The 56,802-nt window shown below is 71.5% G+C and carries 53 protein-coding genes and 1 pseudogene (2 of these 54 running past the window's edge); 28 read left to right on the forward strand and 26 right to left on the reverse strand.

The genetic code is table 11. The annotated features are described in order from the left end of the window. The 3 genes in view from JOF36_RS12370 to JOF36_RS12380 are tightly spaced (each overlapping or abutting the next) and all read right to left on the reverse strand, a layout consistent with a single transcriptional unit that may run on beyond the window. On the reverse strand, positions 1-210 hold the start of the coding sequence (locus JOF36_RS12370) for a PEP/pyruvate-binding domain-containing protein (RefSeq protein WP_210026891.1). 885 nt of this gene lie to the left of the window's left edge; 210 of the gene's 1,095 nt are visible here — the first part of the coding sequence; the start codon lies at positions 208-210; its stop codon lies off the left edge, out of view. Next, complete coding sequence (locus JOF36_RS12375) at positions 207-2,090, reverse strand: PEP-utilizing enzyme (RefSeq protein WP_281071306.1); 1,884 nt, start codon at positions 2,088-2,090, stop codon at positions 207-209. The genes JOF36_RS12370 and JOF36_RS12375 overlap by 4 nt, the downstream gene beginning before the upstream one ends. Next, positions 2,087-2,797 carry an isochorismatase family protein gene (locus JOF36_RS12380; RefSeq protein WP_307862342.1) on the reverse strand — a complete coding sequence of 237 codons (711 nt, stop codon included), beginning with the start codon at positions 2,795-2,797 and terminating at the stop codon, positions 2,087-2,089. The genes JOF36_RS12375 and JOF36_RS12380 overlap by 4 nt, the downstream gene beginning before the upstream one ends. A gap of 524 nt (positions 2,798-3,321) precedes the next feature. On the opposite strand from JOF36_RS12380, the gene JOF36_RS12385 reads away from it, so the two are divergent. Beyond that, the gene (locus tag JOF36_RS12385; RefSeq protein WP_210026894.1) at positions 3,322-4,011 is read left to right on the forward strand and encodes a GntR family transcriptional regulator; all 690 of its coding nucleotides are present in this window, start codon (positions 3,322-3,324) and stop codon (positions 4,009-4,011) included. Positions 4,012-4,722: 711 nt separating this feature from the next. Here JOF36_RS12385 and JOF36_RS12390 read toward each other — a convergent pair. Next, a pseudogene (locus tag JOF36_RS12390) lies at positions 4,723-6,034 on the reverse strand (ISL3 family transposase). Positions 6,035-6,278: 244 nt separating this feature from the next. Here JOF36_RS12390 and JOF36_RS12395 point away from each other — a divergent pair. From JOF36_RS12395 to JOF36_RS12405, 3 genes are all read left to right on the forward strand, one after another. Next, on the forward strand, positions 6,279-7,136 hold the full coding sequence (locus tag JOF36_RS12395) for an IS5 family transposase (RefSeq protein ID WP_210026896.1): 858 nt from the start codon (positions 6,279-6,281) through the stop codon (positions 7,134-7,136). 144 nt (positions 7,137-7,280) lie between these two features. Further along, positions 7,281-8,690 (forward strand): IS1380 family transposase, encoded by a 1,410-nt coding sequence (locus JOF36_RS12400; RefSeq protein WP_210026898.1) that lies wholly within the window; start codon positions 7,281-7,283, stop codon positions 8,688-8,690. Between the two features lie 377 nt (positions 8,691-9,067). Beyond that, positions 9,068-9,460, forward strand: coding sequence for a hypothetical protein (locus JOF36_RS12405; protein ID WP_210026899.1), 393 nt, complete (start codon positions 9,068-9,070; stop codon positions 9,458-9,460). Positions 9,461-9,524: 64 nt separating this feature from the next. Here the strand turns inward: JOF36_RS12405 and JOF36_RS12410 are convergent, their stop codons facing one another. From JOF36_RS12410 to JOF36_RS12430, 5 genes are read right to left on the reverse strand one after another with little or no spacing between them, the layout of a single operon-like run. Next, positions 9,525-10,301, reverse strand: a complete 777-nt coding sequence (locus JOF36_RS12410) for an SDR family NAD(P)-dependent oxidoreductase (protein WP_210026900.1) — start codon at positions 10,299-10,301, stop codon at positions 9,525-9,527. Beyond that, positions 10,298-11,071 carry an SDR family NAD(P)-dependent oxidoreductase gene (locus JOF36_RS12415; RefSeq protein WP_210026901.1) on the reverse strand — a complete coding sequence of 258 codons (774 nt, stop codon included), beginning with the start codon at positions 11,069-11,071 and terminating at the stop codon, positions 10,298-10,300. The genes JOF36_RS12410 and JOF36_RS12415 overlap by 4 nt, the downstream gene beginning before the upstream one ends. Then, a complete protein-coding gene (locus JOF36_RS12420) occupies positions 11,068-12,405 on the reverse strand; it encodes an MFS transporter (RefSeq protein WP_210026902.1) in 1,338 nt (445 codons plus the stop codon). The genes JOF36_RS12415 and JOF36_RS12420 overlap by 4 nt, the downstream gene beginning before the upstream one ends. A 24-nt stretch (positions 12,406-12,429) precedes the next feature. Further along, the gene (locus JOF36_RS12425) at positions 12,430-14,166 is read right to left on the reverse strand and encodes an oxidoreductase (protein ID WP_210026903.1); all 1,737 of its coding nucleotides are present in this window, start codon (positions 14,164-14,166) and stop codon (positions 12,430-12,432) included. Then, the gene (locus JOF36_RS12430) at positions 14,159-15,085 is read right to left on the reverse strand and encodes a dihydrodipicolinate synthase family protein (RefSeq protein WP_210026904.1); all 927 of its coding nucleotides are present in this window, start codon (positions 15,083-15,085) and stop codon (positions 14,159-14,161) included. The genes JOF36_RS12425 and JOF36_RS12430 overlap by 8 nt, the downstream gene beginning before the upstream one ends. A 124-nt stretch (positions 15,086-15,209) precedes the next feature. Between JOF36_RS12430 and JOF36_RS12435 the strand changes: the two genes are divergently transcribed. Then, complete coding sequence (locus JOF36_RS12435; protein WP_210026905.1) at positions 15,210-16,103, forward strand: LysR family transcriptional regulator; 894 nt, start codon at positions 15,210-15,212, stop codon at positions 16,101-16,103. 74 nt (positions 16,104-16,177) lie between these two features. Here JOF36_RS12435 and JOF36_RS12440 read toward each other — a convergent pair whose 3' ends face one another. Next, on the reverse strand, positions 16,178-17,470 hold the full coding sequence (locus tag JOF36_RS12440; protein ID WP_210026907.1) for an ROK family transcriptional regulator: 1,293 nt from the start codon (positions 17,468-17,470) through the stop codon (positions 16,178-16,180). A 132-nt stretch (positions 17,471-17,602) separates the two neighbouring features. Here JOF36_RS12440 and JOF36_RS12445 point away from each other — a divergent pair, with 132 nt between their 5' ends. The 16 genes from JOF36_RS12445 to JOF36_RS12520 all read left to right on the forward strand — a co-directional run bounded on the left by JOF36_RS12445 (position 17,603) and on the right by JOF36_RS12520 (position 34,025). Further along, complete coding sequence (locus tag JOF36_RS12445; RefSeq protein WP_210026909.1) at positions 17,603-18,460, forward strand: sugar phosphate isomerase/epimerase family protein; 858 nt, start codon at positions 17,603-17,605, stop codon at positions 18,458-18,460. Between the two features lie 14 nt (positions 18,461-18,474). Beyond that, on the forward strand, positions 18,475-19,518 hold the full coding sequence (locus tag JOF36_RS12450; RefSeq protein WP_210026911.1) for a Gfo/Idh/MocA family protein: 1,044 nt from the start codon (positions 18,475-18,477) through the stop codon (positions 19,516-19,518). Next, a complete protein-coding gene (locus JOF36_RS12455) occupies positions 19,515-20,435 on the forward strand; it encodes a sugar phosphate isomerase/epimerase family protein (RefSeq protein ID WP_210026913.1) in 921 nt (306 codons plus the stop codon). Before JOF36_RS12450 ends, JOF36_RS12455 begins: the two co-directional genes overlap by 4 nt. 136 nt (positions 20,436-20,571) lie before the next feature. Then, positions 20,572-22,149, forward strand: coding sequence for a GMC family oxidoreductase (locus JOF36_RS12460; RefSeq protein WP_245350804.1), 1,578 nt, complete (start codon positions 20,572-20,574; stop codon positions 22,147-22,149). Further along, positions 22,146-23,654, forward strand: a complete 1,509-nt coding sequence (locus JOF36_RS12465) for a sugar ABC transporter ATP-binding protein (RefSeq protein WP_210026915.1) — start codon at positions 22,146-22,148, stop codon at positions 23,652-23,654. Before JOF36_RS12460 ends, JOF36_RS12465 begins: the two co-directional genes overlap by 4 nt. After that, positions 23,641-24,657, forward strand: coding sequence for an ABC transporter permease (locus JOF36_RS12470; RefSeq protein ID WP_210026916.1), 1,017 nt, complete (start codon positions 23,641-23,643; stop codon positions 24,655-24,657). Before JOF36_RS12465 ends, JOF36_RS12470 begins: the two co-directional genes overlap by 14 nt. After that, positions 24,654-25,688, forward strand: a complete 1,035-nt coding sequence (locus JOF36_RS12475; protein ID WP_210026917.1) for an ABC transporter permease — start codon at positions 24,654-24,656, stop codon at positions 25,686-25,688. The genes JOF36_RS12470 and JOF36_RS12475 overlap by 4 nt, the downstream gene beginning before the upstream one ends. An 11-nt stretch (positions 25,689-25,699) precedes the next feature. Further along, on the forward strand, positions 25,700-26,725 hold the full coding sequence (locus tag JOF36_RS12480) for a rhamnose ABC transporter substrate-binding protein (protein WP_210026918.1): 1,026 nt from the start codon (positions 25,700-25,702) through the stop codon (positions 26,723-26,725). Positions 26,726-26,735: 10 nt separating this feature from the next. Further along, positions 26,736-27,578, forward strand: coding sequence for a sugar phosphate isomerase/epimerase family protein (locus JOF36_RS12485; protein WP_210026919.1), 843 nt, complete (start codon positions 26,736-26,738; stop codon positions 27,576-27,578). After that, on the forward strand, positions 27,575-28,444 hold the full coding sequence (locus JOF36_RS12490; RefSeq protein ID WP_210026920.1) for a sugar phosphate isomerase/epimerase family protein: 870 nt from the start codon (positions 27,575-27,577) through the stop codon (positions 28,442-28,444). The genes JOF36_RS12485 and JOF36_RS12490 overlap by 4 nt, the downstream gene beginning before the upstream one ends. A gap of 135 nt (positions 28,445-28,579) precedes the next feature. Continuing rightward, entirely contained in the window at positions 28,580-29,470 is an 891-nt protein-coding gene (locus tag JOF36_RS12495) for an alpha/beta fold hydrolase (protein WP_210026921.1), read from the forward strand. A gap of 25 nt (positions 29,471-29,495) precedes the next feature. Continuing rightward, positions 29,496-30,353 (forward strand): sugar phosphate isomerase/epimerase family protein, encoded by an 858-nt coding sequence (locus JOF36_RS12500; RefSeq protein WP_210026922.1) that lies wholly within the window; start codon positions 29,496-29,498, stop codon positions 30,351-30,353. 52 nt (positions 30,354-30,405) lie between these two features. After that, a complete protein-coding gene (locus JOF36_RS12505; protein ID WP_210026923.1) occupies positions 30,406-31,218 on the forward strand; it encodes a mycofactocin-coupled SDR family oxidoreductase in 813 nt (270 codons plus the stop codon). Between the two features lie 17 nt (positions 31,219-31,235). Further along, entirely contained in the window at positions 31,236-32,123 is an 888-nt protein-coding gene (locus tag JOF36_RS12510) for an alpha/beta fold hydrolase (protein ID WP_245350805.1), read from the forward strand. Continuing rightward, positions 32,120-33,211 carry a glycoside hydrolase family 5 protein gene (locus JOF36_RS12515; protein ID WP_210026925.1) on the forward strand — a complete coding sequence of 364 codons (1,092 nt, stop codon included), beginning with the start codon at positions 32,120-32,122 and terminating at the stop codon, positions 33,209-33,211. The genes JOF36_RS12510 and JOF36_RS12515 overlap by 4 nt, the downstream gene beginning before the upstream one ends. A 1-nt stretch (position 33,212) precedes the next feature. Then, entirely contained in the window at positions 33,213-34,025 is an 813-nt protein-coding gene (locus JOF36_RS12520) for a mycofactocin-coupled SDR family oxidoreductase (protein ID WP_210026926.1), read from the forward strand. A 361-nt stretch (positions 34,026-34,386) separates the two neighbouring features. Here the strand turns inward: JOF36_RS12520 and JOF36_RS12525 are convergent, their stop codons facing one another. The 5 genes from JOF36_RS12525 to JOF36_RS12545 all read right to left on the reverse strand — a co-directional run bounded on the left by JOF36_RS12525 (position 34,387) and on the right by JOF36_RS12545 (position 39,620). Further along, entirely contained in the window at positions 34,387-35,706 is a 1,320-nt protein-coding gene (locus tag JOF36_RS12525) for an MFS transporter (protein ID WP_307862750.1), read from the reverse strand. A 110-nt stretch (positions 35,707-35,816) separates the two neighbouring features. Beyond that, complete coding sequence (locus tag JOF36_RS12530) at positions 35,817-36,851, reverse strand: 2Fe-2S iron-sulfur cluster-binding protein (protein ID WP_210026928.1); 1,035 nt, start codon at positions 36,849-36,851, stop codon at positions 35,817-35,819. Further along, positions 36,848-37,828: a PdxA family dehydrogenase gene (locus JOF36_RS12535; RefSeq protein ID WP_307862343.1), complete on the reverse strand. Its 981-nt coding sequence runs from the start codon at positions 37,826-37,828 to the stop codon at positions 36,848-36,850. Before JOF36_RS12535 ends, JOF36_RS12530 begins: the two co-directional genes overlap by 4 nt. Beyond that, positions 37,825-38,337, reverse strand: a complete 513-nt coding sequence (locus tag JOF36_RS12540) for an aromatic-ring-hydroxylating dioxygenase subunit beta (protein ID WP_210026929.1) — start codon at positions 38,335-38,337, stop codon at positions 37,825-37,827. The genes JOF36_RS12535 and JOF36_RS12540 overlap by 4 nt, the downstream gene beginning before the upstream one ends. After that, entirely contained in the window at positions 38,334-39,620 is a 1,287-nt protein-coding gene (locus JOF36_RS12545; protein WP_210026930.1) for an aromatic ring-hydroxylating dioxygenase subunit alpha, read from the reverse strand. Before JOF36_RS12545 ends, JOF36_RS12540 begins: the two co-directional genes overlap by 4 nt. Before the next feature lie 155 nt (positions 39,621-39,775). On the opposite strand from JOF36_RS12545, the gene JOF36_RS12550 reads away from it, so the two are divergent. Beyond that, positions 39,776-40,561, forward strand: a complete 786-nt coding sequence (locus JOF36_RS12550) for an IclR family transcriptional regulator domain-containing protein (RefSeq protein ID WP_307862344.1) — start codon at positions 39,776-39,778, stop codon at positions 40,559-40,561. 167 nt (positions 40,562-40,728) lie between these two features. After that, complete coding sequence (locus JOF36_RS12555; protein ID WP_210026931.1) at positions 40,729-41,484, forward strand: FadR/GntR family transcriptional regulator; 756 nt, start codon at positions 40,729-40,731, stop codon at positions 41,482-41,484. Positions 41,485-41,574: 90 nt separating this feature from the next. Here JOF36_RS12555 and JOF36_RS12560 read toward each other — a convergent pair whose 3' ends face one another. The 3 genes from JOF36_RS12560 to JOF36_RS12570 are packed head-to-tail and all read right to left on the reverse strand — an operon-like array spanning position 41,575 to position 44,410. Continuing rightward, positions 41,575-42,600, reverse strand: coding sequence for an amidohydrolase family protein (locus JOF36_RS12560; RefSeq protein WP_210026932.1), 1,026 nt, complete (start codon positions 42,598-42,600; stop codon positions 41,575-41,577). Continuing rightward, a complete protein-coding gene (locus JOF36_RS12565) occupies positions 42,597-43,295 on the reverse strand; it encodes a 4-carboxy-4-hydroxy-2-oxoadipate aldolase/oxaloacetate decarboxylase (RefSeq protein ID WP_307862345.1) in 699 nt (232 codons plus the stop codon). Before JOF36_RS12565 ends, JOF36_RS12560 begins: the two co-directional genes overlap by 4 nt. Beyond that, complete coding sequence (locus JOF36_RS12570; protein WP_210026933.1) at positions 43,292-44,410, reverse strand: zinc-dependent alcohol dehydrogenase; 1,119 nt, start codon at positions 44,408-44,410, stop codon at positions 43,292-43,294. Before JOF36_RS12570 ends, JOF36_RS12565 begins: the two co-directional genes overlap by 4 nt. A gap of 95 nt (positions 44,411-44,505) precedes the next feature. On the opposite strand from JOF36_RS12570, the gene JOF36_RS12575 reads away from it, so the two are divergent. Continuing rightward, on the forward strand, positions 44,506-45,450 hold the full coding sequence (locus JOF36_RS12575; protein ID WP_210026935.1) for a substrate-binding domain-containing protein: 945 nt from the start codon (positions 44,506-44,508) through the stop codon (positions 45,448-45,450). Positions 45,451-45,455: 5 nt separating this feature from the next. Then, positions 45,456-45,914, forward strand: a complete 459-nt coding sequence (locus JOF36_RS12580; protein ID WP_210026937.1) for an RpiB/LacA/LacB family sugar-phosphate isomerase — start codon at positions 45,456-45,458, stop codon at positions 45,912-45,914. A 12-nt stretch (positions 45,915-45,926) separates the two neighbouring features. Here the strand turns inward: JOF36_RS12580 and JOF36_RS12585 are convergent, their stop codons facing one another. From JOF36_RS12585 to JOF36_RS12610, 6 genes are all read right to left on the reverse strand, one after another. After that, positions 45,927-46,781: an alpha/beta fold hydrolase gene (locus JOF36_RS12585; protein ID WP_210026939.1), complete on the reverse strand. Its 855-nt coding sequence runs from the start codon at positions 46,779-46,781 to the stop codon at positions 45,927-45,929. A gap of 4 nt (positions 46,782-46,785) precedes the next feature. After that, entirely contained in the window at positions 46,786-47,601 is an 816-nt protein-coding gene (locus JOF36_RS12590; protein ID WP_210026941.1) for a 3-methyl-2-oxobutanoate hydroxymethyltransferase, read from the reverse strand. A gap of 12 nt (positions 47,602-47,613) precedes the next feature. After that, positions 47,614-48,150: a hypothetical protein gene (locus JOF36_RS12595; protein WP_210026943.1), complete on the reverse strand. Its 537-nt coding sequence runs from the start codon at positions 48,148-48,150 to the stop codon at positions 47,614-47,616. A gap of 8 nt (positions 48,151-48,158) precedes the next feature. Beyond that, positions 48,159-49,445: an aromatic ring-hydroxylating dioxygenase subunit alpha gene (locus JOF36_RS12600; RefSeq protein WP_210026945.1), complete on the reverse strand. Its 1,287-nt coding sequence runs from the start codon at positions 49,443-49,445 to the stop codon at positions 48,159-48,161. A 67-nt stretch (positions 49,446-49,512) separates the two neighbouring features. After that, positions 49,513-50,733, reverse strand: coding sequence for an NAD(P)/FAD-dependent oxidoreductase (locus JOF36_RS12605; protein WP_210026946.1), 1,221 nt, complete (start codon positions 50,731-50,733; stop codon positions 49,513-49,515). After that, on the reverse strand, positions 50,730-51,053 hold the full coding sequence (locus JOF36_RS12610) for a 2Fe-2S iron-sulfur cluster-binding protein (protein WP_210026947.1): 324 nt from the start codon (positions 51,051-51,053) through the stop codon (positions 50,730-50,732). The genes JOF36_RS12605 and JOF36_RS12610 overlap by 4 nt, the downstream gene beginning before the upstream one ends. Before the next feature lie 1,024 nt (positions 51,054-52,077). Here JOF36_RS12610 and JOF36_RS12620 point away from each other — a divergent pair. The 3 genes from JOF36_RS12620 to JOF36_RS12630 are packed head-to-tail and all read left to right on the forward strand — an operon-like array spanning position 52,078 to position 55,186. Then, positions 52,078-53,613 carry a tripartite tricarboxylate transporter permease gene (locus JOF36_RS12620; RefSeq protein ID WP_210026949.1) on the forward strand — a complete coding sequence of 512 codons (1,536 nt, stop codon included), beginning with the start codon at positions 52,078-52,080 and terminating at the stop codon, positions 53,611-53,613. Continuing rightward, positions 53,610-54,170 carry a tripartite tricarboxylate transporter TctB family protein gene (locus JOF36_RS12625; protein ID WP_210026950.1) on the forward strand — a complete coding sequence of 187 codons (561 nt, stop codon included), beginning with the start codon at positions 53,610-53,612 and terminating at the stop codon, positions 54,168-54,170. The genes JOF36_RS12620 and JOF36_RS12625 overlap by 4 nt, the downstream gene beginning before the upstream one ends. Continuing rightward, positions 54,167-55,186 (forward strand): Bug family tripartite tricarboxylate transporter substrate binding protein, encoded by a 1,020-nt coding sequence (locus JOF36_RS12630; RefSeq protein WP_210026951.1) that lies wholly within the window; start codon positions 54,167-54,169, stop codon positions 55,184-55,186. Before JOF36_RS12625 ends, JOF36_RS12630 begins: the two co-directional genes overlap by 4 nt. Before the next feature lie 30 nt (positions 55,187-55,216). Here JOF36_RS12630 and JOF36_RS12635 read toward each other — a convergent pair whose 3' ends face one another. Continuing rightward, complete coding sequence (locus tag JOF36_RS12635) at positions 55,217-55,528, reverse strand: DDE-type integrase/transposase/recombinase (RefSeq protein WP_210026952.1); 312 nt, start codon at positions 55,526-55,528, stop codon at positions 55,217-55,219. 234 nt (positions 55,529-55,762) lie between these two features. Further along, positions 55,763-56,802 carry the 3' portion of an alkaline phosphatase family protein gene (locus JOF36_RS12640; protein WP_210026953.1) on the reverse strand. It continues 307 nt past the right edge of the window, so the window shows 1,040 of its 1,347 coding nt (coding positions 308-1,347); the start codon falls outside the window, past its right edge; its stop codon occupies positions 55,763-55,765.

The following is a 56,802-nucleotide window of genomic DNA, read 5'->3' on the forward strand; positions in this document are numbered from 1 at the left end:
CTCGGCCCGCACCGTGCGGGCAGCGTCTGCCAGCCCGGACTCGGCGAGGAAGTAGCGATAGGCAGAGGTGGTGACGCCGAACCCGGGCGGGACGGCAAACCCGGCCGCGGTCATCTCGGCGAGGCTGCCGAACTTCCCGCCGAGCAGCGGGCTGGCGACGGCCGCGGGGTCGTCGATCCGGAGAACGAAGGGGGTCTCCGTCGTGGTCATGCGGTCACGTCCTCAAGCACGCGGACGACGCCGTTGCCGCCGTCGACCTCGATGAGCTGTCCGGTCCTAATGGTGGTGGTGGCGAAGCCCGTGCCGACGACGGCCGGGAGGCCGTACTCACGGCACACGATGGCGGTGTGCGCCATGATGCCGCCGACGTCGGACACGGCGGCCGAGAGCCGGGAGAAGACCGGCGCCCAGCTCGGCGCGGTGATGCGGCAGACGAGGATATCCCCGTCCTCGACCTCGTGGAGCTGTTCGGGGTCGAGGATCACCCGGGCCTTGCCGGTCGCCTTCCCTGCAGAGGCGGCCACGCCGTTGAGCCGGTTCGGGTCCTGACCCTCGGAGCCGAGCCACTCCTGCACCGACTCCTGGTTGATTCCCCAGAGCATCACCGTCAGGGGTTCGGTGATGTACTCCGGCGGCACACCGAGCGCGGGCTGCGGCGGGTTCGCCTTGAGCACCTCGCGGATGCGCTGTCGGCGCTCGACCTCCGGCCGCCAGTACGTGACGCCCCGTGCCTGGGTCCCGGTCGCCCACCCGATGTTGAGGTCGTAAAGCGCCGAGTAGATCTCGTTGCGGTGCAGGTAGAAGATGTCCTCGCGGTCGTCGAGGAAGTCGTGCGCGACGAACACGTCGCCCAGTTCGCGCACCTTCGACCAGAATATCGAGTGGTGCCAGTGCTCGACGTAGAAGTTGTGGTTCTCGACGAACGGGAAGACCTTGCGCGCGAGTTCGACGAGCCCGTCGAACGACTCCCGGTCGGCATCGGTAGGCAGGTAGGTGCGGTACTCGTCGGTGACCCGGACCCGTTCAGCGAGGATGGCCTCGAGCGGGCGCTCGATCTCGTGACCGTCGAGCAGGGTCTTGATGTAGCCGCGCAGGGCGGTGAACGGCAGTCGCAGGTCGTCGATCCACGCGCGGTCGCTGTGCTGGTATCCGGCTCCGGTGGAGAACCAGAACCACGGGTCCTTGGCCTGCTCGAAAGCCTCGATCCAGCGGCCGCCGACCGGCTGGGCGGCGACCGCGGCGATGGCGGCATCCGGGTCCTCGTGGGTGAGTAGCTGCTCGGTCAGCCCGAGGTCGACGGCGAGCCTGGCCAGCGCGCGGATCTCGTCGTCGGGCCGAAACAGCATGATGTCGATGCCGGAGACCATGCTCGCTATCGTCTGGTCAGTGATCCCCGGGAAGGCGGCCTGACAATACTCGCGGAACGTCAGGTAGGCGCCGTAGCCGAGATTGAGCATCTCGAAGTGGTAGGAGCCCATCTCGAATAGGTTGTGGATGAGCTCGCTGTAGCTGGTGAGCAGATCGTAGGTGGAGTACAGCCCGCGATGGGAGAAGACCGCGGACTCCGACTCCTTGCCCGGCAGCGGCGCGAAGCTGATCTGCTTCAACCGTTCGATGCAGTCGGTCGCCTTGGCCACCCACTGCTCGTAGATCTCATCCCAGTTCTCGTAATAGTGTCCCGCCCGCACCTCGAAATCCCCCGCCCGAGCGGCGATCTCGTCGGCGTCGACCACAGCGTTCGGGCTGATATAGAGGTAGCCGTTGATGATGCGCTGATCGATCCCGCCGGCCAGCGGGATGGGCCACACCCGGGTGGACATCTGGCTGACCGCGACCCACCAGTTCTCGGTCATGATCGTGTCGAACGGGTAAAGCGGCTCGGGATTGTGCATCCCGTCGAAGAACCAGAACTTGCCGTCCTCGAACTCCGCGCGCTCCGTGCTGAGCAGCGCGTAGTACGGGTACATGCTTTCCCAGCCCTCGGCGCCGGGGGGCGTCGTCACCGCGAACGGGCTGGCGAATCGCTTCCCGGGAACCGCCTGAGCGGGCTCGCCCGGCACAGGTGTGGAATCAGGACTCGTGATGGTCATGCAGGGACCTCTGACTTGGGCTTGGTGGCGGGCGGGCGTGCGGTCTCGGGGCCGAGGAGCGTTTCGGCCGCGCCGACCGGTCGGGTGAGGTAGTCGATGACCTCTTCGAGGTCGACGACGTCGCCGTACTTCTCGTCGATGTCGAACAGACTCGCGGCGTGGGGACCGGGAGCCCGGTCGGCGACGCACTCCTGCGGGACCAGGCTCGGGAAGCCGTACTGGACCGCGTCGACCACGGTCGCGCGGACGCATCCACTCGTCGTGGCACCGGCAACGACGACCGTGTCGACGCCCTTCGAGACCAGGTACGTCGCCAGGCCCGTTCCGAAGAAGGCCGACGCACCGGTCTTGACGATGATGTGCTCGTCGGGCCGACCGCCGAGGCGGTCGTCGATCTCCACGAGCCGGCTCCCCGCCGTCAGCGCAGCCATACCCTTGGCCTTGCGTAGCCAGGTGAGTCCGCCGACCTGCCCCGGGTCGTAGGCGATGGTCGTAAACACGACGGGCACGTCCGCGGACCGCGCAGCGGCGAGCAGGCGCCCCGTCGCCAGCACGGGCCCGGTCATGTCCGCGCCCGTCGGGTAGGCGGGGTCGGTGAAGCCGAAACTAAAGTCGACCACCACCACCGCGGGCTGGGCCCCCCGTGCCAGGGAATGGCCGAAACCTGCGCGATCGTACACATCGACCGTGTTGGGCTCGTCGTCCACCGATACTCCTCTCACGGCGTCGTGATCCGGCGTCAGCGGCATGTATAGCAGGCGACGGCATACGTGTATACCACCTGCCGTCCACCGACCGTGTCGATCGCCGGCAGTGCGCTCCACGGGCGACATGGGAGGAAGGCAGGCCGTCGGCGGCGAATGCTGCCGGACAACCGCGCTGAGGTCGTGGCTCCCGCGTCCTCGCACCAAGGACGGCAAGCGCCCTTCGGCCGTGCGGAGACCGTCTACCGCTGCGGTGTGCCGTAGGGGCTTGACCAGCAAGCCGGCTCCGGCTGACCAGGAACCGCACACGCTGCCTTCTGCCACGTCGTCGAATGTTGCGATGCTGGCCGGCGGTGTCTCGTGCGGCGCGTTCGCCGGTGTCCTCGCCCGGCAACGAACGGGCAGAGCCCTGCAACCGTCCTCCATGGCCGCGGCGAACGCGTGTGCCCGTATCGTCATCGATCAGGAAAGGTCCGCACGTGAGACAAAGCGGCGGACGATGGACCGCCCAGAACGGAGACCGGTACATGCAGCTCTCGGAGCCTAACACCGTTCCGCTGTCGCAACGCACAAGCGAGGGCGTCGCCCGAGTCCTGCGCGAGGAAATCTTCTCCGGTAATCTCAAGCCAGGAGAATCGCTGCCGGAGCGGACGCTTGCCGAGGGCCTCGGTGTCAGCCGCACCCCCGTTCGCGAGGCGCTGTTCACGCTGCAAAGCGAAGGCCTTGTCGAACTTACGCCCAATCGAGGCGCAACAGTGCGCAGAATCACCTCGAAGGACATCGTGCAAATTTACTCGTTGCGTGCCGTTCTGGAGGCGTACGCGGCCGCGGAGGCCGCTCGCACACGCACTCGGAAGGACATCGACGCGCTCCTCGACGCCCAGGCCAAACTTGAACGCGTCGGCGTATCCGGCACGGCACACGAACAGGCACTTGCCGACCTAGCGTTCCACAGACTGATCAGCGACGCGACTGGAAGTAGTTTGCTGCGAACGATCATGGGGCAAGTGCTTGCGTTCACCGTGAGCTACCGATCCCGCTATTCCTACCCGGCCGAACGTGCCGCTCTCGCGATCGAGCAGCACCGCAATATTCTCGAGGCCTTACGAGCGCAGGACAGCGAGCTGGCCGAGCGGCTCATGGCCGAGCATGTCGAATCATCCCGCGAATTCGCTCTCAAGCATTTCGACGAGAGCGAGAATGCTGTAATTCCGTGACGAATTACGACCATTTCGGGCTGTTCCGGATTCGGAGTGCAGGTGAGGGTGTGGCAGCTCGCGGAGGCGGGGTCGCGTCGCTGCGGTGAGGCGGGCCCGGGCCGCTGATGATGCAGGTTCTTACACCAAGATCACTGACCCTACATCGTCAGTGTCCGGCGCAGGGGGCCAAGCTCAGACGCACGCCTTTCGCGGTTCGCAAGCACGACAACGCCGCTCGGCGTCGCACGAAGCCGGGATCGCCACCGGGAAACGACCCGGGCGCAGCGTACCGGGGAGCGGGCGTCGCGGATCTCGCTGCTCCGGGCGCCTCAGGTGCCGGCTGCGTCCCCGCCGATGTCGGCCATCCGAATCAGGTGCCGGCTGCGTCCTCGCCGATGTCGGCCATCCGAGCGTCGAAGAAGTACTCCCACCAGCGCTCCGGCAGGCTCGGCGGCACCGGCGTCTCGGAGTCGAGCAGCCGCGGATGATCGAACCCGCCCCGTAGCTCGGGTCGTGGCCGCGCAGCGACGGGAACCGCTCGGGCAGGTACCGAGCACGATCGGCACCGTCGATGGAGTGGGTCACCAGCGGGGCCCGACGGTGGTCCCGACGCGCACCGCTGACAACGGCATCGCCGACAAGCTCGGGATCCCGACCGCCTACCTGCGCCGGACCCGCGAGCAGAACATTGCCCTGTACGACGACAACGTCAATGGGGCTCTTCCGGTTTTAGAGTGCGAGGGTTCCGCAGTGCAGCAGCGATCGGATGCGGTAGTTGATCAGGTTGCGGAAGCCCAGGGCGTTGCGCCGCAGCGCTTCGAGGCGGCCGTTGATGGCCTCGGTCGGGCCGTTCGAGGCCGGTGGTCGAAGTAGGCCAGGATGTCGTCTCGTCGCCGGTGCAGCGTCCTTCCCAGGGTGGCGAGCTCGTCGAGCCCTGCCGGTAGCCCTGCGCGCAACCGGTCGATCACAGCGGCGAGCAGGGTCTTGCCGCGTTGACGGTTCTGATCGGCGTAGGCGGCGATGATCTGCTGATACGCCCACCACGTGACCTCGACCGCGACGTGGTCATCGGCGGCGAACACCGCCTCGAGCCGGGCCCTCTGCTTGTCGGTGAGCAACCCGAGGCGGGTCCGCAGGATGCGACGTGCCCGGTAGAGCGGGTCACCGGTGCGGCCGCGGTGGCCGAGGGTGTCCTGCTGGACGCGTTGGCGACACAGGTCGAGCTTGTGCCCGGCCAGCGCGACGAGGTGGAACGGGTCCATCACCGTGACCGCGTCCGGGACAGCGTCGGTGGCAGCGTTCTTGTAGCCGCCGAACCCATCCATCGCCACGACCCGGACTCCATCTCGGAAGGCCTGGTCGCGGGCGTCAAGCCAGGTCCTCATCGCCGCCGCCGAGCGCCCCGGGACGAGGTCGAGCAGACGTGCGGGTCCCCGACCTGCGACGACGTCGGTCAGATCAGTGATCACGGTGACGAACCCGTCACCCGCTGCGCCGAACACACGGGCCCACTTGTGCTCGTCGACCCCGATCACCCGGACACCGTCGAGCCGGGCGGGGCCGACGGTGAGCAGTAGCTGCTCGGTCGCGGCGACCGCGACGCTGTTCACGGCGTCCCAGCTCCGGCCGAGCTCTCGGGCGACCGCGGCGACGGTGGCCTTGTCGATCGCCAAACGGCGCAACACATACTCCGCGCAGCGCCGGGTGGTCGAGGCTCCGGGGCGAGCCAACCGGCTGCTGTCGTGGGCGAAGATCTCGCACGCACAACCGTCATGGACACACCGGTAGCGCGGCACCCGGACCCGCAGTGGCAGCGGATGCCCGACCACCGGGACGTCGCAGACGCGGCGCTCGACGCTGTCGCGATAGACCCCGGCCAACCCGCAGCCCGGGCACGCCCGGGTCCGTCGGTGATCAGGTCGCACCACAGCACCGTGGTCTCGCCGTCGAGGGCGGCGTCGGCAATCCGCACGCCGAGCTCGACGGTACGGACGATCGTGTCGGCCACGATCTGGGCAGGCGGGCACGTAGGCTGCGACATCGGGTCCCCGGGCTTGTTGATGGTGTTCGGCGTAGGAACCTTCATCATCGACTTCTCGGGGCCCGCCTCACCGCAGCGACACGACCCCACTCCCGCGGTCGATCACGCCTCACCTGCACTCCATTTCCGGAAGAGCCCCTTAGAGCGTCCGGCAAATGAGGTCGCCGCGTGTCGTTGCAGGTAGAGGCACGGACCCAGAAGTGATCATGGGATTGCTGAAGTCCTGTGATCGCCTGGAGGGTCCGTGCCTCTGTTGCCAGCATCCCTGATCGAGCCGCTGTGGGTCGAGTTCGCTGACCTGATCGGGTCCGAACGACGGCCCGAGTTCTCCCCGACCCATCCGTGGGGCTGTCATCGTCGCCGGATCCCGGACCGGGTCGTGTTCGAACACGTGCTCGCCGCGCTGGTGCACGGCAGCGGCTACGAACGCCTCGCCTCACCGGGCTGCTCGGACCGCACCATCCGCCGCCGCCTTGACGACTGGGCCCGGGCCGGCGTCGGTCGAGAAACGCTGCGCCAGGCCCTGGCCGGCTACGACCAGATGATCGGACTCGACCTCGATGACCTGTCCGTGGACGGGTCGATCACCAAGTCCCCGTGCGGCGGTGAGGTATCCGGGCGCAGCCCGGTTGACCGGGGCAAACAGGGCACCAAACGCTCGGTGGCCGGCGACGGGAACGGGATCCCGCTGCACCTGGTCGCCGCCCGCGCCAATGATCACGACTCGCCGTTGCTCGAACCCACCCTGGCCGGGGTTTGCGACATGATCGGTCCGTTGCCCGATCTGCCGGGCATGCATCTGGACCGGGGCTACGACTCGGCCAAGACTCGCGACCTGCTCGAGGTCCTCGGCTATGACGCCCACATCGCGCTCAAGGGCGAACCCGCCCCGATCCAGGCTGGGCGGCGGTGGCCGGTCGAGCGCTTGCACGCGTGGATGAACGGGTTCGGCAAGCTGCGCCGGTTCACCGACAAGCGCCGCGACATCGCCGAGTTCTACCTCAACCTCGCCGCCGCGTTGACCGTGATCCGCCGCCTGATCAACCGCGCACGCGTGCTCTACCGCTGGCCCACCCGGCCGACCACCCGCCGACTCCGCTGAACATCATTTGCCGGACGCTCTTAACCCGGGCTCTTCATGGAGGGCCGGGCGGTAGGTGACCCCGAAAGAAAAAAGTGCCTCGTGACCAGGTAGGACAGGGCTTGCTGAGGGCCATGTCCGCCGGGTCGAGGAGGCACTTTCCGAGTGCAGGCTACAACCACCCGTCCGAAGATCATCGTGACCGCCGACGGGGCCGGGGTGGTGTCACACGCCGGGTCTCGTCTGCTGGCCGACGTCGCCGACCGCACGACTGTGACCGGCGAGCTGTCCCATGCCCTGGCCGAGCTGTGTCGGCCCGGGACCCGGCATGACCCGGGCCGGGTCCTGGTGGACCTTGCCGTCGCGGTCGCCGACGGGGCGACCACGATCTCCGAGATCGATGTGCTGCGCGACCAGGCCGACTTGTTCGGGGTGGTGGCGTCGGACTCGACCTGCTGGCGGCTGCTCGACCGCCTCGACGACACCGCACTCGCCCGGGTCGCGGCGGCGCGGGCGAGGGCTCGTGAGGTGGTCTGGGACCAGCACGCCGAACGCCACGGACGGGCGTTCCCGCCCGCGCGGGTGGCCGGCCGGGACCTCGACGTGCTGGTGCTCGATCTGGACGCCTCGATCGTGATCTGCCACAGCGAGAAGGAGCAGGCTGCGCCGACGTTCAAGCGGACCTTCGGCTATCACCCGTTGATGGCGTTCTGCGACAACACCTCCGAGTTCCTGTCAGGAGTGCTGCGTCGCGGCAACGCGGGCGCGAACACCGCCGCGGACCACATCGCGGTGCTCGACCAGGCCCTGGCCCAGGTCCCGGACCAGCACCGCCACGGCCGTCCGATCCTGGTCCGTGCGGACACCGCGGGCTGCACGAAAGGGTTCCTGGCCCACGTCCGCGACCAGCGCGACAGGCTGGTGAACTGCGAGTTCTCCGTCGGCTGGGCCATCACCGACCGCGAACGCGCCGCCATCTCCGCGGTCCCGCGCAAGGTGTGGGCGGATGCCGTCGACGCCGACGGTGGCCACCGCGACGGCGCCGGCCTGGCCGAGCTCACCGGGCTGCTGCCTGCCGCGGCGCTCGAGGGCTACCCGACCGGAACCCGGGTGATCGTCCGCCGGGAACGCCCGCACCCGGGCGCGCAGCTGGACCTGATGGAGACCCGCGACGGCTGGCGCTACACCTGCTTCGCCACCGACACCGCGGCCGGGCAGTTGGCGTTCCTCGACGCCCGACACCGCGCCCACGCCCGGGTCGAGGACCGGATCCGCACTGCGAAGGACACCGGCCTGAACCACTTCCCGTCGCGGACGTTCGCAATCAACTCGGCCTGGCTGACCGTGGTGATGCTCGCGGTCGACCTGCTGTCCTGGACCCAGCACCTGCTCCTCAACGGCCATCTCGCGAAGGCCGAGCCGAAGACGCTGCGCTACCGGCTGCTGCACGTCGCCGCCCGAATCACCCGAGGTCAACGCCGCACCTTCGCCCGCATCCAGCAGTCCTGGCCCTGGGCCACAGACCTCGCTACCGCGTTCGCCCGACTCCACGCCCTGCCCGTCCCCGCAGGCTGAACCAGTCTCACCGTCGGCACAAGCAACACGGAGCACCCGGCAGAACCGCAGGCCGGATGACCCCGCACGCACGCACCCGAAAACCCGAAACGATCATGATCGAGAGATCAACTGTCAGCCGTCATGAATCACCAGGGTTAATGCTCTCCCCGCGTCGAGGGCGTCGACTCCCACCTTGCCCTCAGAGGCACGACGGGGCCGGCTGCGCTTGCTCTCCGGGATGGTCCGCGCCAACCGGCCCTGGCGGCTGGTGCCCAGTCTCTCGCCCGGCATCGCCGTCGCCGCGTTCGGGATCTTCTACTCCGAACATCTGGCAGCTCGCCGACGCGTTCAGCACCTGGCGGCTGCTACTGGTCGCTGTCCTCGCCGTCCTCGCGATGATCGCCTGGTTGATCATCGACAACGGCCTGTGGGAAAGGCCCACCGGCGACCGGCTCCGCGAGCAAGCCGTGCTCTACAACGCGGCCACCGTAGCGACCATCTCCATCGGCGTGCTCTGCATGTACGTGTTGCTCTACGTCGTCACCGTGGCCTCGGCGCTGGTCGTCATCCCGCCCGCCTACCTCGGCTCCACCCTCGTCCACCCCTCCGGGTTCGGCGACTACGCGGGCATCGCCTGGCTCTCCGTGTCGATGGGCACCATCGCCGGAGCCCTCGGCTCCGGACTGGCCAGCGAGGACGCCGTACGCCAGGCGTCCTACAGCAGACGTGAGCAGGAACGCCGTCGTCGCCTCAAAGACGCAGACACCGAGGCCAACGAACCCCGGTGATCCACCGGGCCGTTCGTCGATCCGACGCGAGGGGCGACGAGGCCGATCGGACCGCGCCGGTCCCTCATCGTCGCGGGACGCGCAGGCCCGACATCCCACCGTCGACGGCCAGGTCGGTGCCGGTGAGCGAGCACATCCGCGGATCGGCGAGGTACACGATGGACCGGGCGATCTCGTCCATCCCGACGAGACCACCGGTCGGTTGGCGGCTGCGCAACGCCTCGAGTTCGCTGCCCGGGTCGTCGGCCGCATCGAGCAACCGGCTGATCCACGGGGTGTCGACCGTGCCGGGGCACACGCAATTGACGCGAATCCCCTCGTCGACGTGGTCGGCAGCCATGGCCCGCGTCAGGGACAGCACGGCGCCCTTGCTCGCCGAGTACAGCGCCCGGTCGGGCAGGCCGGCAGTGGCCACGATGGAGCAGACGTTCACCACCGCCGCCGAGCGCGCGCGGCGCAGCGCCGGAAGTGCTGCCCTGGTCGTGCGCACCAGGCCGAGCAGGTTCACGTCGAGTACCCGCCGCCACTCGTCGAGGTCGTTGGCCTCCACCGTGCCGGACGCGCCGATGCCCGCGTTGTTGACGAGGACGTCCACCCCGCCGAATGCCGCCACGACCTCGTCTACGGCGGCGGTCACGGAATCATCGTCGGTGACGTCGGCGCGGACACCGAGCATCGGGCCGGGCACACCGCCGGGGTCGAGGTCGAGAACGGCGACCCGGGCGCCGCGCGCGGCGAACAGGGCCGCCGTGGCGGCGCCGATCCCGGAGGCCCCGCCGGTGATGACGGCGGTCAGTCCGGCGAGGTCGTTCGCGCGGGAGTCGGTCGTGGGGTCGTTCATGGCAGAGTCTGTCCTCCGTCGACGTGCCAGGACTGGCCGGTGACGAACCGGGTGGCGTCCGAGGCGAGCACGAGGGCCAGGTCGGCGACGTCCTGCGGGGTGGTGAGGCGTCCCATCGGGATACCGGTTCGGTACTTGGCGGGGTCCCCGTGGATCTGTCGCTCCGGGCCGACGCCGAGTCTGCGCCACTGCTCGCGCTGCAGCTCGGTGTCGCAGGAGCCCGGGCACAGGGTGTTGACCCGAATGCCCTCGTCGGCGAGCTCGAGGGCCAGGCAGCGGGCCATCATGTCGGTGGCCGCCTTGGACGCGCAGTAGGCGCCCAGGTCCATCCGCGGGGTGCGGGCGCAGTTCGAGGTGACCACGACGATGGAGCCCGGCCCGCCGCGGGCCCGCATGTGTCCCGCGGCGGCCCGCACGGACAGGTACGCCGCCCGGGTGTTGACGGCGAACTGGGCGTCCCAGTCGTCGACCTCGGAGGTGACCAGGTCACCGGCCCGCAGGATGCCGGCGTTGTTGACGAACACGTCGAGTGCGCCGAGCTGCTCGACGACCTCGGTGAACGCCCGCTCCACGGCGGCGGCATCGGTGAGGTCGGCCGACACCGGCACGCCGCCGACCTTGTCAGCGACCAGCTGCGCGCCGTCGGCGTCCTTGTCGATCACGGCGACCCGGGCTCCGGCTTCGGCCAGCGCCGTGGCGATGGACTGGCCGATGCCGCGGGCCGCGCCGGTCACGGCGGCGGTGCGGCCGGTGAGATCGAGTGCGGTCACGGCGTGGCCTCCCCGGCGGTGTGGTCGATGCCGGTGTGGTCGGCGTAGCGGGCGCGGATCGTGAGCAGGGAGAGCAGGCTGATCACGGCGGTCACGGCGAGCAGCGCGGCCATCGGCCAGGACGCGTTGTCGTAGCTGATCAGCAGGGCGCTGGCGACGAGCGGGACGAGCCCGCCGAGCATGCCGCCGATCTGGTAACCCAGTGAGGCGCCCGAGTAGCGCAGCGCAGGCGGGAACATCTCCGAGTACAGCGCCGCCTGCGGCCCGTACATCAGCGGGTGTCCGATACCCATGATCACGATGACGCCGAGGAACAGCAGCGGCGTCGACATCGTCTCGATCAGCCAGAACAGCGGGAACGCGAACACCGCCACCAGGATCGCCCCGGCCGCGAACACCGGGCGCCTGCCGACCCGGTCGGACAGCGCGCCGAACAGCGGCACGGTGCCGCACATGATCACTGCAGCGACCAGGACGGCGGCCAGGAACGTGCCGCGCGGGATGCCCAGATGCGTGGTGGCCCAGGACAGGCCGAGCACGGTGACCAGATAGAATACCGTGTTGATCACGACGAACGCACCGGCGGCGCCGAGCACGCTGCCCGGGTGCTTGGCCAGCGCGTCGCGCACGGGCAGCCGGGCGGTGTCACCTGCGGACTGCATCTGCGCGAACACCGGGGACTCCATCAGCCGCAGCCGCACGACGAGCCCGACGATGATCAGCACCGCGCTGGCCAGGAACGGTACCCGCCAGCCCCACGACAGGAAGTCCTCGTCGGGCAGCACGCTCACCGCGGAGAACGCCGCGGTGGAGAGCACCAGCCCGAGCGGGCTGCCGACCTGCGGCCATGATCCGTACCAGCCGGCCTTGCCCGGTGGCGCGTGCTCGACGGCCATCAGCACCGCCCCGCCCCATTCGCCGCCGACGGCGACGCCCTGGACGAACCGGAGCGCCACGATCAGGATCGGGGCCAGGATGCCGATCTCGGCGAAGCCCGGGACGAGCCCCATCGCCAGTGTTCCGAGGCCCATCGCGAGCAGCGAGATGACCAGCATCTTCTTGCGCCCGACCCGGTCACCGTAGTGACCGAACACGATGCCGCCGAGCGGGCGGGCGGCGAAGCCGACCGCGTAGGTGGACAGCGCCGCGAGCAGGCCCGCTCCCGGGGAGAACTCGGGGAAGAACAGCTTCGGGAACACCAGCGCCGCGGCGGTGCCGTAGATGTAGAAGTCGTACCACTCGACGGTGGTGCCGATCAGGCTGGCGAAGGCGACCTTGCTGCTCTGCCGGCTGCCCGGCGGCGCGTGGTCTGCGCTCACTGACGTCTCTGTCATGGCTTTCGGACCTCTTGTCGGGTGTCAGCGGGTGGGTGCGGGACGGGTGCTGGGGGCCAGAGCGGCCTCGAACGCGCTGGTGATGGCCTCGCGGGCCTTGCCGGCCCGGCGGGCATCGCCGAGCACGAGCACCTCGGTGCCCGGGTCGAGGGGGAGGCGCCGGGCCAGCGTGGCGCCGTGTCCGATGCGCAGCCGGTAGTAGAGGCTGTCGCGGACCCGGGTGGAGGCGAACAGACGGGCGGCGGCCCGGGAGCGGGCGGCGCGGGTGCGCAGCAGTCGAGGGACCAGTGCGCCGAGCCCGAACCGGTAGTCCGCCCCGGTGGCCACCGCGACCAGATCCGCGCCATGCAGGTCGTCGCGGGTGGCCTTCGAGCCGTAGCGGAACCGGACGCCGCCCAGCCGGCAGGTTCGTTCGAGCTCTCCGACGTAGGCGGTGAACGTCGGTTCGGCCGCGGTGACGTCGTTGAACCGCGGGGCGAGGCCGGTGAGCCGGAACGCCCCGCCTGCGCGGTCCGCCGTGTCGATCACGGTGACGTCGTTGTCCTCGGCGACCAGCGAGGCGTAGGTCAGCCCGGCCGGTCCGGCGCCGAGCACCACGATCCGGCGGCCTCCCGGCGCACTCGTGCCGTCGTAGGCGTCCTCCCGACCGGTCGCCGGGTTGACCACACAGGACAGCTGCGCGCCGGATCGCATGTTCGTGATGCAGTGGTTGCAGGCCAGGCATCGCCGGACGGGAACTCCGGCCTGTGCCTTGGCCACCCAGTGCGGGTCGGCGATCAGTGGTCGGCCGAGGGCCACGATGTCGAGCTTGCCGTCGGCCACGGCAGCGGCGGCGAGATCGGGATCGCCGAGCCGCCCGACCCCGATCACCGGGACGTCCACCAGCTGCTTCATCCGTGCCGCGTACTCGACGAACGTCGCCGCGGGGTACGCCATCGGCGGGATCATCCGCTCCGCGGCCGGCAGGGAGCGGTAGTGCCCGGCGGTCACGCTGACCGCGTCGGCGCCGCTCTGCTCCGCCCACCGGCCGACCTGCATGCCCTCGTCGGCGGTGAGCCCGCCAGCGAAGAAGTCCTCCACCCCGATCCGGAAGATCACCGGCAGACCGGGGACCTCGGACTTGATGCGGCGCAGGATCTCCAGGCCGAACCGGGCCCGGTTCTCCAGCGACCCGCCGTAGGAGTCGGTGCGGGTGTTCTCCAGCGGGGACAGGAACTGCGAGATCAGGTAGCCGTGCGCGCCGTGCAGCTCCACCATGTCGAACCCGGCCCGCTGCGCACGGGCCGCCGCGGCCACGTACGCGTCGACCGTCTCGCGGATCCGGGCTGGCGACATGGCCTCCGGGACGGCGATCTCGCTCTCCACCTCGAAGACCGGGGTGGGCACGGCCGAGGGCGCCACGGGGGTCGTGCCGGAGACTGCGGACCGGGCCCGACTGCCGCCGTGTCCGAGCTGGATCGACGCGCATGCCCCGGCCTCGTGCAGCGTGTCCACCAGCCGGCGCAGGCCGGGCAGGAACACGTCGTCGTAGATGCCCAGCTCGCGGAATCGGTGCTTGCCGGCGATCTCGGGGGAGGCCATCTCGACGGTCACCAGCCCGACACCGCCCTCGGCGCGGGCCCGGTAGTAGGCGAGCGTCGCGTCGGTGACGTGCCCGGCGTCGTCGGCGAGGCGGGTGGTCATCGAGGGCAGCAGGGTGCGGTTGCGCAGCCGGACGCCGCCGATCTCGATCGGGTCGAACAGGCCGGAGCTCTCACCCACGGGGCAGCTCCGCCCGCTCGATGGCGGCGCGCAGCATCGCCCGCTCGGTGTCGGGCACCGGTTGCAGCGGTGGCCGGACATGCGCGGCGTCGATCCGGCCCAGCTGGGCCAGCGCGACCTTCATCCGGTTGTGCCCGTCCAGGAACGGGTCGGCGTAGCACGCCTCGGCGAAGGGCTGGATGCGGTCCCAGACCCGGCGCGCCTGGGTCAGGTCCTGTTTCTCCACGGCGCGGAACAGTTCTACGTGCAGGTCCACGACGACGCTGCCGTGCCCGGAGAGGATCCCGTCCGCGCCCAGCACGAGCGAGGCGAGCAGCGAGCGACTGAAGCTGGACAGCACCGAGACCGGCTTGTCCAGCGCCCGCAGCGCCCGCAGGTTGCGCTCGTAGGTGACGATGTCGTTCGACCACTCCTTGATCGCGACCACGTTGTCGATCTCGGAACAGATCCGGACCAGGGCGTCGGTGCCCAGCCGCAGCCCGGACGTCGCCGGATAGACGAACGCGATGATCGGCAGGGAGGTGGCGTCGGCGATCGCGGCGTAGTGGCCCACCGCCATCTCCGGACGCAGCTGCGCGCCGCCGTCGAACACGACCGTGGGGAACACCAGCAGGCCGTCGGCGCCCGCCGACTCGGCGTCCGCGGCGATCCGCGCGGCCTTCGCGGAGCCGTCCTGGTAGACCCCCGAGATCACCGGGACCCGCCCGGCGACTTCGTCGAGGACGATGTCGAGCTGGCGGCGCTGCTCGTCCGCGGTGAGGGTGGCCACCTCCGAGGCGTGTGCGTTGGTCGTGATGCCCGCGACGCCCTCGACGTCGAGCAGGGCACTCAGGTGGCGGCGGAGGTTCGGCTCGTCGATCTGCCCGTCCTCGGTGAACGGGAGCAGATGCGCCGGGATCACACCCTGGAAGGAGACCATCGTCGGTCCCGTCCTCTCTCTTGTCAGCTCGGCCTCTCCTCGTCGGATCAGCGATGACAGGACGTTAGGCCCGCGGTCAGCGCGGGTGGAAATGCCGATCCAGCAGCACTTATGCTGCCCAGGCATGAGTGAGATGCCGGCGGAGCACGGAGTGGAGATGCGGCATCTGCGTGCGTTCGTGGCCGTCGCCCGGGAACGCAACTTAACCCGCGCCGCGCGGCACCTGCAGATCACCCAGCCCGCCCTGAGTCGCACCGTCGCGTCGCTGGAGCGTCTGGTCGGCACGGCCCTGTTCGCACGAAACCGCCGCACGGTCCAGCTCACCGCGGCCGGTCAGCGGTTTCTGCCGCACGTTCATCGCGCGCTGGCCGTGCTCGACGAGGCGATCGGCGTCGCGACCGGTGGACCACCCGTCCTGCGGGTCGGGTTCACCTGGGGCTCCACGGCCGAGTACACCGCCCCGATCGTGCGGGACTTCGAACGGTCCCACCCGCAGGTGACGGTGGAGATTCGGCGTTACGACGACACCGTGGCCGGGCTCGACGACGGCCGCACCCACGTGGGGTTCCTGCCGGGCGACCCCGGGGATCCCCGGTTCGGGACGCTGGTGCTGGCCGACGAACCCCGCGTCGTCGCTCTGCCGGTGGACCACCGGCTGGTATCCGGCGAGGACGTCGTACTGGCCGATCTCGCGAGCGAGACGATCGTGATCAACGTGGTCTCGGGCACGACCACGCTCGAGCTGTGGGAGCCGACCCGGCGGCCGGACACCTTCGTGCGGGTCCGCAACGTCGACGAGTGGATGGAGGCGATCGCGGCCGGGAGGGGCGTCGGACTGACGCCGGCCTCCACCGGGCGGCTCTACACCCACCCGCAGATCCGCTACCGGCTCGTCGCGGACTCGCCGCGGGTGCCGATCACGCTGGCCTGGCCGCGGCTGGCCGCGCATCCGCTGGTCGCGGACTTCGTCGCCAGTGCTGAGCGCATGCGGCATCGGCGAGATCACGCCGACCCCTAGCCGCAGTTCCCACGACCGTTCGCACCATGGGCGCCCCGACACTGTCGAACGGCCTGCCCCGGTAACAGGTCGGATCAGGCGCCGGCCGCCGCATGCGGGCGGAGCCCCGGCATCCCGGCGGGGCTTCCGTGCGGGATCCACCGGGCCAGAAGGTCCCGACCGAACAGCTCGTCGATGACCATGAAGCCGGCCCCGGTCGGGCCCGACCGCTCGCCCAGCGACGTCCGCACGATCTCCAGATCGCGGGTGGCCAGCGGCAGCGACCGCCGGTAGACCTGCTGCCGGACGCTGGCCAGCAGCAGGTCACCCGATGCCCCGACCCGCCCGCCGAGCAGGATCATCGACGGGTTGAAGAAGTTGACCACCGCGGCCACCGTGTCGCCGACCAGTCGGCCGGCTCGGGACAGCAGCTCCACCGCGACCGGGTCGCCGAGCTCGGCGGCGCGCGCGATGTCGTCCGGGGCGATCTCGCCGGCGTGGGCCAGCCGCGCGACCAGGTGCTCGCCCCGGCCCTCCCGGGCGGCCGTCGTCGCGTCCCGGGCCAGAGCCGCCCCGCCGACCAGTGCCTCCAGGCAGCCGACGTTGCCGCAGCGACACACCACCTGCTCGGCCCCGGGTACCGATCCGGTCAGCCCGATGTGTCCGATGTCGCCCGCCGAGCCCTGCGCGCCGCGGTGCAGTCGTCCGCCGGAGACCAGTCCGGCCCCGATCCCGGTGCCGATCTTGACCAGCACCAGGTCCGGGGCTCCGGCCCCCCGGCCCGCCCGGTACTCGCCCAGCGCCATCACGTTGACCTCGTTGTCCACGAACGTCGGGGCGTCGTAACGCGCGGCCAGCCGGTCGCGGACCGGGTAGCCGTCCCAGCCCGGCATGATCGGTGGCGCGACCGGGCGGCCGGACGCGAACTCGACCGGTCCGGGCACTCCGAGACCGACGCCCCAGACGGCGGGAGCGTCCCGCTCGGCGAGCAGTTCGTCGAACAACTCCTCGACCCGGCTCAGGCTGGCCTCCGGTCCGGTGGCGATGTCCCAGGTGCAGCTGCGGTGGGCGATCTGGCGCCCGCTCAGGTCGGATACGCCGGCGTCGAACCCGGTCGCCCCGAGCGAGGCCACCAGCAGAACCCCCGCATCGGCCTGGAAGCGCAGCTCGCGCGGCGCCCGACCGCCGGTCGACACGCCGAGATCGCCTTCGGTCACGAGACCGGCTGCCTCCAGCTGACCGAGCCGCTGCGAGACGACCGTGCGCCCGAGCCCGGAGCGGCGGGCCAGCTCCGGACGCGTGCGCGCGCCGCCGGAGCGAACCAGGTCGAGCACTGTGACCAGCGTGTCCAGTTGGTCCGGCGCGACACCCTGCACGGACAGTCCCACTCGGTGGCCCTCCTCGTTCCGCTTCGGCCGGGACTTCGGAGGCTAGTCCATTGACTTCTGTGCAGATCAAACATTAGTGTCGTTGTATCGATCGAAAGTGCGGCGCTGTGGCCGCACCGGAGGAGGTGGGTCGTGCGTCTGGGCTATCACTCGATCAGTTGGGGCGGGGTCACCGGCGCCGCCGGCGGGGTGACCAGCGTGAAGGATCTCGTCTACCGGGTACCGGGGGACATGCACCGGGCGCTGCGCGAAATCTCCGACGCCGGCTACCGGGGTGTCGAGATGTTCGACGGGAACGTGCGCGAGTTCGCCGAGTTCGCCGACGACGACCCCGCCTCGCTGCCCCGGCTGCTCGACGAGACCGGGCTGTCGCTGGTCGGCGTCTACACCGGCGCGAACTTCGTTTACCCGGACATCTTGGCCGACGAACTGCACCGGGTGCGCCGCGCCGCCGAGGCCGCGGCCCGGTTCGGGGCCGGGCAGCTCGTGGTCGGCGGCGGCGCACCCCGTGCCGACGGCATCGCCGAGGGCGACCACGACCGGCTCGGTCAGGCCCTCGACACGGTGGCCGGGATCGCGGCCGAGCACGGCCTGTCCGCCTGCTACCACCCGCACCTGGGGACGATCGGCCAGTCCCCGGAGCAGGTCGAGGCCGTGTTCTTCCGATCCTCGATCGGGTTCTGCCCGGACACCGCGCACCTGGCCGCCGGCGGTGGTGACCCGGCGGCGATGATCCGCCGGTACCGCGACCGGATCCGGCACGTGCACCTCAAAGACCTCGGGGCCGACGGTGCCACGTTCCTGCCGCTGGGCCGCGGCGAGCTCGACCTGGACGGCGTGCTCGCCGCCGTTGCCGAGTCCGGCTACGACGACTGGCTGGTCGTCGAGCTGGATTCCTACAACGGCGACCCGGCCGAGGCCGCCCGGATCAGCCGCGCCTGGCTCGACGGCGCGCTGGACCGGGCCGGGCTGACCGTGACGACGAGCTGAGACAGGGGAGAGCGATGGCGGACAGCCTCCGCGCCGGGATCATCGGCGCCGGATTCATCGGCGGCGTGCACGCGCACGCCGTCCGCGCGGCCGGCGGCGAGGTGACCCGGGTCGCCGCGTCCACTCCGGACCGCTCGGCCGCCGCCGCGGCTCGGCTCGGCGCCCACGCCGGGTCACCGAGCGGCGAGGCGCTGATCGATGCCGACGACGTCGACGTGGTGCACGTGTGCACCCCGAACTCGACACACGTCGCGCTGGCCCGCCGCGCGCTGGCCGCGGGCAAGCCCGTGGTCTGCGAGAAGCCGCTGGCGACGACGCTGGACGACGCGCGGGAGCTGGCCGCCGCGACCGGCGGGCAGATCGCGACGGTGCCGTTCGTCTACCGCTTCTACCCCGCGGCTCGGGAGATCCGGGCCCGGGTCGACGCAGGCGAGGCCGGGCCGCTGCACCTGTTGCACGGGGCCTACCTGCAGGACTGGCAGGCCGCCGGAGCACCGGCCGGCTGGCGTGGCGACGCGGCCGAGGGCGGCGCACACCGTGCGTTCGCCGACGTCGGAGTGCACTGGTGCGACCTGGTCGAGTTCACCAGCGGGCACCGGATCACCCGCCTGCTGGCCGCGACCGCGGGTGGGGGTACCGCCAGCACCGTGCAGTTCGAGACCGACACCGGTGCCACCGGTTCGGTCGTGGTCAGCCAGACCGCGCTCGGCCGGCGCAACGCCCTGCGGATCTCCCTCGACGGCGAGCGGGCGGCGTACCGCTTCGACCAGGAGGCCCCGGAGGCGGTGCGGATCGGTGGCATCGACGGCGACCGGACGCTGCACCGTGGCTCGTCGGCGTCGTCGGAGGCCGCGGCGCGTTACTCGCTGCTCCCGCCCGGGCACCCGCAGGGCTACCAGGACTGCTTCAACGCGTTCGTGGCCGACACCTACGCCGCGGTCCACGGCGGCGCACCGGACGGGTTGCCCACGTTCGCCGATGGCCTGCGCGCCGCGGCACTGACCGACGCGGTGATCCGCTCGTCGGAGTCCTCGACCTGGGTGGAGGTGCCCTCGTGAAGCTCGGAATGCTCACTGCCTGCCTTCCCGACCAGCCGCTGGAGCAGATCGCGGCCTGGGCTGCCGGACAGGGCTACGAGGCATTGGAGGTGGCGGCCTGGCCGGCCGTCGGCGACCGCCCGTTCACCGCCAGCCACCTCGATGTCAGCTCGTTCGGCGAGCGGGAGGCCGACAGCACACGTGCGCTGTTCGACCGCCACGGCCTGACGCTGAGCTCGCTGGCGTTCTACGACAACAATCTGCACCCCGATCCGGGCGAGCGGAAGGCCGTCAACGACCACGTCGCCGCCTGCATCGACGCCGCCGCGCTGCTCGGCTGCCCGACCGTAGGCACGTTCGTCGGGCGGCACCCGGGGCGGACGGTCGCGGAGAACCTGCGTGACGCCGAGGAGATCTTCCCGCCGCTGGTGGAGCGGGCCGGCGAGCACGGCGTCAAGCTGATCGTCGAGAACTGCGTGATGGAGGGTTGGCACCCGGACGGCTACCCGGGCAACCTGGCCTACTCCCCGGAGCTCTGGGAGTGGATGTTCTCGCTGGGGCTCTACCTCAACTACGACCCGAGCCACCTGCTGTGGATGGGCATCGACCCGGTCGAGGCGTTGCGGCCCTACGTGGACCGGATCCCGCACGCGCAGGCCAAGGACATCCAGCTCTTCCCGCAGCGGCGCCACCACTACGGCTGGCCGGGCAAGGCGGTGGTGCGGGAGGACCCGTTCGACGTCGGCTGGTGGCGTTACCGGGTGCCCGGCCTCGGCGACGTGGACTGGCGTCGGGTCGTCGACACGCTTTACGAGGGCGGGTTCGACGGCGTGCTCTCGGTCGAGCACGAGGACCCGGTGTGGGGCGGCACCGAGGACCGGATCCACACCGGCCTGCAGGTCGCCCACCGCACCCTGCGGCCGCTGATCGTGGCCTGAGCGGGTCGGCGGAGACCTCATGGTGTCCGGCGGGGCTCCAGCCTGCCGTTTCGCACCTCGGCGAAGGAACGGGCGACGGCCGGCCGCCTACCGGGGCCAGATCCCACCGCGCACTGCCGAAGCATAGGAGCTTGAGATGAGCGAGACCTACGACGTCGTCGTGGTCGGCGGCGGGACGGCCGGGTGCATCGTGGCGGCCCGGCTCAGCGAGGACCCCGGCCGCAGCGTGCTGCTGATCGAGGCCGGGCCCGACTACCCGACCGAGGTGCCGGCCGCCGTACTCGAGGGTCGAGTGGTGCCGATGCGCGGGCACGCCGCGGATATCGACCCCCGCCACGACTGGGGGCTGGCCGCCGAGGGGGCCGGCGGCGCATCGATCTCGGTGCCGCAGGGCCGGCTGATCGGCGGCGGGTCCGCGATCAACGGCATGATCGCGCTGCGCGGCGCGACGGCCGACTTCCGGGAGTGGGCCGAGCGGGGCAACCCACGCTGGGACTGGGCCCATGTGCTGGCCGCCTACCGCGCGCTGGAGGACGATCCCGCACCCGGCCCGGACATCCACGGCCGCGGCGGCGCGTTCCCGATCGCACGCGCCGACGAACACGAGTACGCCCCGCTGCAGGCCGCGTTCGTGCAGACCTGCCGGGCGCTGGGAGCCAAAGACCAGCCGGACCTCAACGCCCCTGACGCCGAGGGCGTCGGGCCGGCCCCGATGAACCGGGTCGGCACCACCCGGATGTCCACCGCGACGACCCACCTGGCGCCGGCGCGCGGGCGGCCCGACCTGGCCGTGCGCGGTGACCTGCACGTCCGGCGCGTCACCTTCGACGGCAGCACCGCGACCGGCGTCGAGCTCACCGACGGCACGATGATCGGCGCAGGCGAGGTGATCCTCACCGCGGGCGCGATCCAGACCCCGGCCCTGCTGCAGCGTTCCGGCGTGGGCCCGGCGGCTCTGCTGTACGGACTGGGCGTCCCGGTGCTGGCCGACCTACCGGTTGGGGAGAACCTGGGCGACCACTTCTCGGTGCCGTTGCTGGCCGCTCCGCGCGACGATGCGTGGTCGCCGGAGGACTTCAGCCTGCAGACCGTCCTCCGCACCTCCACCGAGGCCCAGCCGGGCGCCCTGGACGCGCAGCTCACGATGTTCACCTACCTTAACGTGGCCACCACCGAGGCCGGCGCGCGCGGCCTGGCCGGAACTGCCGCGGAGGGACTGAACCACCTGGCCGGCGTGGGCTGCGTGCTGAACAAGCCGCGCTCGGTCGGCACCGTGCGGATCACCTCGACCGATGCCGGGGCACTTCCCCGGGTGATACCCGGATATCTCACCGAACAGGTCGACCGGGACGCCATCCGCGAGATCGTCCGGCTCGGCTGGGCCGTCCTCACCGGCGAACCGCTGGCCGGAATGCTGCACGAACCGATCGGGCTGGACGCCGCCACCGTCGCCGACGACGCGGCCCTGGACGCCGCGATCGAGAACATGACCGCGTCGGGATACCACTTCACCGGCACCTGCGCGATGGCCCCGGCCGAACGCTGCGGCGTGGTCGACCAGGAAGGACAGGTGCACGGCCTGGCCCGGCTCCGGGTCGCAGACGCCTCGGTCATCCCGGTGGGACCGGCGGCCAACACGATGCTGCCCACCGTGATGACCGCCGAGCGGCTGGCCGCCGCGGCCCGGGGCCGCTCATTCCCGGAGGCGTCATGAGTGCCCCGTTCGTGGAGCTGACCGGCGTCGCGAAGCGCTTCGGGGGCGTGGTCGCGGTCCGGCATGCCGACCTGGCCCTGTACCCCGGCGAGGTGCACGCGCTGCTCGGGGAGAACGGCGCCGGCAAGTCCACGCTGGTCAACGTGCTGGCCGGGACCCACCGGCCGGACGCCGGCACGGTCACCGTGGACGGCGTCGAGGTGACGATCCCCGACCCGCGCGCCTCCCGGGCGCTGGGGATCTCGGTGGTGCACCAGCACCCGGTGACGTTCCCCGACCTGTCGGTCGCCGAGAACATCATGTTCGCCGGGTTCGCGCCGCGGCGGCGCACCCGGTTCCTGGACTGGTCCGCTGTCCGCCGGCACGCCCGCGAGGCGCTCGCCCGCCTGGACGTCGACCTGGACACCTCGACCGAGGTCAAGCACCTCTCCGCGGCCGACCAGCAGCTGCTCGAGATCGCCAAGGCGCTCGACCCGGACACCCGGCTGCTCGTACTCGACGAGCCGACGGCCGCGCTGTCCACCCGCGAGGTGGAGCGGCTGATGAAGATCATCGCCCGGCTCAAGGCCGACGGCGTCGCGATCCTGTTCGTCGGACACCGGTTGAACGAGGTGTTCGCGCTCGCCGACCGCGTGACCGTCTCCCGGGACGGGTCCACGGTGGTCACCGGACCGGCGAAGGAGTTCACCCCGGAGTCGGCGGTCGGGCACATGGTCGGCCGCTCCGTGGAGACCGTGTTCCCCAAGGTCGACGTCGAGCTCGGGCCGGTGGGCCTGGAGGTACGCGGCCTGGGTCGGCGGCGGGCATACGCGGACGTCTCGTTCGCCGTGCGCCGAGGCGAGATCCTCGGCCTGGCCGGCCTGGTCGGTGCGGGCCGCACGGAGATCGCCCGCGGGCTGTTCGGGCTGGAACCGGCCGACACCGGCGAGATCCTGCTGGACGGCGCGCCGGTGAGCATCCGCTCGCCGCAGCAGGCGATGCGCCACGGCATCGCCTACGTACCCGAGGACCGGCACACCGAAGGCGTGGTCCTCGACCACTCGGTCGGCTTCAACCTGCCGCTGGCGCTGCTGGAGCGGCGACCCCGGTTCGGCCTGCTCTCCCCGCAGGCCGACCGGGCGCTGGCAGGCGACTTCATCGACCGTCTCCGGATCCGCACCAGCGGCCCGGACCAGCTGCTCGGCGCCCTGTCCGGGGGCAACCAGCAGAAGGTCGTGCTCGCGAAGTGGCTGGCCACCGACCCGTCGGTGCTGATCCTGGACGACCCGACCAAGGGCATCGACGTCGGCGCGAAGGCCGAGGTGCACCAGCTCGTCTCCGGGATGGCCGAGCGCGGACTGACCATCGTCCTGATCAGCAACGAACTCGAGGAGCTGCTCGCCGTGTCCGATCGCGTGATCACGTTCTACCGCGGCGTGCAGGGGCCCGAGTTCGACCGACGCCCGTTCGACGCGGAACGGGTGCTGGCTGCGATGACCGGGCAGGTGTCCGATGCCCACGTCTAACGTCCGTACCGCGCCCGTCCCCGCGGTACCGCCCGAGCCACGCCCGCGCCGGGCCTACCGGGAAGCCGGTCTCGGCGTCGTGCTGGTCGTGCTGGTCGTGCTGTTCGCGACGCTCACGCCGCGGTTCGCGACCGGAGACACGTTCGCCCAGGTCGGCACCGAGATGTCGATCGTGCTGATCGTCGCGGTGGGCCAGGCCCTCGTACTGTTCACCCGCAACATCGACGTGTCGGTCGGGTCGACGGTCGGGCTCACGGCCTACCTCGCGGCGAGCCTCACCGCGGCCGTACCCGGCCTGCCCCTGGTGCTGACGGTGCTGGCCTCCTGCCTGGTCGGGGCCGTCCTCGGCGCTGTGAACGGCGCTCTGGTCGCGACGCTGCGGGTGCCCTCGATCATGGTCACGTTGGGCACGCTCTACATCTTCCGTGGCATCGACTCCGCACTGGCCGGCAGCTCACAGATCACCGCGCAGAGCCTGCCGGACTCCTACGCCGGGATCGCCACGGCGACCGTGGCCGGAGTGCCTCTGATGTTCCTCTACGCGCTGGCCGTCGCCGCGGTGGCCCACCTAGTCGTCCGCCACACCCTGACCGGGCGAACGATGCTCGCGGTGGGTAGCGCACCCTCCTCCGCCGAGCGGACCGGCATCGCCTCGAAGCGGCTGGTCTTCGGGGCCTACACCGTCACCGGTTTGCTCTGCGGGCTGGCCGGGGTCCTCTGGGGCGCCCGCTACGGCACCGTCGACTCGTCGGTCGCGACAGGCTTCGAGCTCGTCGTGCTGGCCGCGGTCGTCGTCGGCGGGGTCAGCATCACCGGCGGGGTCGGCACCATCGGCGGGGTCGTGTTGGGCGCCGCGATCCTGTCCGTGATCAGCACCGGGTTGGCGCTCGCCGACGTGTCCGCGTTCTGGCTGCAGGCCATCCAGGGATTGGTGATCATCCTGGCGATCACCCTGGACCTGGTCCTGCGCCGCCGCATGGAGTTCCGAGGAGTGTCCACATGACAGCGCAGACGACCGAGCGCCAACCCGCCGTCCCCGCCGCCCCCCGACGGCGGATCCCGAGCTGGTTCGGAACCTGGGAGATCACGCTCTCCGCGCTGGTGGTGGTCGCACTGGTGATCGCTTCGGTCACCAGCCCGTACTTCGCGACCGGACAGAACTTCTCCATCTCCGCGACAGGCGCGCTCGGGCTGGGCCTGATGGTCGTCCCGATGGCCTGGCTGATGATCGCCGGCGAGATCGACCTGTCGGTCGCGTCGACGTTCGGGCTCTCCGCGACGGTGTTCGGGCTGGCCATATCCGGCGGCCTGGGCACCTGGCCGGCGATCGGGTTGGGCGTACTGACCGGGGCTGTGGCCGGGCTTGTCAACGGACTGCTGGTGGTGGACGTCGGGCTGCCGTCGCTGATCGTCACGATCGGGACGCTGGGCCTCTACCGCGGGCTGTCCTACGTGCTCCTGGAGAACCGGGGGATCAGTGACCTGCCGCCCGGGCTGACCACCTTCGCCCAGGAGAACCTGCCCGGCACCCTGGTGCCCTACGGCTTCGTCGCCTTCGTGGTGGTGGCCGCCGTCGCGGCCGTGCTGCTGCACCGCGGCACGCTGGGCCGGACGGTGTTCGCGATCGGCAGCAACCCGCAGGTGGCCCGGTTCTCGGGGCTGCGGGTGGGCGCTGTCAAGCGCGGTCTGTTCGCGTTCTCCGGCGTCGTGGCCGGGGTCGCCGGCATCGTCTACGCCGGATACATCAGCACCGTCCGGGCCAACAACGGCACCGGGCTGGAGCTGATCGTGGTGGGCATCGTGCTGATCGGAGGGATCAGCATGTACGGCGGCAAGGGGTCGTTCGTCGGGGTGCTGTTGTCCCTGCTGCTGGTCACGATCCTCACGAGCTGGATGACTCTCGGCGACGCCGAGACCGCGGTGCAGTACATGGTGACCGGTCTGCTGATGGTCGGCGCGGTCGTCGTGCCCGCCCTCGCCCGGCATCTGCACATCTCGCGGCAACGCCGCCGCTCGGCCGGGGGCGTCCGGTGAGGCGCCCGGGAGTGGCGGTCGCCGTCGCGACGGCCGCGGTGCTGGCACTGACCGGTTGCGCCGCCGCGGAGCCGTCCGGTCCGCCGCCGCCGCGACCGGTCCGGGACTGCAACCTGACGATGATCCCGAAGAACACCGACAACCCGTATTTCGCCGCGGTGCACACCGGGATGGTCGACGCCCAGCGCGAGCTCGGCGGTGACCTGTCGTTCGTCGGCCCTGCGGCCGGCGACGTCACCGGGCAGATCCAGCGCATCCAGAGCGGACGCCAGCGCGGCTCGTGCGTGATCGGCATCTCCGCGGTGGACTCCTCGGCGGTCGCACCGGCGTTGGACGCGGCCCGCGCACACGGCTCGCGGATCATCAGCTACGACGCCGACGTCGCGGACGGCTCGCGGGGCGTGTTCGTCAACATGGCCACGGCCGACGAGCTGGGCCGCGCGCAGTTCGACATCCTCGCCCGCGCGATGGGCAACACCGGCGAGTTCGGCATCGTGTCCTCGCAGAGCACGGCCGAGGTGACCAACGGCTGGATCGACGTGATGAAGGCCCAGCTCGGCAAGGCGCAGTACAGCGGGATGCGTCTGGTCAAGACCTCCTACGGGGACGACGACGCGAAGAAGAGCTACGACGCCGCCGTCGCGCTGCTGCGGGCCTACCCGAACCTGCGCGGGATCATGGCGCCGACCCCGATCGCGATGGAGGCCGGCGTCAAGGCCACCACCGACCTGGGGGTGGCCGACCGCGTGGTGGTCACCGGGTTGGGCAATCCGGGCAGCCACGCCGAGCTGCTCAAGACCGGCCAGGTCCCGGCCTACGTGCTGTGGAGCCCCCGCGACCTGGGCTACCTGACCTACTACGCGGCCGCCGCCTACACCGCGGGGGAGATCACCGGCCGGGCCGGCGAGACGTTCGCCGCCGGGCGTCTCGGGCGCAAGACCATCGGGCCCGGCGGCGAGATCGTGATGGGCCATCCGATCACGTTCACCAAGGACAACGTCGATCGCTACCTGCACGACTTCGAGACCACCGGCTGAACGAGGAGACATGTTCCGCTACACATACAACATCCTGGTGTACGGCCGGGAGCCGCTGCCCGAGGGGATCGCGAGGCTGGCCCGGTACGGCTATGACGGCGTCGAGCTCGTCGGGGAGCCGGCCGAGCAGGACGTCGGGGAGATCCGGACCGCGCTGCACCGGCACGGCCTCGTCGCATCCTCGATCATCAGCATCTTCACGCCCGAGCGCGACATCGTGAGCACCGACCCGGATGTGCGTCGCCACGCCGTCGACTACGTGCGCGGCAACGTCGACCACGCCGCCGCACTCGGCGCCGAGGTCGTCACGTTCACCCCGACGGCCTGCATGAAGATCGTCCCCGGTGCCGAGCGGGCCCGGGAGTGGCAGTGGGCGGTCGAGGCCGCACGCGAGATCGGTGGCTACGCAGGTGAGCGCGGCGTACGGATCGCGGTCGAGCCGTGGAACCGCTACGAGACCTACCTGATCAATCGGATGGATCAGGCCGTCGTGTTCGTCGACGAGGTGGACTGCCCGGGCGTCGGGGTCATGGCCGACACGTTCCACATGGCCATCGAGGAGCCCGACATCGCCGCGGCGATTCGGCATGCCGGACCGCGTCTGAGCCATGTGCACCTGGCCGACTCCAACCGCGCCGCGCCCGGGTACGGGCACACCGATTTCCGGCCGATCCTCGCCGCGATCACCGAGGTCGGTTACGACGGCTGGATCTCCTACGAGCTGCTGCCTGCGGCCGGTGACGTGTGGGGGGTGCTTTCCGGCGCCGGCGCACCGGAGTTCGGTGACCTCTACACCGGGGCCGCGATCACCCACACCAAGAATGTCGTGTCCGACCTGGCGGCGGGCCGGTGAGCCGCCCGCTGGGTCTGAGCACGTTCCTGCTGGCCTCCCCGTTCTCCGACGAGGACGCGCGCCTGGCGTTCGAGGAGGTCGCCGCGCTCGGCTACGACGTGGTCGAGGTGTGTGTGGAGGATCCGGGGAGGCTCTCGGCGCCAGCGCTGACCGAGGCGGCCCGGGCGACCGGTCTGGACGTGGGCGTGTGCGGCGCCTTCGGCCCCGAACGCGACCTCTCGCATGACGATCCACGACAGCGCCGGCAAGGGGTGGACTACCTGCGCGGCTGCATCGACCTCGCCGCCGCGGTCGGGTCGCCGCATGTCGCCGGGCCGATGTACGCAAGCACCGGCAAGGCCCGGATGCTTCCGCCGGACGAGCGCGCGCAACAGTTCCGGTGGGCCGCCGAGAGCATCCGGGAGGCCGCCGACCATGCCGGCGAGCGCGGTGTCACGCTGGCGATCGAGCCCCTGAACCGGTTCGAGACCGACCTGGTGAACACCGTCGAGCGAGGACTGGAACTGTGCGCCGCGACCGGCCGGGACAACGTCGGCCTGCTGCTGGACACGTTCCACATGAACATTGAGGAGAAACACCTGGGTGCCGCCGTGCGGCTGGCCGGCGACCGGGTGTTCCACGTCCAGGTCGCGGAGAACGACCGCGGGACACCAGGCAGCGGGCACGTGCCTTGGGCGGAGTTCTTCACCGCGCTTGACGACATCGGCTACCGCGGCCAGGTCGTCGTCGAGTCGTTCCTGCCCACGGTCGCCGAGATCGCCCGCGCGGTGTCGCTGTGGCGCCCGGTCGCGGACTCGCCGCAGGCTCTGGCCCGCGACGCGATCGCTTTCCTGCACTCGACACTCGACCCGGCGGCCCGGTCGTGACGGGGCTGCCACCGGGGGCGGAGTTGCTGGGCACCTCGTTCGCCATCAGCTCCGAAGACATCGACGAGAGGTGGTCGCCGCGCTCGGGCGGCGCGCCGGCGGGCCGCGACACAGGACGAGGAGAAGGAACGACTGATGTTCGACATCACCGACCACGCGGGTGACCCGGTCACCCACGGCCGCGCGACCGTCAACGGCGTGCGGCTGCACTACGTCACGGCAGGCTCGGGCACACCGCTGGTACTGCTGCACGGTGTCCCGAAGAGCTGGTACTACTGGCACCGGGTCATCCCGCTGCTGTCCGAGCGGTTCACCGTCGTCGCCCCGGACGTGCGCGGTTTCGGCGACTCCGCCCGCCCCGAGGACGGCTACGACATGGGCACGATCGCCCGCGACATCGGCGCGCTGATGACCGAGCTCGGTCACGAGAGGTTCGCGATCGCCGGCGAGGACTGGGGCGCCGCGTTCGCCTACGCCGTGGCCGCCACCTACCCGGAGCGGGTCACGAAGCTCTCGTTCGCCGAGATGCTTCTGCCCGGGTTCGGCCTCGAGGACTGGTCGGCGCTGACCGCCGACAACGTGTTCTCCGATCACTTCCTCTGGCACGTCGGCTTCTTCCACGTCCGGGACTTCCCCGAGATGCTGATCTCCGGACGGGAGGAGCAGTTCTGGTCCACCTGGATGAAGAACGAGACCTACAACCCGGCCGCGATCACCGAGGACTGCGTGCGTGAGTGGGCCCGCTGCTCGGCCGCGCCGGGGGGGCTTCGCGCCATCTTCGAGGTCTACCGCGCGACGTTCACCAACATCGAGCTCGACACCGGGTGGGCCCGCACACCGCTGCCGATGCCGGTGCTCACGATCGGCAGCAGCCACTTCATCGGCGAGGAGTCCCGCCGGCAGATGGAGCGCACGGCCACCGACGTGCGCTACGTCGAGATCGCCGAGTGCGGGCACAGCCTCGCCTTGGAACGTCCCGCCGAGCTGGCCCGGGTACTCCGCGAGTTCTTCGCCGACCAGCCGTGACGGCCCCACCGAGGAAGGAGGCCCCGTGTTCCGCTACACCGCCGAAGTCCTGCCCTATCACGACGTCCCGTTGGACACCGCGCTCGGCGAGCTGTCCGGCCTGGGCTTCAGCGAGGTCAACCTGTGGTCCTCGGCCCCACCGCTGGCCGCGCACGTCGATCCGGGCGACGATCTGTCCGCGATCAGCGCGGCGCTGCGCCGGCACGGGCTCACCGCGTGCGGGCTGACCTGCTACGGCAAGAACCAGGACGAGATCCGCGACCGGCTACGGCTGGCGCACGACCTGGAGATCGACACCGTGGTGTTCGACTGCGAGGCGCACTACCCGGTGTTCGTGTCGCAGTTCCTGCCGCCGCTGCTCGACGAGGCCCAGCGGCTCGGGGTGCGGATCGCGGTGGAGAACCACCTCACCGTGCCCTTCAGCGCCGACTTCGAGTCCGGCGTGGGCGAGGACCAGCGCTGGGACGAGGGAGTGGACAGCCTCGCCCAGATCAAGCGACTCCTCGCCGACCTGCACCACCCGAACCTGGGCATCTGCCTGGCTCCGCCGCATCTGTGGGTGATGAACGAGTCCATCACCGAGGCGATCGGCTACCTCGGCGAGCGGGGCAAGCTCTTCTACTACTACGTCTGGGACATCGACCACGCCTACCGGCGCGGGGTGGACGGGCTCAACTTCGGCCCCGGCGAACGCCAGCTGCCCCGCCCCGACGGCGTGCTCGACCACGCCGTGCCCTTCGCCGCGCTGGCACGGGCCGGCTACACCGGCGTCGCCAGCCTCAAGTGCCACGGCACCGCGGGCTGGCCGCTCGAGCGGATCACCCGCGAACTGCGCGGCGCCGACGCCTACGTCCGCGAATGCCTCCGGCGCGTGTGCGGATAGCGCCGCGCGGCCGAGGTATCCGTGCACGACCGAGATCGAGGAGAGACAACCCATGGATCGGATGACCGGCAAGGTCGCCCTGGTGACCGGTGCCGCCCGTGGGCAGGGCCGCGCGCACGCGGTCACGCTCGCCGCCGAGGGAGCCGATGTCGTCGCCGTCGACGTGCCCGGCGAGATCGGCACCGCGCAGTACCCGATGGGTTCCGCGGACGACCTGGCCGAGACCGTCCGCCTGGTGCAGGCCCACGGCCGGCGGGCGTTGGCGGTGCGCGCCGACCTGCGTGACACCGCCGCCGTGGAGGCGATGGCGCAGCAGGCGATGACCGAGTTCGGCCGGATCGACGCGCTGGTCTGCAACGCCGGGTTCATGAGTGCCGCGGCGAACACCTGGTCGCTGACCGATGACCAGTGGGCCGACATGCTCGACGTGAACCTGACGTCGGTCTGGAAGACCACCCGGGCCGTCGTGCCGCACATGATCGCGGCCGGGAACGGCGGCGCGATCACGATCACCGGCTCCACCGGCGGTCTGCGCGCGGTGGCCGGGTGTACCCACTACAACGCGGCCAAGTACGGCTGCATCGCGCTGATGAAGACCCTGGCCTGGGAGCTGGCGCCGGACAACATCCGGGTCAACGTCGTGCACCCGACCGGGGTGAACACCGACATGAGCAACAACGACTGGTTCGTGCGCTGGCTGGGCGAGCACGAGGACCTGGCCGAGCCGATGCGCGGCAACCGGATGCCCGCCGAGGTGGTCCAGCCCGAGGACGTCTCGAAAATGGTCGCCTTCCTGGTCTCCGACGACGCCCGCTACGTCACCGGCGTCGAGCACCGGGTCGACGCCGGATTCATGATCAAGTGAGTGAGGAGCGGAACCGCATGCAGATCGTCGACCATCATGGTGACCGGGTCCGGCACGGCCGGGCCACGGTCAACGGCGTCCGGTTGCACTACCTGGCCGCAGGCGAGGGCGAGCCCGTCCTGCTGCTGCACGGGGTGCCCAAGACCTCCTATCACTGGCGGCACGTGATCCCGCTGCTCACCCCGCACTACCGGGTCGTGGTGCCGGACATGCGCGGGCTCGGGGACTCCGAGCACGCCGACGGCGGCTATGACATGGCGAACGTCGCCGAGGACTTCGCCGCACTGATGACCGAGCTCGGCCACGAGCGCTTCCGGGTGGTCGGCGAGGACTGGGGCGCCGCGGCCGCCTACCAGCTCGCCGCCCGCCACCCCGACCGCGTGCAGCAACTGGTCTACCAGGAGATGATCCTGCCCGGATTCGGGCTGGAGGACTACTCGTTCCTGACCCCGGACAACGTGCGCAGCTACGTCTGGCTCTGGCACATCAACTTCTACTCGGTCCCCGAGTTCCCCGAGATGCTGATCAACGGTCACGAGCGGGAGTACTTCTCCTACTTCATGAAGCACGAGACGCACGACCCGTCGGCGATCACCCCCGATGCGCTCGACGAGTACGTGCGTTGCTACTCCTCGCCCGGCGGCGTCAAGTGCATGTGCGAGATCTACCGGGCCACGCTCACCGACGGCGACCAGAACAGGGAGTCCGCGAAGACCCGGCTCCCGATGCCGGTGCTGGCCGTGGGCAGCGAGCACTTCATCGGTGCCGACAACGAGCGGCAGATGCGAGAGGTCGCCGACGACGTGCGCGCGGTGATCCTGCCGTGGGGCCACCAGCTCGCCGAGGAGTCGCCGGAGGAGCTGGCCGGGCACTACCTGCGCTTCTTCGCCGGGGAGATGGCGTGACCTACGCGATCCGCGACGGTCGGCTCGTCGATCCGGACGGGAATCCGTTCTTGTCCCTGGGCCTCAATCACACCGACGAGACGGCACTGAAGTTCCCGCGCAACGTCGACGTGTGGCGCGAGCGCTACGGGTCGCGGCAGAGCTGGATCCGGGACGGCGTCGTCGCGGACCTGCGCGGGTGGGGGTTCAACACGCTGGGTTGGACGAGCGAGTACGTCGCGGGCGGCTGGGGCGAGGCGCTGGACTGGTTCGGCGACCCGATCGACCTCAAGCACTCCGAGCAGTGGTCGGCCGCGGAGCTGCGCGGCGCCGGGATGCCCTACGTCGCCCAGGTGCGGGTGGCCGAGATCGAGGACTGGAACGGCCACCCGGCGTTCCGCCCGCTCGACGACGACTTCGCCGACTGGTGCGACCACCAGGGGCGCGCGATCGCCGCCGAACACGCCGACTCGCCGGACCTGCTCGGTTACTTCCTGGTCGACATCCCGGCCTGGTTGCCGCACGCGTCCGGGCGGGACTTCGCCGAGCTCGTCGGCCTGGACACGGCCGCACGGGAGCGCAAGCTCTACGACGTCGCCAGCCGCTACTACGAGACGATCGCGACGGCGATCCGTCGCTACGACCCGCACCATCTGATCCTCGGCGACCGGTTCAACGGCAACAAGGGGATCCCGGAACCGGTGCTGCGCGCGATGGCCCCGCACGTCGACACGCTGTCGGTGCAGTACTTCACCGAACCCACCGACGAGTCCCGTCGCAGGATGCACGACGACCTGGCCCGCTGGCGCGCTCAGTGCGGGGACAAACCGGTGATCGTCGCCGACGTCGGGAACTGGACCCCGACCGAGTTCAACCCGCACCGCGAGGGCCTGCCCGACCACGCCGCCCGCGGCGCGGACTACGGCGCCGCGATGGAGGCGCTGCTCGACGAGCCCTGGTTCGCCGGCTGGCACTGGTGCGGTTACGTGGAGAACACCGGCGGTCGCGGCTGGGGCCTCAAGGACCCGTGGGACGAGCCCTACCGGCCTCTCACCGACGCGATCACCGAACACAATCGCCGCGCGGCGGCGTACCGAAAGGAGAACTGAGATGGGCCAGCTGGACGGCAAGGTCGCGGTGATCACCGGCGGCGGCCGCGGGCAGGGACGCGCGCACGCGCTCCGCCTCGCCCGTGAGGGCGTCGACATCGTGACCTGTGACATCACCGAGCAGGTGGGCTCGGTCCCGTTCGACACGGGGCGTCCCGGCGACCTGGACGAGACCGTCGCACAGGTGGAGAAGCTGGGCCGCCGCTGCGTCGCGCTCGAGGGCGACGTGCGACGCACCGCGGACATGGCCCGACTGGCCGACGCGGCGATGAGCGAGTTCGGCCGGATCGACATCCTGCTGGCCAACGCCGGGATCCTGAGTCTGTCGGAGAACACCTGGGAGCTCACCGACGAGGCCTGGGACGACATGATCGACATCAACCTGACCGGCGTGTTCAAAGCCTGCCGGGCGGTGGTCCCGCACATCAGGGCGGGCGGCAACGGCGGCTCGATCGTGATCACGTCGTCGATCGCGGGCCTGCGCGGGGTAGCCGGTTGCACGCACTACACGGCGGCCAAGCACGGCATCGTCGGACTGATGCGCACGCTGGCCAAGGAGCTCGCGCCGGAGTCGATCCGGGTGAACACCATCCACCCCACCGGCGTCGCGTCGCCGATGTCGAACAACGACTTCTTCCCGCAGTGGCTGACCGAGCACGAGGAGCTGGGCAACGCCATGCGGTTCAACCCAATGCCGGTGGATGCCCTGCCCGAGGCCGACGTGTCCGAGGTGATCGCGTTCCTCTGCTCCGACGCCGGAAAGTGGATCACCGGGACGACCGTCCCGGTGGACGCGGGTTTCATGCTCAAGTAGGGCAGCCGGGAATCCCGCATCGACAACCTCGGCGGGCTTTCCCCGGCATCGCCGGAGACCAGCGGCGAACGGTGGGGCCGGGCGTAGTCGGAGACGGCGACGTCCGGGCCCCGCCGCGGGCGGCGGTGACCGCGGTGGCGTCGTCGGGCCCGGGCCGGACCACCTCCGACGGCGCCGTCCACGAGCTGCGCCCCGGTCCAGGACGGCGACGAACGAGTACACCCCGGCCCGGGATCATCTGCGCGTCGCCCCTACCGCGGCCATCGACATCGCGGAACAGCCGACCTGCCCTGGTCGGGGCGTCGGCGCACAGGACCGCGCCGGTGACACCCGGGTCCGCGCGCCGCGCGGCACAGGCTCGTCACGACCGGCGCACGGCGGTCTCGGCCCGGCCTCCGGTGACCGAGGCCGGCTCGTCGCGGTACCGGAGCCTGCCGAGGGCGAGGACGGTCACCGCGGCCACCAGCATCGGGAGCGCCATCACGACGAACAGCCCGGTCGTCGACCATCCGGCCGCCACCGCGAGCCCGACCAGGATGGGGCCGAGGATGCCGCCGATGCGGCCGATCCCCAGCGCCCAGGCGACGCCCGTGGACCGCATCTCCGGCGGGTAGAACAGCGACCCGAAAGCGATCACACTCTTCTGCCCCCCGCTCACGCAGCAGCCGACCAGGAACGTCACACACAGCAGTAACCAGAGCGACGCGCCGAAGGCGGCGCCGAGCACTCCGACGAGCACGGCCCCGATCAGGTAGAGGACGCCGAGGGTGTACCCGGCGCCGAACCGGTCCATCGCCGGGCCGGTTATCAGCGCGGCCGCGATTCCGCCGACGGTGGTCAGGGTGGTGGCCGTGACCACCGTGCTCGTCGGGTGGCCGAGCCCCTCCAGGATGGTCGGAAGCCAGCTCTGCAGCGCGTAGAACTCGGCGAGGTTGATCGCGAAGACCAGCCAGAGCAGCAGGGTCCCCACCAGCCACCGGCGCTCGAACAGGCGGATCACCGGGAGCCGCCGTGTGGTGCCTTCGTCCTGGCGGGGGCCGCGGGCGAGGGTGCTTTCCGGCAGCGTCGGGTCGAGGCGGTGCAGGATCGGGCCGACCGGGTGTCCCCGGTGCATCAGGTACGCCGGGGACTCCGGGAGCAGGCGCCACAGCAGCGGTACCAGCAGCAGCGGGAGGGCCCCGCCGATCAGGAACATCGGACGCCAACCCAGCAGCGGGATCACCGCCCCCGCGGCCGCACCGGCCGCGACGAAGCCGAGCGAGAACCCGCAGTAGATCACGAGCACGAACGTGGCCCGCCGGCGGCGCGGGGCGAACTCGCTGGTGAGCGCGATGGCGCTGGGCGCCGCGGCGCCCAGACCGACCCCGGTGAGCAGCCGCGCCGCCAGCAGTACCTCCACCGACGGGGCGAAGGTGGTCAGTACGGTCAGTACGCTGAACGACGTGGTCGCCGCGATGACCATCCGGCGGTGGCCGATCCGGTCCGCCAGCGGTGACACCGCCAGGTATCCGATCATCAGACCGACCAGCGCCGAGGAGAAGACCGGTCCCATCGCCGACGCGGGCAGATCCCACTCGCGGGCGATCGCCGGGGCCATGTAGCTGATCGCCTGGGTATCGAACCCGTCGAGGAACATGACCAGCCCGCAGAGGGCCAGGACAGCATACTGCAACCGTCCCACGGGACGGTCGTCGATGAATTCGGGCAGTTGGACGGTGCGGGGATGATCGGGCACGCTCGTTACCTCGCTGTACGGCGTTGCAGGTGTGGTGGGGTGGTCCCGGCGGGCGGTCAGCCGGCCGGGACCGGCCCGGACGGGGCCGGGAGGACCGGTGCGTCCACCGGGACGAAGGCGTCGGCCAGGAAGCGCTCGCCGGCCAGCCCGGCCGCGCCGGTCAGCACCTCGCGGGCGTCCCGAGTCATGGCCGGGTTGCCACAGGCGTAGACGGTGTGCCCGGACAGGTCGGGATGGCGGGCGGCGGCGACATCCTGGACGTGTCCGGTCGCGCCGCGCCAGGTGCGGCCCGGGCGGGTCAGCACCGGCTGGACGTCCAGCCAGGGCAGCGCCCGGGACCAGCGCAGCACGGTGTCGAGCAGGTAGAGGTCTGACTCGTCGCGGCCGCCCCAGTACAGGGTCGTGGGCCGGGCGGCCCTCCGGGCGACCTGGTCGAGCAGCACCGAGCGGACCGGGGCGAACCCGGTCCCGGTGGCGAGCAGCACCAGCGGCTCCTCGCCTGGCTCGACCGTCGTGTCACCGAACGGGGACTCGACGGTGAGCTGGTCGCCCGGACGCAGGTGCCGGGCCGTCCGGTCGGAGAACAGGCCGCCCGGCTCGATCCGTACGTGCAGTTCGGCCGTGTCGTTGTCCCGGGGGGAGTTGGCCATCGAGTACGGCCGCGAGCCCCCTCCGGGCAATCGCACCTCGAGGTGCTGCCCGGGTCGGAACGGGATCCGGCGTCCGATCGGGAAGCGCAGCTCCAGGACGACCACGCGCGGCGCGGGCCGCCGTACCCGGTACACGCGGGCGGTCAGCGTGCGCCGGCGCGGCGGACCGGAGCGGGTGATCCGGTGCGGCCGGATGTCGACCGGTCCGTCCGGCACGGTCTGGCAGAACAGGGCGTCGTCGCCCGGACCGGGGCGTCCGCCGCGCCGGTCCCGCACGGTTCCGGCGGTGACGACGCCGAGGCAGCTGCGGCAGACCCCGCGCCGGCAGGAGTACGGGATCGTCCAGCCCGCGGCCTCGGCGGCATCGAGGACGGTCTGGTCGGGGGCGCAGTCGAAGCCGATGTCGGTGCCGGTGACGGTGATCGGGTGGGTGGCGGTCATGCGGTGGCCACCTGCTTCCGGTCGGCGAGGGTGCGCAGCGCGCGGACCGTCGCCTCGGGGTCGGCCCGGCCGCTGCCGGCCAGGTCGAACGCGCTGCCGTGCCCGACGCTGCAGAACGGCACACCTGCGCCGATCGAGAGCGCCACCGACGTTCGCCCGGCGAGCAGCTTGACCGGGACGTGTCCCTGGTCGTGGTAGGCGGCGACATAGCCCGCGTGCTCGTTCGCCGCCAGCAGCGTGTCCGCACCAGTCGGTCCGTCCACCGGATGCCCCTCCTCGCGCAGCCGGGCCACGGCCGGGGCCGTGACCCGCTCGTCGTCGTCGCCGAACAGCCCGCCCTCGCCGGCGTGCGGGTTGATCCCGAACACCGCCGTGCGGCCGGGCACGCCGAGCCGGTCGAGGGCCTGATGCAAGGCGCGGCCGGCCGCGACGACCCGGTCGGCATCCAGATCGGTGACCGCGTCGGCGAGCCGGCGATGCAGCGTCGCGTGTACGATCCGCAGCCCGCCGCCGACCAACAGCAGGAACACCCGGTCGGCCGGGCTCCCGGTGACTTCTGCGAGCAACGACGGGTAGCCGGTGAACGACACCCCGGCGGCGTGGATCGCGGTCTCCGAGTGCGGGGCCGCGACCACGGCGGGGTACGCACCGGCGGCCGCGGCCCGGATCGCCGTCCGGGCGTAGGCCAGGGTCGCCCGGCCGGCGGCGGCGTCCACCGTCCCGGGCCGGTGCGCGCCGGCGGGCAGCGCGCCGACGTCGATCAGGTCCAGCGTGCCGGGCTCGGGCGGGAGTTCCGGATGGTGGTCCCGGACGACCTCGGCCCCGCCGGTGACTCGCACCGCCCACTCGACCACGGCGCGGTCGGAGACCAGGACCGGTGCGCAGCCGGTGCGCCGGGCCGCCATGACCGCGATTTCCGGGCCGATGCCGTTCGGGTCCCCGGTGCACAGCAGCGTGCGGGGCACGGGGCCGGTCACAGCGGGACCGCCAGCAGCGTGTCGATCCGTGAGCTGTCGCAGACCACGACCCGCTCGCGCAGCAGGGCGTGCTCCTCGCGGATCTGGTAGAGGTCCAGGTAGCGGCCGCTGGCGAACAGGTCCGTCGGCCCGTCCCCGGTGATTCGAACGACCAGGAACGACGTCTCGCTGCGCACCTGCAGCGCGCCGTCGCGTGCCGGCTCGGCGGACAGCACGGCCGGGGCACCGAGCAGGTGCCGGTAGCTGTGCCGCTCGTAGATGTTGGCCTCGCGCAGCGCGGACACCCGGTCGGCGAGCATGCCTCGGGTGTCGGCCCACACGATCCCGGCAGGCAGGCCACGCCGGTGGTTGTCCGCGGTGGTGATCCGGTAGTGGCAGTCCTCGGTGAAGAACCCGGGCCAGTCCTCGAGCCGGTCGTCGTCGATGCAGCGCACGTAGTGCCCCTGCGCGGCGAGCACGACCCCGTGCACCCGCGAGATCAGTGCCGGGTCCGCGTCGGTCGCTGTCATGCGTCCTCCAGGGTGAATCCCATGCCGGTGCGATAGGCCTTCCAGAAGCCGCGCACCGACGCCTCGGTGACCCGGCTGCTGCTGGACACGGCCTCGGAGCCGCCCATCTGCAGGGTCGCGAACTCGTCCCCGGCTCCGGCGATGCCGCGCTGCACGAAGCCGCCGATGCAGCCGTCCTCCATCGACACGTAACCGGCCGGACCGACCAGATTGGACTGCTTGAGCCGGACCAGCCGCTGCTCCTCGGTGTCGTCGGTGAACCCGAGGTAGGTCCAGTTCAGCCGGGTCCGGTCCACCCCGACGGGCAGGATCTGCCGGACGGCGACGGAGTTCTGGATCTGCTGCAGCACGAAACCCGGGAAGACCGACAGGATCTGCAGGGTGGTGTCGTCGCCGACCTCGGAGAACCCGTCGAGCATGCTCGGATCGCGCAGCCGGTACTCGCTGTCGGAACGGATGTTCTGGTCCCGGTAGTCGGAGTCGGTGACCTCGACGGAGGTGGCGGCGGAGCGGTCGATCGCCGAGTAGCTCACGTGGTGCGCGCCGTCCTCGCTGACGATGATGCCGCCGCGCTGGGAGAGCTTGTTGATCCCGAACGTGGTGAAGAACAAGTGCAGGATGCTGGCGTGGTACGAGTCCTTGACGTTCTCCACGTAGAGCTTCCAGTTGTTGGGCAGCTCCTGGGTGAACCGGCCCAGCACCACCGGAGTGCGCCCGCCGAGCAGGCGGTCGATCCGGTCCACGATCTCCTCGCCGAGATACTCCTCCAGCGGCGGTACCTCGTTGGAGAGGCTGCCGAACACCAGGCCGTTCAGCACCGCGATGCGCAGCTTGCGCGGCCCGTGCCGCTCCCGGCAGAACCCCGCCGGCATTCCGCCGGCACCGCCGATCCCGTCCTCGAACGCGACCGCGGTCAGGTCGCCCTGCAGGTTGTAGGTCCAGGCGTGGTAGACGCAGGTGAAGTCCTTCGCGTTGCCGTGCTCGGCCATCGCGATCAAAGCCCCGCGGTGGGCGCACCGGTTCTCGAAGGCGTAGATCTGCCCGTCGGTGTCCCGGGTGACCAGCACCGGTTGCTCACCGATGAAGGTGGCGCAGAAGTCGCCCGGCTCGGCCAGCTCGGCCTCCAGGCACAGGTAGCTCCAGTACGGCCCGTGGAAGAGGCGGCCGAGCTCGGCACGCAGGATCTCCTCGTCTTGGAACGCCCAGTACGGGACTTGCGTGAGCGACGTCGGCCAGATCCGGTCCGCCACCGGTTCCGCGCTGGGGCCGTCGAGTCGGTCCATGATTCTCCATCCGTTCGATTAACGAACAGCAATTCGCCTTACGAACGCATGGAAGCCCGCGACGAGGAGCCTGGTCAAGGGCTCGGCTTGACAGTTCACGAACTCGGTTCGTATAACGAACAGATGCAGTCCTCTTCCGGCCTGGTGGAGCCCGCGTGACCGACGACGGCGGAGGGGTACCCGGCCGCTCCCGTGCCCCGGAGGGGATGGCCGGGCTGGCGAAGGGTCTGGCCGTCATCGAGTTGTTCGGCAGCACGTCCTCGCGGTTGTCGGTCGCCTCGGCCGCGGAGGGCATCGGCGTCGCCCGGGCGACCGCGCGCCGGTGCCTGCTCACCCTGGTCGAGCTCGGCTACGTGGAGCACGACGGCCGGTACTTCCGGCCGACCCCTCGGATGCTGCGGCTGGGCAGCACCTATCTCGACACGTCGACGTTGCCCGGGCTCGCCCAGCAACGGCTCACCGACGCCCGCGACGAGCTCGGCGAGTCGGTGTCGCTGGCGGTGTGGGAGGACGGGTGGTCGGTGTTCGTGGCCCGGGCCGAGGCGTCGCGCATCGTCAAGACCGGGGTGCGGGTGGGGGCTCGTCTCCCGGTGCACTGCTCGGCGACCGGGCGGGTGTTGCTCGGTGCGCTCGACGACGACCGGGTCCTGGAGGTGCTCGGTGCGGCCGAGCGCGAATGCCGGACCCCGCACACGCTCACCGACCCCGGCGCGTTGCTCGCGGTGGTCCGCGAGGCCAGGCAGGAGGGGCTCGCGATCAGCGACGAGGAGTTGGAGCTGGGCATGCGGGCCATCGCGGTCCCGGTGTCCGACGGGGCCGGCCGGGTCGTCGCCGCGATGAGCGTCAGCGCGTCCAGCGCCCGGGTCTCCGCGGAGCGGATGCGTCGCGAGTTCGGCCCGGTGCTGCGCCGGGAGGCCGGGCGGCTCGGCCGGACGTTGTGAGGCCGGCCGGGGCGCAGACGGCCTGCGGGCCGCCGCCGCGGCCCACCGGACCGGGGTCCGCGACGCGTCACACGCGTAGTGGTCGTTCGAGGTCCGGATCACCTCGTCATCGATGAACACGCCCCGGCGCTCCCACGGCGTCGGCCCGACCGACATACTATTAGTCCATGGCGTCACAGTCCGACGGTTCGACCGTCTCCGGCAAGCCCCGGGAGCAGTCCGAGATGTTCGGCAAGGTTCGTGCCGGCCGGGTGTCGAACCTGATCGTCGAACAGATCCGGCTGCTGATCTCGGAGGGACAGCTGGTGGCGGGGGACCGGCTGCCATCGGAGCGGGAGCTGGGTGAGCGGTTCGGCGCGAGTCGGGTGACGGTGCGCGAGGCCTTGAAGATGCTGGAGGCCACCGGGCTGGTAACGATCAAGGTGGGCGCCCGCGGCGGCGCGTTCGTGACCGCGCCGACCAGCGAGCGGGTCGGTGAGGGGATCTCGGACCTGCTGCGGTTCTCGGTGGTGGAACCGTCCGACGTGACCGAGGCGCGGCAGGTGTTCGAGATCTCGATCGTCTCGCTGGTGTGCCGGCGGGCCGACGAGACCGACGTCGCGGAGCTGGAGGAGATCTGTGAGCGGGCGGAGCGGAGTCTGGAGTCGGGCGAGGGCTACTCGGTGACGCTGTCCGCCGAGTTCCACGTGCGGGTCGCACGGGCCACGCACAACCCGGCGATCGAGCTGCTGGCGCGGACGTTCCACGGGCCGATGCTGCGGTCGCTGATGCGGGCGCAGGAGGAGGACTCGCTGGTGGGGGTGCGCGGCACCGCGGAGCACCGGCAGTTCGTGGAGGCCGTGCGGATGCGCGACGTGGCAGCGGCGACCGCGGTGATGACAGCACACCTGGCCCGGACCGCGGAGCGGCTGCGCAAGGACTGACCGCCGACCGTTGCGGGGTGGCACCGGCGGTCTGGTTGCGTTCTCGGCGGCCCGGGCAGGCCTGCGGGCAGGCCGACCCGGGCATCCGGATCAGGCGACGGGCAGCGGGCCGAACCGTGCCGCGAGCCGTGGGTAGACGCGGCGCGCGTTCCCCTCCAGCACGGCGTGCCGGGCGTCGGGGGACAGGCCGGCGGCCTCGACGTACTGCAGCGTGTCGTCGTAGTCGATGCCGCTCTCCGGGTCCGCCCCGCGCACCGCGCCGAGCATCTCAGAGGCGAACAGCACGTTGTCCGGGCCGACGACGTCGAGCAGCAGTTTCACCCCGCGTGCGTGGTAGACGCAGCTGTCGAAGAAGACGTTGTCCATCAGGTGCTCGCGCAGCGGCGGCCGGCCCAGGCGGGCGGCCAGCCCCTCGAACCGGCCCCAGTGGTACGGCACCGCGCCGCCGCCGTGCGGGATCACGAACCGCAGTCCGGGAAAACGCTCGAACAGGTCACCGAGCAGCAGTTGCATGAACACCGTGGTGTCGGCGTGCAGGTAGTGCGCGCCGAGCGTGTGCACCGGGGCCAGGCACGAGCCCGACACGTGGATCATCGCCGGGACGTCGAGCTCGACCAACGCCTCGTAGAGCCCGAACCAGTACGGGTCGGTCAGGGCCGGTGCCGTCCAGGCCCCGCCGGACGGGTCCGGGTTCAGGTTGGCCCCGACGAAACCGAGCTCGGTGACGCAGCGGCGCAGCTCGGCGATGCTCGCGTCGAGCGGACCCTCCGGGGTCTGCGGGAGTTGGCAGACCGCCCCGAAGTGTCCCGGGTACAGCGTGCTCACCCGGTGCACGAGGTCGTTGCAGGCGCCGGCCCAGGTGCGGGCCAGCGCGGTGTCCGGGAGGTGGTGGTCCATCGCGGAGGCCTGCGGCGAGATCAGCATGAGGTCGGCGCCGCGCTCGCGCAGCACCCGGAGTTGGTTGTTCTCGACGGCCTCGCGGATCTCGTCGTCGCTCGTGGCCGGGGCACCCGGCTCGGGGAGCTGGGGATCGGCGAGCCGGTCGAGCTGGGCCCGGCGGAACTCCCGGTGCGGCCGGGGCGCCATGGTGAAGTGGCCGTGGCAGTCGATGATCATGCGTCCGCTCCCGGACGGTCGACGTAGCGCAGCCCGGCGGCGGCCAGGCGCTCACGCATGCCGGACAGGTCGAGTCCGAGCTCGCCCGCCCGGTAACGCGCCCGGATGCCTTCCTCCCGCTCCTCGCGGTTGGCCGACGCGGTGGCCACCGCGGTCGCGTCGGCGCGCGGCACGACGACGACGCCGTCGTCGTCGGCGACGATCACGTCACCGGGGTGCACGACCTGCTCGGCGCAGGAGACGGTGACGTTCACGCTGCCGAGCGTCTCCTTGACCGTGCCGAACGCCGACACCGCGCGCGACCAGACCGGGAAACCCAGCTCGGTGAGTTCGCGGACGTCCCGGCAGCCTGCGTCGATGACCAGGCCCCGCACCCCGCGGGCGAGCAGCGAGGTGGCGAGCAGCTCGCCGAAGTAGCCGGCGTCGGAACGGGTGGTCGGGGCGACGACCACCACGTCACCGGCCCGGCACTGCTCGATCGCGACGTGCAGCATCCAGTTGTCCCCCGGCGGGACGGAGACGGTCACCGCGGGCCCGGCGATCCGGGCGCCGGTGAAGATCGGGCGGAGTCGGGGTGCGAGCAGGCCGGTGCGGGCCTGCGCCTCGTGCACCGTCGCCACGCCGAACCGGCCGAGTGCGGCGACCGCGTCCGGGTCGGGTCGCGGCGGGTTGCGCACCACCACCGGGCCGTTCACGCGACACCGGCCCAGGGCAGCAGGGACACGTGCACCACGTCCTCGTCGAGCTCGCCGCCGACGGCCCGGATCGCCCGGTCGGTCTCGTCGAGCCCGAAGCTGTGGGTCGCCAGGCGCTCGAGCGGGAACCGGCCCGACGCGAGCTGGGCGACGGCGAGCTCGCAGGCCCGGTACCCGTGGCCGCGGGCGCTGCGGATCGTGATCGCCTTCTCGGTGACCTTCTTCAACGGGAAGTCGGGGAACGCGGCCACCTCGCCCTGGACCACCATGACACCCTCACGCCGCTTGAGCGCGTCCACGCCGAGCAGTACCGGTGCGGTCCCGGCGCCCGCCGTGCAGTCCAGGACGACGTCCACGCCGCGCCCGCCGGTCAGGTCGCGCACCGCGGTGAGCGGGTCCTCGGTCCGGACGTCGACGACGTGGTCGGCGCCGAGCTCACGGGCCAGTTCCAGGCGGGCGGCGTCCCGGGTGGTACCGGTGACGATGATCGTCGAGGCCCCGGCCTGCGCGCAGGCGACGACCTGGGACAGGCCCTGCTGGCCGGGGCCCTGGATCAGCACCGTCGAGTCGTAGCCGACGCCCCCGGCGTTCAGTGCCCACTCGATGCCGTTGGACAGCGGGGTGACGATGCCGGCGAGCTGGGCAGAGACGCCGTCCGGGATGCGGTGCAGCACCGCGTTCCACGGCAGGAACATGTACTGCGCGAAGCCGCCCCACAGCTGGTGCTCGTTGGCCGCGGAGGTGTAGCCGTAGCGCCGGGCGTCGGGATTGGTCCGCCAGTCGGTGTTCTCGCAGTGCCGGTACTCCCCGGCGTGGCACCACTCGCAGTGGAAGCAGCCCACGTAGTGCTCGACGAAGACCCGGTCACCGTCACAGACCCCGTGCCGGCGGACGAAGTCGGGTCCCGCGTCGACGATCACGCCGACGTTCTCGTGCCCCATGATCACCGGGTCGGTGAACGGCGGGTTGGCGTACATCTTGACGTCGGTGCCGCAGATTCCGGCGACCTCCACCCGCAGCAGCGCCCCGTCGGCGGGTACCCGCGGCAGCGCGAAGTGCTGCAGCTCCGTGCGGCCGGGGGCCACCCGTACCGCGGCCAGGACATCGTCCACCATGTCGCTCCTCCAGTCTTATGGTCTGGTGTTAGACCAATGTTAGTCTGCGCCGGTCGCGGCGACCAGGGACGGTCCGCGACGGAGAGGCGGACGAGATGACCGAGCTGCACCTGTCCACACTGACCCGCAGCCAGGGCGCGAACGCCGCGCTGAAGGACGGGAGCGTCGCGCCGGCCCACGCGACCCTCGACTTCGTCGAGGTGTCGCCGCTGCCCAGGGGGTTCCGCCGGATGGTCCGCGACCTGGAGTTCGACGTCGCGGAGATGGCGGTCACCACCTACCTCGTCGCCCGGGCACACGGCGTCCCGTTCACCGCGCTGCCGGTCTTCCTGGTCCGCGGTTTCCACCACGGCGCGATCCAGGTCGCCGCCGGGTCCGGGATCCGGCCGCAGGACCTGGCCGGGCGGCGGGTCGGGGTGAACCGTGGCTACACGGTGACCACCGGCGTCTGGGCCCGCGGGGTGCTCGACCGGGAGTACGGGCTCGACCTCGACGGGATCACCTGGGTGTGTTCGGACGCCGAGCACGTCGAGCGGTACCGCGCACCGTCCAACGTGGTCGCCGCGGGTGCGGACGCCGATCTCGGGGCGATGCTCGCGGCTGGCGAGCTGGCCGCGGTGATCGGTGCCGGGCTCACCGGGCCCGGCGTGGCCCCGCTCGTGCCGGATCCGCAGGCCGCCGCGGTGGCGGCGCTGCACCGCGACGGTTTCCACCCGGTCAACCACCTCGTCGTCGTGCGGGACGAGCTGCTGGCCGACCACCCCGGTCTGGCCGAGGACCTGTTCGCCGCGTTCGCCGAGGCCAAGCGGCGCTACGTCGCCGACCTGGCGGCGGGCGCGGTGACCGACCCGGACGCCACCGACCGGCTGAACGCCGTCGTCGCGCGGGAGACCGGGGCCGATCCGCTGCCCTACGGGATCGAGCCCAACCGGGCCGTGTTGGAGCGGCTCGCCGAGCTGGCCCGTGACCAGCACATCCTCGCCGAGCGGCCGGACGTCGACGGGCTGTTCGCCGCCGGTACCGCGGGCCTGGCCGGGTGAGCGGGATGCGGATCGCGATCGTCGCCGACCACAACGCGGTGCCGATGAAGGCCCGGCTGGTGGACTGGCTGGCCGCGCGCGGACACGAGGTGGACGACCGCGGGGTGCACGACGAGCGGGTCGTCGACTACCCGGTGCTGTGTGAGGACCTCTGCCGCCGGGTGCTGTCCGGCGCCGCCGACACCGGCGTCGTGCTCGGTGGCAGCGGCAGCGGCGAGCAGATGGCCTGCAACAAGATCCGCGGGATACGGGCGGCGCTGTGCCACGACACGTTCCTGGCCGGGATCGCCCGCGGCAACAACGACGCGACGGTGCTGGTGATGGGGGCCAAGGTCATCGCGCCGGACGCCGCGGAGCGGATCCTCGAGGTCTGGCTCGACACCGGTTTCCGCGGCGGCCGGCACGCCGAGCGCCTGGCCCAGATCGCCGTCCTGGAACGGGGCGGCTCGCTGCTCGGGGACTGACGCCCCCGCGGCTCAGGCGCGGTGGGAGTCCAGGAAGTCCAGGACGCGGGCGGGCGCGGTGTCCGCCGTCTGCTCGGCCACCCCGACGTCCCAGAGCTGGGAGCCGGGCAGGCACTCGTGCAGGAACCAGGCGGCGGAGCGGGCGTGCGAGGCGTCCTGGCCCGGCACGACCAGTGCCGGGACGTCGAGGGTGAGCAGGTCCTCCGGCTCCGGGCCGGGGACGCTGTCCCGGTCGAACATCGTGCGGACGATCCCCTCGAGCACGGTGCGGTACCGGCCGGGATCGCCCGCGGCGTAGGCGGTGGCGAAGTCCTGGTCGCGGCGCAGGACCGGCGCCCACGGGCCCACGGCCGGATCCGTGCCGAAGCCGGCGCCGGACCCGCGGGCCCGCTCCACCACCGCGCCGAGCCCGTGCGCCGCGACGAACGCGGCGTGCTCGGCGAACCGGCGGTGCTGGGTCATCCGGTACCGCGCACCGCCCGCGGGGGAGTACAGGACCATGCCCGCCGTGCGTTCCGGGTACGCGACGCCGAACGTCGCCGCCACCGACGCGCCGACGCACCCGCCGAGCACGAACGCGCGCTCGATGCCGAGGTGGTCGAGCAGGCCGGCGCCCTGGGCCGCGTAGTGCGCCCAGGTGACCCGCTCGACCCGGCCGCCGGAGTCCCCGGATTCGCGCCGGTCGAAGGCGATGGCCGTGTACCGGGTGGCCAGCGCCTCGACGAGCCCGGTGGCCCGGTAGACGCCGTGCGTCGACCAGTTCGCGAGGGTCGCGTCGAACCCGCCGGGGGAGAACAGCAGCAGGGCCGGCCCGTCGCCGGTGACCTCGTAGCGGGTTCGCAGCCCGTCGATCGTGGTGGTGGGCACGTCCTCACCGCCCGCCACGGATCTGGCGCCCGGCGCGCACGTCGCCGGCGTAGGCCGAGATCGCGTCGAGGCTGATCCGGGCCACGTCGGCGTAGGTATCGCGCGGGTCGTCGAGCTGCGACTCCGCGTAGCCGATGGCCGCGTTCACCATCCGGACGCGACCGTCCAGCCACGGCCCGCCGCCGTGACCGCCGAGCACCGGGATCGACACCGCATCCACCACGGCCGGCCCGACGACCGGGCCCGAGTTCGTGAAGTTGAGCAGCGCCGCCCCGGCCGCCTCCAGCGCCCTGGCCTCGGCGACCATCTCCTCGCGCATGTCCGCGGGCACCTCGCTGGACGCCCCGGGCGTGGTGTCGTAGGCGATCCCGTGCCGCAGCGCGGTCTGCGGGGTGATCCCGAACTGGGCGAACACCGGGATCCCGGCGCGGTGCACCGCGGTCACGGCGTCGAGGTGGTCGGCGGCGCCGTCGAGCTTCACCAGGTCCACCCCGCCCTCCTTCACCAGCCGGATCGCGGCGCGGACCGCTTCGCGGGGGCCTTCCTGCAGCGGCCCGAACGGGAAGTCGCAGGACACCAGGGCCCGGCGCACCCCGCGCCGGACGGCCCGGCAGACCACCAGGAGCTCGTCCATGGTGATCTCCAGCGGGTTCGGCCGGCCCCACAGGTTCATGCCGACGGTGTCGCCGACCGACACCAGGTCGACACCGGCCCGGTCGACGATCCGGGCCATCTGGTAGTCCCACGCGACGACGCCGACGATCTTGCGGTCGTCGCGCTTCATCGCCTGCAGCGCCGGGACGGTCACGGTCTCGCTCATCGGTTCCCCCTCTCAGGCACGGATCGCGGTCAGCAGATCGGCGGCGTCGCGGTCGTCGGCGCCGGCCAGCAGGACACGGGCGTGCGGGCGCAGCGCGGCCACGCTCGCCCGGGCGTCGGCCCCGCCGAGCACGATCCCCGCGGTCATCACCCCGCGCCCGGCGCAGGCGCGCCCGATCCGTCCGGCCGCCAGCGCGGCGGCGTCCCCGGCCCGGGCCGAGGCGATCATGACCACGGCGTCGGCCGCGGCCAGCTCGGCGGCGAGGTCGGTGGCCGCGCCGCCGGTGTGGTGCAGGGGCAGGGCATCGTCTGTGCCGTCTGTGCCGTCTGTGCCGTCGGGCGCCGGGGGTGGGCCGGTGCGCAGGGTCAGAAACCGCGCCGCGTTCCACCGCTCGCGGGCGAGCCTGCGGACCGCGGTGGCCGCGTCGTCGTCGAGCGCGACGACGCGGGTACCCCGCCGGCCCTCGACGGGGGCGTCGATCCGGTAGCCCGCCTCCTCGGCGGTGGTGGCCAGCGCGCAGCTGCTCGGCAGGATCGGTCGGGTGCCCATCGACGTCCTCACACCGACGCGTGCGGCTTGCCCGGTTCCGCGGTGAGCGCGTCCCGGCTGGAGTCGATGAACGCCGAGTCCCGGGGCAGCACGACCGCCGCCGAGCGCACGTGGTGGTGCGCCGGATCCACACCCGGGGGGACGGCGCCCTGGTCGCGCAGGGCGACGGCGGCGCGCCGGAGCTTCTGGCGGGCCTTGATGATGCCGGCGTCGGCGGAGACGAGCCGCTCCTTGGACCGGTCGACGATCGGGCCCATGCTCTCCTGCAGCGAGGAGTCCTGGATCGCGATGCCCTTGATCCCGGAGAAGTACTCGCCGCGGCGCTGGGCGTCGCGGTCCATCAGGTAGTCGTTGTCCCGGTTCGCCACCGGGCGGTAGGTGCCGGGAATGTTCTCGCTGTGCACCCCGTGCCCGGCGCGCATGGCACTCAGCTCGTCGCCGGTCAGCGGCCGGGTCGGGTGGTAGTCGAAGGAGTACGCCCAGCAGTTGTGGTCGTCGATCGGGACCCACCAGTGCCCGTGCACCGGGTGGTCCCCGCGCGGCGGGACGAGGGTGAAGCTGGGCATCACCCACGGCGTGATCCGCCAGTAGTAGGAGTCGGCCTCGGCGTTGCGCCGCGCGCCGACGAACAGGCCACCCTCGGCGTCGGCGACCTCGAAGAACGGCCGCAGGTCGTTCATGTTGTACTCGTTGCCCTTGGCGCCCTTGAACAACGGGTCGTTCTTGAGGCCGCCCGAGTGCAGCCAGGACACGTGGCTGGAGTCGATGCCGCCCTCGAAGGCCTGCAGCCAGTTGCACTCCTGCCAGCGCTTCGAGGTGTAGTTCTGCTCCGGTGCCACCTGGGTGAACTCGAACTCGGGCAGTGGCGGCCGGGTCGCCGGGTCTCCCATGTGCGTCCAGAGCACGTCACCGATCCGGACCAGCGGGTAGGAGCGGAGCTTGACGTGGGCGCAGAAGTTGCTGTTGTCCGGCTCGGAGGGCACCTCGAGCGCCTGGCCGGTGACGTCGAACTTCCAGCCGTGGTAGGCGCAGCGCAGGCCGCCCTCTTCGTTGCGGCCGAACCACAGCGAGGCGCCGCGGTGCGCGCAGAACTCGTCGATCAGCCCGTAGCGGCCCTCGCTGTCGCGGAAGGCGATCATCCGCTCGGACAGGAGCTTGACCCGGACCTGGGGGCAGTCGTTCGCGGGCAGCTCCTCCGCGAGCAGCGCCGGGATCCAGTACTGCCGGAACAGCTCGCCCATCGGCGTGCCGGGCCCGGTCTGCGTCAGCAGCTCGTTGATTTCCGTCTTGAGCACCGCACGCCTCCCATACCATGTCGAGTGAACAACAGTATTACCATTAGCCCTACGAAGAGCCCGGTCGTCAGGCGACGAGCAGCTCCTTGAGTGGCCGGTCGGTCCGGCGGGCCGCGCTCGCGGGCAGCTCGGTCCCGGTGGCCAGTGCCCGGCGGACCACCAGGAAGTCGGCCGGCGAGTTGACCGCGTCGACCGCCTGCAGGCGGCCGTCCCGGTAGTGCAGCGCGGCGAAGCGCTCGGCCGCCGGGTCGCCGCGCACGACGATCTCGTCCGCACCGGCGGCGAGCCCGGCGATCTGCAGCTTGAGGTCGGCCTGGTCGGACCAGAACCACGGCACCTCGGGGGTCGGGCGCGCGACGCCGGCCAGCGTCGTGGCCGCCACCGTGGCCTGGTGCACCGCGTTCTGCACCGACTCCACCCGTACCGGGGCGTGCCCGCCGCCGGTGGGGTGCGGCTGCAGCGTGCAGTCGCCGGCGGCGACCACCGACGGCAGCGCGGTCCGGGCGTCGAGGTCGACCGGGATCCCGCCGGGGCAGGCCAGGCCGAGGCCGGTGGCCAGCTCGGTGCGCGGCTCGACGCCGATCCCGACGAGCACCAGCGCGGCGGGCAGCTCGCCGCCGTCGGTGAGGTGCACCGACCGGACCCGCCCCGCCGTGCCGTCGAGTGCGGTCACGCCGGTGTCCAGCAGGACGCGGACCCCGCGGCGGGCGTGCGCGCCGGCGTAGAAGGCGGACACGACCGGGGCGACGGCCCGTCCCAGCAGCCGGTCGGTGGCCTCGACGACGGTGACCGGGCGTCCGTGCGCACGGGCCACCGACGCGGCCTCCAGGCCGATGAAGCCGCCGCCGACCACGACCACCGGCCGGGTCCCGGCCAGCGCGGTGCGCAACCGGTCGGCGTCGGCGAGGTCGCGCAGGTGGTGCACGCCGTCGAGCGCGGCACCGGGTACCCGGAGCCGCCGTACCCGGGCGCCGACGGTGAGCCCCAGCCGGTCGAACGCGATCTCCCGGCCGCGGTCGGTGACCGCGCGGCCGGTGTCGAGCGCGGTGATCCGCTCGCCGGTGACCAGTTCGATACCGCGGTCGGCGTAGAACGCGGCGGTGCGCAGGGCGAGCCGATCGGCGTCGGTGTCGCCGGACAGGTAGCCCTTGGACAGCGGGGGTCGCTGGTAGGGCAGCTGCGGTTCGGCGCCCATCAGCGTGATCGGCATCGTGTCGCCCGACTCGCGCAGCGAGACGGCCAGTTGCACGCCGGCCTGGCCGGCCCCGACGACCAGGGTGCCGGTCACGGTTGCACCGCGGGGATCTCGACGGTCAGGCCGTCCAGCTCGGAGGTCACCGGCACCTGGCAGGACAGCCGGCTGCCGTCCCGCCGTTCGGAGACGGCCAGGTCGAGCAGGTCCTCCTCCATATCGCCCGGGGGATCGAGACGGGGTGCGAAGTCGTCGCGGACCCAGACGTGGCAGGTGGCGCAGCTGGTGTTGCCGCCGCACTCGGCGACGATGCCCGGCACCCCGTTCTGGGTCGCGGCCAGCATCACGGAGTCGCCGTCGCGGGCGTCGACCCCGGTCTGGGTGCCGTCCGGGAGGACGAAAACGACCTTGGGCACCTGTGGGCCTCCCTTGCTCTGCTGGCGTGAAACGGGCCGAGCGAAGCGGCCGTATTGGTATTACATCATACCACTTTGCCCTCGGTCAGATCCGACCCGTCCGCCGTGCTCGTACCGCTGCGGCACGGCAGAGCACGGACTGAGGCGCTCCGGGCGGCGGAACTGCTCGTCTCCCACGGGTGCGCCCCGGCCGTCGTGTGCGCGTCGGTGTTGGCCAGGGCCGCGCAGAGGGCTCGGATCGTTGCCGGCGGACTGGTCGCCGCCGGGGCGGCAGAACCTGCGGTGCGGACCGACTGGCGGCTCGACGAGCGGCGCTACGGCGCCCTGCAGGGAGTGCGCCCGCCCGGAGCTGGTCGCCCGGGAGGGGATCAGGCGAGAGTTCCCGCGGCCCGGCTCCGACCATGCCGTGCACGTGGGCGGCGGTTGCGACTGCTGCGCTGGAGTCCACGCTCCGGCGGCGCTGCAGGAACTGATGCACGAAACCTTGTATTGGTATGTTGTTAGTCCTATTGTCTTCGCATGGCTCCGGAGCGAGAGCCGGCGATGACGCCGGTACCGCCGCCACGATGTGTGCTGCCCGGGCAACGGGCCCGTGTCCCGATGCGGCCGCCCTGAGCAGCCATCTCTGATCAGACGGATCGGAGATGCGTGCGTGACGGTTTCGGTCTCGACCTCGCGCACGCTCTGCCGGCCGCTGTGAGCAGCTGTCGAGTTCGTCCTCGGCGAAGCCCATGCCGCGGCGTCGGCCGAATCTCCGTCGCCGGACGTGACAGCTCGCCTGTCGCAGCGGGTCCGAGCACCGGAACCGACTCCTGGACAGCCGAGGCGCGGCTCACGACGACACGCGAAGAGGTCGGGTTCCAATCCCCCCGCACCGACTCGTCGCACGTGGCCGGCCACTGCTGCCGAAGCCGCGACGAGACCGGTCATCGTTCGACCTGACGCAACTGCTGGACCCCGAAGTCCTGAACGCTCCCATCACCCGTCCGGCCTGCCCGGGCGGCAGCGAGATCACGGAGGATTCATGGGAGAAGCGCTCTTGAGCAGCCTCGCCCAGCTGCTGCAGCCCCAAACCCTGCTGCTGATGCTCGTCGGCGTGGCAGTCGGATTCGCGGTGGGCATCCTCCCTGGCCTCGGCGGGGCGGTGACCCTGGCGCTGATGCTGCCGTTCAGCGTCGGTCTCGAACCGGTGCAGGCCTTCGCGTTCCTGCTCGGCATGCTCGCCGTGACCTCGACGGCGGGGGACATCACCTCGGTGCTGTTCGGCGTCCCGGGTGAGGCAACATCCGCGGCGACCGTTCTCGACGGCCACCCGATGACCAAACGGGGCGAGGCGGGGCGCGCGCTCGGTGCCGTGCTCTCCTCATCGGCGCTGGGCGCGGCGTTCGGCGCCGTCGTGCTCGTCGCCGTGATCCCGATCGTGCGGCCGCTCGTGCTGTCCTTCGGCCCGGCCGAATTCTTCGCACTCACCATCCTCGGGCTCACGTTCGTGGTGGCGCTCTCGGGGGCACACGTCGTCAGGGGTCTGCTCATGGCCTTGCTCGGCGTGATGGTCGCGATGGTCGGGATCGACGCGCAGGAGGGGGTGCCGCGGTACGCCTTCGGCGAGCTCTACCTCTGGGCGGGGATCCCGCTGGTCCCGCTGGTGGTCGGGCTCTTCGGCGGCGCGGAGCTGCTGCAGCTGATGCTGGCCCGTGGCTCGATCAACCGGTCCGGAAGCGCGCGTACCGAGGCGGACAAGGCCGGCGACGAGGTGCGCGCGAGCGGCATGTCCGCGCTGCTGCAGGGAGTGCGGGACTCGCTCGCGCACTGGTGGCTGGTCGTCCGCTCCGGGGCGATCGGCATGGCGATCGGCATGATGCCCGGGGTCGGTGGTTCGGTGGCGCAGTTCCTCGCGTACGGCCATGCCCAGCAGACCTCCCGGCGCCCCGAGGAATTCGGCCACGGCTCGATAGAGGGGGTGATCGCGGCCGGCGCGAGCAACAACGCCAAGGACAGTGGTGCGCTCGTACCGACCGTCGCCTTCGGGATCCCCGGCGGCGCGGCGACCGCTGTTCTGCTCAGCGCGTTCCTCGTCGTCGGCCTCGACCCGGGCCCGGAGATGCTGACCACCGATCTCGACGTGACGCTCTCCATGGCGTGGATCGTCATCCTCGCCAACGTCGTCGCCGTCGCGATCGCGCTACTCACGGTCCGGCACCTGGTCAAGCTCACCGACGTGCCGAGCACCTATATCGTCCCGGCCCTGCTCGTGCTGCTGACGGTCGGCACCTACACCGCGAGCAACAACTTCGCCGACGTCCTGGTGATGCTTGCGGCCGCGGGCCTCGGCGTGGTGTGCGTTCGCTGGGGCTGGCCCAGGGTGCCCTTCCTGCTGGCGGTCGTGCTCGGTTCGATCGCCGAGCGCTACCTGTTCCTGTCCGTGTCGCTCTACGGCTACGAGTGGCTGACCCGGCCGGTCGTCGTGGTCGTCGCGGTCATCGTCGTCCTCACGCTCATCCAGTCCGTGCGGCGGCGCCGTTCGGTTCGCGTCCTCGCGTCGAAGGGAGTCTCCCGATGAGCACCGCCGACCAGGTCCCCGACGGGGACACACCGGGTGCAGTGGCACCGACCGCCGCGCCGTCGGCCGTCCGCCGGTTCGACCCGGTGGAGGTGGCGATGTCGGCTGTGCTGCTGGCGGTCTTCGCCGTCGCCGTCCTGCTCGCCGCCCAGTGGAGTTTCCGGGCCGCGCTCACCCCGCTGCTGGCGGCGGGCACGGGCGCCGTGCTCAGCGGCCTCCACCTGGTCCGCAGCCTCACCGGGCGGGCCGGGCGGTCCCGCGCCCAGCGCTCCGGGGAAGGACCACCGCCCTCCGATGAGGCGACCAGGGTGTTCGCCACGGCCGGTCGCCGGTCCTGGACGGTGGCGCTGGCCTGGGTTGTCGGGTTCTTCGCCGGCATCTACGTCATCGGGCTCGTTGTCACCGGAGCCGTCTTCGCCCTCGCGTATCTGCGGGTCCAGGCGCGGGCGAGCTGGCAGGCAAGCGTCGGGTACGGCGTCGCCGTCGGGCTGGTCGTCTGGCTGCTGTTCGACGTGCTGTTCGAGATTGCGCTCCCCGAAGGGCTGATGCTCCGATGACACCTCGCAGATACCTCTCCGCCGTCGCCGCGGGAGTGGCCGCGCTCGTCCTCGCCGGGTGCGGTGCCGATCCCGGCGCGCTCTCGGCGCCGGAGTTCTACCGAGACCGCGCGATCGACCTCGTAGTGCCTTACGAGCCCGGCGGCGGCTACGACCTGTACGCCCGCGACGTCGTGCCCTACCTCGCCCGCTGCATCGGTGGTGACGTCAAGGTCGTCAACGAGGCCGGCGCCGGCGGGCTGCTCGCGACCTCGAACACCGCGGCCGCGGAGCCGGACGGAACCCGGGTGCAGATCGTCAACACGGTCGGCGCGGTGAGCGCCCAGATCGGTCAGGCGGCCGGAATCAACTTCGACCTGGCCGCCCTGTCCTGGGTCGCCAGGGTCTCGGCCGAAGCCAACGTCGTGGTCGTCGCCGCGGACAGCCGCTTTGCCGACTTCGATGACATGCTTCGCTCCCCGGACCCGGTGCGGTTCGTCTCCACCGGCCCCGGCTCGAACGACTACATCAACCCGCCGCTGCTCCAGCAGATCTTCGACTTCCCGGTCGAGGTGATCAGCGGCTTCGCCGGATCGGGCGAGGCCCGCACGGCATACTTGCGCGGTGACGCCGACGCCCAGGTCCTGCCGGTAGCCAGCACTGTCAGCGCGATTCGGTCGGGGGAGATCCGCCCGGTGCTCGTACTCGGTGACGCCGACAGCCCCGGACTGGAGGGCGTGCCCAGGGCCCGCGACCTTCCGGTTGCCGGCGCGGCGCAGCGGGAGACGTTGACGTCGCTGCTCGATCTCGTCTCGCTGAGCCGCACGATGGTCGCCCCGCCCGGTCTCGCCCCGGACCGGCTGGCGTTCCTGCGCGACGCGTTCGCCTGCGCCCTGACCAACCCGGACCTGGTCGCAGCCTCAACCGAGCAGCGACGGCCGATCGAGTTCATGCCCGGGGCGGAGCTGACCGAGGCCATGCGCTCGGTGCTGAGCGCGGACCCGGCGTTCCGCCAGATCGTCCGGGACATCACGTGAGCGGATCCCGATCACCCTGGCCTGCTGGGACTACGACCGGACCCGCGCACTGGAGGACGGGACCGTCGCCCGGACGGCGTCGACCTGACTGCCGCGGACGGAGCAGACCACCGTCGGTGCCGGCGCTCCGCGCTGAACCACGGTGTTGCGCAGCGTGTTGACCGCGAGCGGCGAGGTCATGCGGGCGTCGATGGAGTAGCCCACGATCCGCTTCGAGCAGGCGTCTTTCACGGTGCAGGGGTAGAGCTCGCCCTCGGCGGTGGGGTGCTCGGTGATGTCGGTCAGCCACGGCTGGTTGGGCCGGGCGGCGGTGAACCCGTGGCGCACGAGGTCGTCGTGCACCGGTGGTCCGGGCCGGCGGGTGCGGCCGCGCGTGCGGGTATGGACCGACCAGAGCTTCTGCAGGGTGCACAGCCGCCCGGTCCGGGTTCGGGAGGCGGTGTGGCCCTGTGCGGCGAGCCGTTCGGCTGCTGCTGCGGTACCGGAAGCCGATTCGCCCGCGACCCCGTCCCGGCGGCATGCTGCGACGGGCCCGCCCGGCCTGGCTCGCGCCCGGCGGGCTGCCGTCGTGAGCGCTCACGGTGCCTGTCGCAGCGGCATCGGCCGGGGTGTGTCGGCGAGCGCGGGCACCGCCCGGGCGGTGATGCGGTGGCCCATGAACACCGGCCGGTTGGCCTGTCCGAGCAGCAGCGGCAGCAGTTCGGCGGCCCGCACCTGGCCCCACCAGCCCACCTGGCTGGAAAGCTCGCCCCACTCGGTGACGCCGTCGGGTCGCACGGTCGGGCCCGCCACCAGCAGGGGGCTCGGTTCTCCGGCGTGCATCACGCCGTGGGTGGAGGGTGTCGCGTGGTCCCCGGTCACCGCGACCACGGCGCGCTCGGCGATCTCGCCGAGACCGGCCAGGCCGCGGTCGATGGACTGCAGGACGTCGCGTTTGGCGAAGGGTCGCTTGGTGTGGCCGGCCTCGTCGGTGGCCTTCGTGTGGACGTGCACGAACCGGGCCCCGTCCTCGATGAGCCGCTCCGCCGCTTCCAGTCGGCCGGCCATGTCCTTCTCGAGGTCGTCGACCGGGGAGAGGTGGCTCGAGGTCATGTCCAGCGCGGTGACGATGCCCTTGTAGATGCGGGTGCTGGTGACCGCGGCACCGGCGACACCGACCTGGTCGAGGAACGACGGGATGGTTCCTCGCCGGCCGGACCACTTGGTGGTGAGGACGTCGAGCGCGGGCAGGCCGCGGGCCAGGCGGCGCGCGTTGATGTCACTGGCGAGCAGCCAAGCCCGCGCATCGAGCAGCGCGGCGGTGAGGTCCTCGGCGAACGCCGCACCGTCCGGTTCGGTCGGGACCGGGCGCATCCACGGGTGAAAGGTCTCGAACAGCGGGTCGGAGTCGGTGACGGCGCCGCTGTGGTGGGTGGGGGAGGACAGCAGGGCTTCGCCCTTGCCTCCGAGCTGTTGCAGGGTCATGCCGTGTTCGGCGAGGATCGGGGTAAGTCCGGTGAGCAGGGCGGTGATGTCGTCGAGGTCGTCCGGCCGGGCCCTGCCGGTGAGGTGGAGCGTGCTCCCGTTGACGCGCGAGGTGCGTAGGGAGGCGTGGGTGACGGCGATGTCGGGGTCGA

Origin of the sequence: Pseudonocardia parietis (assembly GCF_017876315.1) — a bacterium.
In the GTDB taxonomy this organism is placed as follows: Bacteria; Actinomycetota; Actinomycetes; order Mycobacteriales; family Pseudonocardiaceae; genus Pseudonocardia; species Pseudonocardia parietis.

What these genes read in the sequence shown, in the direction of transcription:
- JOF36_RS12375 (WP_281071306.1), bottom strand. Translation starts at nt 2,090, where the DNA reads ATGACCATCACGAGTCCTGATTCCACACCTGTGCCGGGCGAGCCCGCT.
- JOF36_RS12385 (WP_210026894.1), top strand. Translation starts at nt 3,322, where the DNA reads ATGCAGCTCTCGGAGCCTAACACCGTTCCGCTGTCGCAACGCACAAGC.
- JOF36_RS12405 (WP_210026899.1), top strand. Translation starts at nt 9,068, where the DNA reads ATGATCGCCTGGTTGATCATCGACAACGGCCTGTGGGAAAGGCCCACC.
- JOF36_RS12410 (WP_210026900.1), bottom strand. Translation starts at nt 10,301, where the DNA reads ATGAACGACCCCACGACCGACTCCCGCGCGAACGACCTCGCCGGACTG.
- JOF36_RS12420 (WP_210026902.1), bottom strand. Translation starts at nt 12,405, where the DNA reads ATGACAGAGACGTCAGTGAGCGCAGACCACGCGCCGCCGGGCAGCCGG.
- JOF36_RS12430 (WP_210026904.1), bottom strand. Translation starts at nt 15,085, where the DNA reads ATGGTCTCCTTCCAGGGTGTGATCCCGGCGCATCTGCTCCCGTTCACC.
- JOF36_RS12435 (WP_210026905.1), top strand. Translation starts at nt 15,210, where the DNA reads ATGAGTGAGATGCCGGCGGAGCACGGAGTGGAGATGCGGCATCTGCGT.
- JOF36_RS12450 (WP_210026911.1), top strand. Translation starts at nt 18,475, where the DNA reads ATGGCGGACAGCCTCCGCGCCGGGATCATCGGCGCCGGATTCATCGGC.
- JOF36_RS12460 (WP_245350804.1), top strand. Translation starts at nt 20,572, where the DNA reads ATGAGCGAGACCTACGACGTCGTCGTGGTCGGCGGCGGGACGGCCGGG.
- JOF36_RS12465 (WP_210026915.1), top strand. Translation starts at nt 22,146, where the DNA reads ATGAGTGCCCCGTTCGTGGAGCTGACCGGCGTCGCGAAGCGCTTCGGG.
- JOF36_RS12470 (WP_210026916.1), top strand. Translation starts at nt 23,641, where the DNA reads ATGCCCACGTCTAACGTCCGTACCGCGCCCGTCCCCGCGGTACCGCCC.
- JOF36_RS12475 (WP_210026917.1), top strand. Translation starts at nt 24,654, where the DNA reads ATGACAGCGCAGACGACCGAGCGCCAACCCGCCGTCCCCGCCGCCCCC.
- JOF36_RS12485 (WP_210026919.1), top strand. Translation starts at nt 26,736, where the DNA reads ATGTTCCGCTACACATACAACATCCTGGTGTACGGCCGGGAGCCGCTG.
- JOF36_RS12495 (WP_210026921.1), top strand. Translation starts at nt 28,580, where the DNA reads ATGTTCGACATCACCGACCACGCGGGTGACCCGGTCACCCACGGCCGC.
- JOF36_RS12505 (WP_210026923.1), top strand. Translation starts at nt 30,406, where the DNA reads ATGGATCGGATGACCGGCAAGGTCGCCCTGGTGACCGGTGCCGCCCGT.
- JOF36_RS12510 (WP_245350805.1), top strand. Translation starts at nt 31,236, where the DNA reads ATGCAGATCGTCGACCATCATGGTGACCGGGTCCGGCACGGCCGGGCC.
- JOF36_RS12520 (WP_210026926.1), top strand. Translation starts at nt 33,213, where the DNA reads ATGGGCCAGCTGGACGGCAAGGTCGCGGTGATCACCGGCGGCGGCCGC.
- JOF36_RS12530 (WP_210026928.1), bottom strand. Translation starts at nt 36,851, where the DNA reads ATGACCGCCACCCACCCGATCACCGTCACCGGCACCGACATCGGCTTC.
- JOF36_RS12540 (WP_210026929.1), bottom strand. Translation starts at nt 38,337, where the DNA reads ATGACAGCGACCGACGCGGACCCGGCACTGATCTCGCGGGTGCACGGG.
- JOF36_RS12545 (WP_210026930.1), bottom strand. Translation starts at nt 39,620, where the DNA reads ATGGACCGACTCGACGGCCCCAGCGCGGAACCGGTGGCGGACCGGATC.
- JOF36_RS12555 (WP_210026931.1), top strand. Translation starts at nt 40,729, where the DNA reads ATGGCGTCACAGTCCGACGGTTCGACCGTCTCCGGCAAGCCCCGGGAG.
- JOF36_RS12560 (WP_210026932.1), bottom strand. Translation starts at nt 42,600, where the DNA reads ATGATCATCGACTGCCACGGCCACTTCACCATGGCGCCCCGGCCGCAC.
- JOF36_RS12570 (WP_210026933.1), bottom strand. Translation starts at nt 44,410, where the DNA reads ATGGTGGACGATGTCCTGGCCGCGGTACGGGTGGCCCCCGGCCGCACG.
- JOF36_RS12575 (WP_210026935.1), top strand. Translation starts at nt 44,506, where the DNA reads ATGACCGAGCTGCACCTGTCCACACTGACCCGCAGCCAGGGCGCGAAC.
- JOF36_RS12580 (WP_210026937.1), top strand. Translation starts at nt 45,456, where the DNA reads ATGCGGATCGCGATCGTCGCCGACCACAACGCGGTGCCGATGAAGGCC.
- JOF36_RS12590 (WP_210026941.1), bottom strand. Translation starts at nt 47,601, where the DNA reads ATGAGCGAGACCGTGACCGTCCCGGCGCTGCAGGCGATGAAGCGCGAC.
- JOF36_RS12595 (WP_210026943.1), bottom strand. Translation starts at nt 48,150, where the DNA reads ATGGGCACCCGACCGATCCTGCCGAGCAGCTGCGCGCTGGCCACCACC.
- JOF36_RS12620 (WP_210026949.1), top strand. Translation starts at nt 52,078, where the DNA reads ATGGGAGAAGCGCTCTTGAGCAGCCTCGCCCAGCTGCTGCAGCCCCAA.
- JOF36_RS12625 (WP_210026950.1), top strand. Translation starts at nt 53,610, where the DNA reads ATGAGCACCGCCGACCAGGTCCCCGACGGGGACACACCGGGTGCAGTG.
- JOF36_RS12630 (WP_210026951.1), top strand. Translation starts at nt 54,167, where the DNA reads ATGACACCTCGCAGATACCTCTCCGCCGTCGCCGCGGGAGTGGCCGCG.